37 protein-coding genes, 9 tRNA genes and 1 riboswitch (2 of these 47 only partly in view) are annotated in these 57671 nt (G+C 72.8%); of the genes, 27 read left to right on the forward strand and 19 right to left on the reverse strand.

Features of this window, described 5'->3' with window-relative positions:
* From purD to ACWGIS_RS07250, 4 genes are all read left to right on the forward strand, one after another.
* Nucleotides 1-1177, forward strand: partial view of a phosphoribosylamine--glycine ligase gene (gene purD / locus ACWGIS_RS07235; RefSeq protein WP_453361396.1) — the 3' portion only. The gene continues 77 nt to the left of window position 1, outside the view; only the last 1177 of its 1254 coding nucleotides appear in the window; its start codon lies beyond the left edge, outside the window; its stop codon occupies nt 1175-1177.
* Between the two features lie 409 nt (nt 1178-1586).
* A complete protein-coding gene (locus ACWGIS_RS07240; RefSeq protein ID WP_453361439.1) occupies nt 1587-3467 on the forward strand; it encodes a hypothetical protein in 1881 nt (626 codons plus the stop codon).
* A 181-nt stretch (nt 3468-3648) separates the two neighbouring features.
* On the forward strand, nt 3649-5175 hold the full coding sequence (locus tag ACWGIS_RS07245) for a N,N-dimethylformamidase beta subunit family domain-containing protein (RefSeq protein ID WP_453361397.1): 1527 nt from the start codon (nt 3649-3651) through the stop codon (nt 5173-5175).
* Nucleotides 5176-5416: 241 nt separating this feature from the next.
* Entirely contained in the window at nt 5417-6316 is a 900-nt protein-coding gene (locus ACWGIS_RS07250) for a phosphoribosylaminoimidazolesuccinocarboxamide synthase (RefSeq protein WP_453361398.1), read from the forward strand.
* A 43-nt stretch (nt 6317-6359) separates the two neighbouring features.
* Here ACWGIS_RS07250 and ACWGIS_RS07255 read toward each other — a convergent pair.
* The 4 genes from ACWGIS_RS07255 to ACWGIS_RS07270 all read right to left on the reverse strand — a co-directional run bounded on the left by ACWGIS_RS07255 (nt 6360) and on the right by ACWGIS_RS07270 (nt 7465).
* Nucleotides 6360-6435, reverse strand: a tRNA-Gly gene (locus ACWGIS_RS07255).
* Between the two features lie 327 nt (nt 6436-6762).
* Nucleotides 6763-6838: transfer RNA gene (locus tag ACWGIS_RS07260), tRNA-Gly, on the reverse strand.
* Nucleotides 6839-6917: 79 nt separating this feature from the next.
* Nucleotides 6918-6989 (reverse strand) — tRNA-Gly (locus tag ACWGIS_RS07265).
* Between the two features lie 158 nt (nt 6990-7147).
* Nucleotides 7148-7465 (reverse strand): histone-like nucleoid-structuring protein Lsr2, encoded by a 318-nt coding sequence (locus ACWGIS_RS07270; protein ID WP_355788774.1) that lies wholly within the window; start codon nt 7463-7465, stop codon nt 7148-7150.
* A 361-nt stretch (nt 7466-7826) separates the two neighbouring features.
* Here ACWGIS_RS07270 and purS point away from each other — a divergent pair, with 361 nt between their 5' ends.
* The 6 genes from purS to purM all read left to right on the forward strand — a co-directional run bounded on the left by purS (nt 7827) and on the right by purM (nt 14974).
* Nucleotides 7827-8078: a phosphoribosylformylglycinamidine synthase subunit PurS gene (gene purS, locus ACWGIS_RS07275; RefSeq protein ID WP_121404865.1), complete on the forward strand. Its 252-nt coding sequence runs from the start codon at nt 7827-7829 to the stop codon at nt 8076-8078.
* Nucleotides 8075-8755, forward strand: a complete 681-nt coding sequence (purQ, locus tag ACWGIS_RS07280) for a phosphoribosylformylglycinamidine synthase subunit PurQ (RefSeq protein WP_453361399.1) — start codon at nt 8075-8077, stop codon at nt 8753-8755. The genes purS and purQ overlap by 4 nt, the downstream gene beginning before the upstream one ends.
* The gene (purL, locus tag ACWGIS_RS07285; RefSeq protein ID WP_453361400.1) at nt 8752-11010 is read left to right on the forward strand and encodes a phosphoribosylformylglycinamidine synthase subunit PurL; all 2259 of its coding nucleotides are present in this window, start codon (nt 8752-8754) and stop codon (nt 11008-11010) included. The genes purQ and purL overlap by 4 nt, the downstream gene beginning before the upstream one ends.
* Before the next feature lie 256 nt (nt 11011-11266).
* Nucleotides 11267-12064 carry a sterol carrier family protein gene (locus ACWGIS_RS07290; protein ID WP_453361401.1) on the forward strand — a complete coding sequence of 266 codons (798 nt, stop codon included), beginning with the start codon at nt 11267-11269 and terminating at the stop codon, nt 12062-12064.
* A gap of 270 nt (nt 12065-12334) precedes the next feature.
* Nucleotides 12335-13861 carry an amidophosphoribosyltransferase gene (purF, locus tag ACWGIS_RS07295; RefSeq protein ID WP_453361402.1) on the forward strand — a complete coding sequence of 509 codons (1527 nt, stop codon included), beginning with the start codon at nt 12335-12337 and terminating at the stop codon, nt 13859-13861.
* 45 nt (nt 13862-13906) lie between these two features.
* Nucleotides 13907-14974, forward strand: coding sequence for a phosphoribosylformylglycinamidine cyclo-ligase (gene purM, locus ACWGIS_RS07300; protein WP_453361403.1), 1068 nt, complete (start codon nt 13907-13909; stop codon nt 14972-14974).
* Nucleotides 14975-15083: 109 nt separating this feature from the next.
* On the opposite strand, the gene ACWGIS_RS07305 is transcribed toward purM, so the two are convergent.
* Both ACWGIS_RS07305 and ACWGIS_RS07310 read right to left on the reverse strand, forming a co-directional pair.
* Nucleotides 15084-15338 carry a DUF3073 domain-containing protein gene (locus tag ACWGIS_RS07305; protein WP_355791219.1) on the reverse strand — a complete coding sequence of 85 codons (255 nt, stop codon included), beginning with the start codon at nt 15336-15338 and terminating at the stop codon, nt 15084-15086.
* A 312-nt stretch (nt 15339-15650) separates the two neighbouring features.
* The gene (locus ACWGIS_RS07310; RefSeq protein ID WP_453361404.1) at nt 15651-16733 is read right to left on the reverse strand and encodes a Leu/Phe/Val dehydrogenase; all 1083 of its coding nucleotides are present in this window, start codon (nt 16731-16733) and stop codon (nt 15651-15653) included.
* Between the two features lie 245 nt (nt 16734-16978).
* Between ACWGIS_RS07310 and ACWGIS_RS07315 the strand changes: the two genes are divergently transcribed.
* Both ACWGIS_RS07315 and bldC read left to right on the forward strand, forming a co-directional pair.
* Nucleotides 16979-17830: a hypothetical protein gene (locus tag ACWGIS_RS07315; protein ID WP_453361405.1), complete on the forward strand. Its 852-nt coding sequence runs from the start codon at nt 16979-16981 to the stop codon at nt 17828-17830.
* 544 nt (nt 17831-18374) lie between these two features.
* A complete protein-coding gene (gene bldC / locus ACWGIS_RS07320) occupies nt 18375-18581 on the forward strand; it encodes a developmental transcriptional regulator BldC (protein WP_003949541.1) in 207 nt (68 codons plus the stop codon).
* A 472-nt stretch (nt 18582-19053) separates the two neighbouring features.
* Here the strand turns inward: bldC and ACWGIS_RS07325 are convergent, their stop codons facing one another.
* The 3 genes from ACWGIS_RS07325 to hrpA all read right to left on the reverse strand — a co-directional run bounded on the left by ACWGIS_RS07325 (nt 19054) and on the right by hrpA (nt 23540).
* Complete coding sequence (locus ACWGIS_RS07325) at nt 19054-19245, reverse strand: DUF6274 family protein (protein WP_453361406.1); 192 nt, start codon at nt 19243-19245, stop codon at nt 19054-19056.
* Nucleotides 19246-19404: 159 nt separating this feature from the next.
* Nucleotides 19405-19479: transfer RNA gene (locus tag ACWGIS_RS07330), tRNA-Asp, on the reverse strand.
* 92 nt (nt 19480-19571) lie between these two features.
* Nucleotides 19572-23540, reverse strand: coding sequence for an ATP-dependent RNA helicase HrpA (gene hrpA / locus ACWGIS_RS07335; RefSeq protein ID WP_453361407.1), 3969 nt, complete (start codon nt 23538-23540; stop codon nt 19572-19574).
* A 144-nt stretch (nt 23541-23684) separates the two neighbouring features.
* Here hrpA and ACWGIS_RS07340 point away from each other — a divergent pair, with 144 nt between their 5' ends.
* Complete coding sequence (locus ACWGIS_RS07340) at nt 23685-24743, forward strand: ABC transporter permease (protein ID WP_453361408.1); 1059 nt, start codon at nt 23685-23687, stop codon at nt 24741-24743.
* A 93-nt stretch (nt 24744-24836) separates the two neighbouring features.
* On the opposite strand, the gene ACWGIS_RS07345 is transcribed toward ACWGIS_RS07340, so the two are convergent.
* From ACWGIS_RS07345 to ACWGIS_RS07360, 4 genes are all read right to left on the reverse strand, one after another.
* Nucleotides 24837-24913: transfer RNA gene (locus ACWGIS_RS07345), tRNA-Phe, on the reverse strand.
* A 24-nt stretch (nt 24914-24937) separates the two neighbouring features.
* Nucleotides 24938-25012 (reverse strand) — tRNA-Asp (locus ACWGIS_RS07350).
* 48 nt (nt 25013-25060) lie between these two features.
* A tRNA-Glu gene (locus ACWGIS_RS07355) sits at nt 25061-25133 on the reverse strand.
* A 299-nt stretch (nt 25134-25432) separates the two neighbouring features.
* The gene (locus ACWGIS_RS07360; RefSeq protein WP_453361409.1) at nt 25433-27007 is read right to left on the reverse strand and encodes a metallophosphoesterase family protein; all 1575 of its coding nucleotides are present in this window, start codon (nt 27005-27007) and stop codon (nt 25433-25435) included.
* A gap of 204 nt (nt 27008-27211) precedes the next feature.
* Between ACWGIS_RS07360 and ACWGIS_RS07365 the strand changes: the two genes are divergently transcribed.
* From ACWGIS_RS07365 to ACWGIS_RS07410, 10 genes are all read left to right on the forward strand, one after another.
* Nucleotides 27212-27562, forward strand: a complete 351-nt coding sequence (locus ACWGIS_RS07365; RefSeq protein ID WP_453361410.1) for a metallopeptidase family protein — start codon at nt 27212-27214, stop codon at nt 27560-27562.
* Nucleotides 27563-28934: 1372 nt separating this feature from the next.
* Nucleotides 28935-31079: a DEAD/DEAH box helicase gene (locus tag ACWGIS_RS07370; protein WP_453361411.1), complete on the forward strand. Its 2145-nt coding sequence runs from the start codon at nt 28935-28937 to the stop codon at nt 31077-31079.
* 160 nt (nt 31080-31239) lie between these two features.
* A complete protein-coding gene (locus ACWGIS_RS07375; RefSeq protein WP_453361412.1) occupies nt 31240-32793 on the forward strand; it encodes an amino acid permease in 1554 nt (517 codons plus the stop codon).
* 110 nt (nt 32794-32903) lie between these two features.
* Nucleotides 32904-32979: transfer RNA gene (locus ACWGIS_RS07380), tRNA-Lys, on the forward strand.
* A gap of 95 nt (nt 32980-33074) precedes the next feature.
* Nucleotides 33075-34229 carry a dihydrofolate reductase family protein gene (locus ACWGIS_RS07385; protein WP_453361413.1) on the forward strand — a complete coding sequence of 385 codons (1155 nt, stop codon included), beginning with the start codon at nt 33075-33077 and terminating at the stop codon, nt 34227-34229.
* Nucleotides 34230-34347: 118 nt separating this feature from the next.
* Nucleotides 34348-35562, forward strand: a complete 1215-nt coding sequence (locus ACWGIS_RS07390; RefSeq protein ID WP_453361414.1) for an alginate lyase family protein — start codon at nt 34348-34350, stop codon at nt 35560-35562.
* 93 nt (nt 35563-35655) lie between these two features.
* Nucleotides 35656-35729: transfer RNA gene (locus tag ACWGIS_RS07395), tRNA-Met, on the forward strand.
* Between the two features lie 143 nt (nt 35730-35872).
* A complete protein-coding gene (locus tag ACWGIS_RS07400) occupies nt 35873-37264 on the forward strand; it encodes a PP2C family protein-serine/threonine phosphatase (RefSeq protein WP_453361415.1) in 1392 nt (463 codons plus the stop codon).
* A gap of 265 nt (nt 37265-37529) precedes the next feature.
* Nucleotides 37530-37687: riboswitch (cyclic di-AMP (ydaO/yuaA leader) on the forward strand.
* A gap of 11 nt (nt 37688-37698) precedes the next feature.
* Nucleotides 37699-38745 carry a M23 family metallopeptidase gene (locus ACWGIS_RS07405; RefSeq protein WP_453361416.1) on the forward strand — a complete coding sequence of 349 codons (1047 nt, stop codon included), beginning with the start codon at nt 37699-37701 and terminating at the stop codon, nt 38743-38745.
* Nucleotides 38746-38804: 59 nt separating this feature from the next.
* Nucleotides 38805-39749, forward strand: coding sequence for an aldo/keto reductase (locus tag ACWGIS_RS07410; RefSeq protein WP_453361417.1), 945 nt, complete (start codon nt 38805-38807; stop codon nt 39747-39749).
* 43 nt (nt 39750-39792) lie between these two features.
* Here the strand turns inward: ACWGIS_RS07410 and ACWGIS_RS07415 are convergent, their stop codons facing one another.
* The 4 genes from ACWGIS_RS07415 to ACWGIS_RS07430 all read right to left on the reverse strand — a co-directional run bounded on the left by ACWGIS_RS07415 (nt 39793) and on the right by ACWGIS_RS07430 (nt 44946).
* Entirely contained in the window at nt 39793-41142 is a 1350-nt protein-coding gene (locus ACWGIS_RS07415; RefSeq protein WP_453361418.1) for a PrsW family intramembrane metalloprotease, read from the reverse strand.
* A gap of 65 nt (nt 41143-41207) precedes the next feature.
* The gene (gene trmB / locus ACWGIS_RS07420) at nt 41208-42107 is read right to left on the reverse strand and encodes a tRNA (guanosine(46)-N7)-methyltransferase TrmB (protein ID WP_453361419.1); all 900 of its coding nucleotides are present in this window, start codon (nt 42105-42107) and stop codon (nt 41208-41210) included.
* Nucleotides 42108-42203: 96 nt separating this feature from the next.
* Nucleotides 42204-43415, reverse strand: coding sequence for an L-2-hydroxyglutarate oxidase (lhgO, locus tag ACWGIS_RS07425; RefSeq protein WP_453361420.1), 1212 nt, complete (start codon nt 43413-43415; stop codon nt 42204-42206).
* Nucleotides 43416-43524: 109 nt separating this feature from the next.
* Nucleotides 43525-44946 carry an MFS transporter gene (locus ACWGIS_RS07430; RefSeq protein WP_453361421.1) on the reverse strand — a complete coding sequence of 474 codons (1422 nt, stop codon included), beginning with the start codon at nt 44944-44946 and terminating at the stop codon, nt 43525-43527.
* A gap of 809 nt (nt 44947-45755) precedes the next feature.
* Here ACWGIS_RS07430 and ACWGIS_RS07435 point away from each other — a divergent pair.
* Together ACWGIS_RS07435 and ACWGIS_RS07440 are read left to right on the forward strand one after the other, a co-directional pair.
* The gene (locus tag ACWGIS_RS07435) at nt 45756-47861 is read left to right on the forward strand and encodes an asparagine synthase-related protein (RefSeq protein ID WP_453361422.1); all 2106 of its coding nucleotides are present in this window, start codon (nt 45756-45758) and stop codon (nt 47859-47861) included.
* Nucleotides 47862-48334: 473 nt separating this feature from the next.
* Complete coding sequence (locus ACWGIS_RS07440) at nt 48335-51613, forward strand: BTAD domain-containing putative transcriptional regulator (RefSeq protein ID WP_453361423.1); 3279 nt, start codon at nt 48335-48337, stop codon at nt 51611-51613.
* Nucleotides 51614-51725: 112 nt separating this feature from the next.
* Here the strand turns inward: ACWGIS_RS07440 and ACWGIS_RS07445 are convergent, their stop codons facing one another.
* Both ACWGIS_RS07445 and ACWGIS_RS07450 read right to left on the reverse strand, forming a co-directional pair.
* Entirely contained in the window at nt 51726-53672 is a 1947-nt protein-coding gene (locus ACWGIS_RS07445; protein ID WP_453361424.1) for a sigma-70 family RNA polymerase sigma factor, read from the reverse strand.
* Nucleotides 53673-54070: 398 nt separating this feature from the next.
* A complete protein-coding gene (locus ACWGIS_RS07450; protein WP_453361425.1) occupies nt 54071-54835 on the reverse strand; it encodes a TetR/AcrR family transcriptional regulator in 765 nt (254 codons plus the stop codon).
* Nucleotides 54836-55210: 375 nt separating this feature from the next.
* Here ACWGIS_RS07450 and ACWGIS_RS07455 point away from each other — a divergent pair, with 375 nt between their 5' ends.
* On the forward strand, nt 55211-56614 hold the full coding sequence (locus ACWGIS_RS07455) for an NAD(P)/FAD-dependent oxidoreductase (RefSeq protein ID WP_453361426.1): 1404 nt from the start codon (nt 55211-55213) through the stop codon (nt 56612-56614).
* A gap of 202 nt (nt 56615-56816) precedes the next feature.
* Nucleotides 56817-57671, forward strand: the 5' portion of a protein-coding gene (locus tag ACWGIS_RS07460) for an ATP-binding SpoIIE family protein phosphatase (RefSeq protein WP_453361427.1). Its footprint extends 816 nt past the window's final position; only the first 855 of its 1671 coding nucleotides appear in the window; its start codon is at nt 56817-56819; its stop codon lies beyond the right edge, outside the window.

A 57671-nucleotide genomic window follows, 5' to 3' on the forward strand; every position in this document is an offset into this window, starting at 1 on the left:
CGCACTGCACTGCGCCCCCGGGAACGCAGGCATCGCGGAGGTGGCCGAGCTGCACCCGGTCGACGCCCTCGACGGTGCCGCCGTGGCCACGCTGGCCACGCGGCTCGGCGCCGAGCTGGTGATCGTGGGCCCTGAGGCCCCGCTCGTCGCGGGGGTCGCCGACGCCGTGCGCGAGGCGGGCATCCCCTGCTTCGGCCCGTCCGGGGAGGCGGCGAAGCTGGAGGGCTCCAAGGCCTTCGCGAAGGACGTCATGGCGGCCGCCGCCGTCCCCACGGCGCGCTCGTACGTCTGTACGACGCCGGACGAGGTCGAAGAGGCGCTCGACGCCTTCGGCGCCCCGTACGTGGTGAAGGACGACGGGCTCGCCGCCGGCAAGGGCGTCGTCGTCACCGACGACCTCGACGCCGCCCGGGCCCACGCGAACGCCTGCGACCGCGTCGTCATCGAGGAGTTCCTCGACGGCCCCGAGGTCTCCCTCTTCGCGGTCACCGACGGCGAGACGGTCGTCCCGCTCCAGCCGGCCCAGGACTTCAAGCGCGCCCTGGACGGCGACGAGGGACCGAACACCGGTGGCATGGGCGCGTACTCGCCGCTGCCCTGGGCGGACCCGAAGCTGGTCGACGAGGTCATGGAGACCGTCCTCCAGCCGACCGTCGACGAGCTGCGCCGCCGCGGTACGCCGTTCTCCGGCCTGCTCTACGCGGGTCTCGCGATCACCAGCCGCGGCGTGCGGGTCATCGAGTTCAACGCGCGCTTCGGCGACCCGGAGACGCAGGTGGTCCTCGCCCGACTGAAGACCCCGCTCGCCGGTCTGCTGCTCGCGGCGGCCACCGGCAACCTCGCCTTCCTGCCGCCGCTGCGCTGGAGCGAGGAGGCGGCCGTCACCGTGGTCGTGGCGTCGCACAACTACCCCGGCACCCCGCGCACCGGCGACCCGATCACGGGCCTCGACGAGGTGGCGGCGCAGGACGCGCCGAACGCGTACGTCCTGCACGCCGGGACGAAGCGCGACGGTGACGCGGTGGTCAGCGCGGGCGGTCGCGTCCTGTCGGTCACGGCCGTCGGCGACGATCTGACGCAGGCCCGCGACCGTGCGTACACGGCGCTCTCCCGGATCCGTCTCGACGGCTCCCAGCACCGCACCGACATCGCGGCGAAGGCGGCGGCGGAAGCGTAGAACGGCAGGTGGGCGGCGCGCGCCACCGCGCGGAGGCCGCCGGACACCCCGGTCGCCGACCGGCCCGCGACACGACGGGACCGGACACGCTCCGTCACCTTCGGCTCTTCTCCTCAGGCCCCGGACTCCCCTTGGGATCCGGGGCCTGATCATTGCCCACTGTCGTCCAGCTCTCCCCAGAGCCATTCCATCGAGTGACCGATGCCCCATCCAGCTGACGGGGGCCGGGGCCCCAACTAGGGTGCGGCGCAAGCGTTCCGGCACTTGGCCCACCGGCATTGCGATGTCGGTGGCGGGTGCCACAGTGGGGGGATGAACGCCAGGACATGTCCCGGCGCCGACCGTGACAGCCACTGTCCCGGCGGGCCCCGGGCGAGACGGTAGGGGGTGACATCCGGTCGTGACCGGTATGGGTGTGGAGGTGGGCGTGCAAGCGGCGCGCTCCCGGGCTCTCGCCGTGCTGCGCATCCGCAGCAGGGCGCTGGCCGTCGCCCTGCTGCCCGCGGCCGTCGCCGTCGTGCTGCTCGTCGGCGGGTCCACCGGCCATCTCGTCGGAGGCGGCTGGGGGACGGCCCGCCGGGTCGTGACGGTCCTCGCCGTGCTGGTCCTGCTGGCGGCCGCGGGCATCGCCCTGGTCGTCTCCCGGGCCCGACCGGCGATGAGCCCGACGGTCCCGGTCGTCGAGACCTCGGCGCCCGACCTGTACCGGATGGTGCGCGACCTGGCCGACCGGCTCGACGTCCCCGTGCCCTCCGCGATAGCGCTCACCCCGGACTGCGACAGCTGGCTGGAGGACCGCACGCATCCGGCGCAGGGCAGGCCCCCGCAGCGCCGCGGCGGCCGCCTCTCCGTGCTGTCCGGCGGCCTCGGCAGGGCCAGGAGGCACGCGCAGCGCCGGAGCACCGCCACGCCCGTCCTGGTCATCGGCTCACCGTTCCTGTGGTGGATGCGCGTGGGTGAGCTGCGCGCGGTCCTCGCCCCGGTCGTCGCGGGGACGGGCCCCGCCGCCCAGCCGGACATAGCCGCGGCCCGCCGTTTCGTCCGGGGGCTGGACGCGGCCGTGGCCGTGACGTCCGCGCCGACCCGGGGTCCCGTCGTCCGGACGGTGCTCGGCGGCGTCGGCTGGGTGGTCCGCCTGCTCCTGCGCAGCTGCCGGGGGCACGCGGCGGAGATGGAGCGGGGGGTGGCGGCGGCTGCCGCGGAGCGTGCGCAGACCGTGGACTACGGGCTGCGGATCGTCGCCCAGGAGCAGGTGGGGCTGGCGTACGCGGGCTGGGACCGGCTGCTGACCCGGGTCGCGCTGCCCGCCTGGCGCATGGGCCGCTGGCCCTCCCGCCTGGACGCGGGCGTCGTCGCGGCCCTCACCGAGCTCTCGCGCCGCGACCGGCTCGCGGAAGGCTTCGCCTCGCGGCTGGGCGAGCGCCCGGCCTGCGACCTCCTCGAAGAGCCGGGCACGGTCGACGAGGCGGCCTCCCTCCTCGCCGCCCGTCTCTTCCACGGCGGCCCCGCCGAGCGAGGACCGGACTGGGCGCCGGTGAACTGGCAGGAGTACCCGGAGGAGGTCGTCGACCGGAAGTGGCGGACCGACGCGGCCCGCCTCCACCGCGTCCTCGACGCCCAGGGCGTCCGCCCCTCCGGTGGTCCGGCCGGGCCCGGCGGCCCGGGACCGACCCTGTCCCGGGTCATGGAGCACCTGACGACCGCCGCCGACGACCCGCGGGACCCCGCCATCGCGGTGACGCCCCCTGCGTTCGGGGAACCGGTCGAGGAACCGGCCGGGGGCGCCGACGGGGGCACGGTGGGAGACGGCCTCGCCGGCGGTGTTCCGGCCGGCGGGCGCCCGGCCGACGACGCGGACGACGACGAGGACGAGGACCCTCTGGGCAACGAGCGGACGGCGGCGCTGGCAGCCGCCCTCAGCGCGGAGGTGGCGCGCGAGGAGGCCGCCGCCGGACCCGTCCCCGCGTCCGCCGTCGAGCAGGGCGGTCCGGACAGCGCGCTGTGGGAGGACGGGATGCTTCCCCTGTTCCCCCTGCAGCCGCCCCGCACGGGCCGGGACCTGCTGGCCGACCACGTCACCGCGATGGTCTGCTGCGCGGCGATGGACACGGCGGGCGCGTTGCCGGGCCTCGACTGGCTCGACGGCCCCTCCCTCCTCGTCGCCGGCGAGCGGGCCGCAGACCTGGGCCCCCGCGTCCTCGCCCTGGTCGAGTCCGGCGATCCGGCGCCCCTGAAGACCTGGCTGCACCGGACGGGCGTCCGCCCCGAGAAACCCGTCCGTCTGGTCTGAGGGCGCCGCCCGGCGGGGAGACCGGCGCTGCTCTCCCCGCCTTTCTGCGGAGCGGCCCGTTCCGTTCACGTCAATTCGCGACGAACGGTGACGGAGTGCGCGCGTTATGTGATGTGCTGGGACCGATCGAGCACAGGGCAGGAAGCGCAACGGTGACGGGGGCACTGGGGAGGGAGGACACATGGGGTCGGAACAGATCCGCCGCTGGGAGTCGGGAGCCCTGGCGCACGCCGTGACGGACCCCTTCGGCCAGGGCCCCGTCCCGTGGCTGCGCGGTGACGAGCAGTACTTCGGCGACACGGGCCAGGTCGTCCCCTGGTACATCGACGCCGTGGACGACGTCCCCGGCGCGCAGGGTGCCGCCCGCCCCGGCCGGGGCGTCCCGCACCCCCGCCCGTCGCGCCCCCGGCCGACGACCCCGGGTCCCCGCTCCGCCGACGACGTCCGGCGCCAGATCAAGGGGTTCACGTCCACCGGCGCCGCCACCCCGGGCGAGGCCATCGACTTCCACATCACGGTCGACCCGCCGCAGGAATTCAGCGTCGACATCTACCGCATCGGCCACTACGGCGGCGACGGCGCCTCGAAGATCACCACCAGTCCCCGGCTCTCCGGCATCGTCCAGCCGCCCCCGCTCACCGCCGACCGCACGGTCTCGTGCCACCACTGGTGGCTCTCCTGGCGGCTCCAGATCCCGACGTACTGGTCGGTCGGCGCGTACGTCGCCGTGCTCACCACCGCCGACGGCTACCGCTCCCACGTCCCCTTCACCGTTCGCGACGACCAGCCCGCCGACCTGCTGCTCCTGCTCCCGGACATCACGTGGCAGGCGTACAACCTCTACCCGGAGGACGGCCGCACGGGCGCCAGCCTCTACCACGCGTGGGACGAGGACGGCCGCCTCCTCGGCGAGGCCGACGCGGCGACGACGATCTCCTTCGACCGCCCGTACGCGGGCGCCGGACTCCCCCTGCACGTGGGGCACGCCTACGACTTCATCCGCTGGGCCGAGCGCTACGGCTACGACCTCGCCTACGCCGACGCCCGCGACCTGCACGCGGGCCGGATCGACCCCACCCGGTACCGGGGCCTGGTGTTCCCCGGCCACGACGAGTACTGGTCGACCGCCATGCGCCGGACCGTGGAGCACGCCCGCGACCACGGCACCTCGCTCGTCTTCCTCTCCGCCAACACCATGTACTGGCAGGTCGAGTTGGGCCCGTCCCCGTCCGGCGTCCCGGACCGGCTGCTGACCTGCCGCAAGCGCAGGGGCCCCGGGAAGCCGGCGCTGTGGCGGGAGATCGACCGCCCGGAACAGCAGCTGATCGGCATCCAGTACGCGGGCCGCGTCCCGGAGCCCCACCCGCTCGTCGTCCGGAACGCGGACCACTGGCTGTGGGAGGCCACCGGCGCCCACGACGGCGACGAGCTCCCGGGCCTGGTCGCCGGCGAGGCGGACCGTTACTTCCCGCGCACCCCGCTCCCCGAGCACCAGGGCCGCATCCTGCTGGCCCACTCCCCGTACGCGGACGGCGAGGGGGTCACCCGCCACCAGGAGACCTCCGTCTACCGGGCCGCGTCCGGCGCCCTGGTCTTCGCGTCCGGAACGTTCGCCTGGTCACCGGCGCTGGACCGGCCCGGCCACGTCGACACGCGGGTCCAGCGCGCCACGGCGAACCTCCTCGACCGCATCTGCAAACGCGACTGAGAACCACCCCATCGGCACCACCGCCCACTCCGGTCCCTCGCTCCCCCCGCATCCCGGCCACCGGAACCACCCCTCCCGCCACACCCGGGGCCACCCGCGCCCCACGCTCCCGCCGCGCACCCGGTGGCCCGGACCGGTCACCGCATACGGGAGAATCGAGCCACCTGGGCCCACCCGTCGCCCACCGCAGCCTCTTCGGGCCCCGCGGGCGCCCCTTTTTCTTCAACCACGGGGAGGAACCGTGTCCGGATTCGCCGAAAAGCCCGAGCCCCTTCAGGTGCGGGGGCTGGTGCACCTGCACACCGGCAAGGTGCGCGACCTGTACCAGAACGAGGCGGGCGACCTCGTGATGGTCGCCAGCGACCGCATCTCCGCCTACGACTGGGTGCTCCCGACGGAGATCCCCGACAAGGGCCGTGTCCTCACCCAGCTGTCGCTGTGGTGGTTCGACCAGCTCGCGGACCTCGCCCCCAACCACGTCCTGAGCACCGAGCTCCCGCCCGGCGCCCCCGCCGAGTGGGCGGGCCGCACCCTGGTCTGCAAGTCGCTGCGGATGGTCCCCGTGGAGTGCGTCGCGCGCGGCTATCTGACCGGCTCAGGACTGGTGGAGTACGACGCGTCCCGCACGGTCTGCGGCCTCGCCCTCCCCGAGGGCCTGGTGGACGGCTCGGAGCTGCCCGCCCCGATCTTCACGCCGGCCACGAAGGCGGTGGTCGGCGAGCACGACGAGAACGTGTCCTACGAGGAGGTCGCCCGCCAGGTGGGCGCCGAGACCGCGGCCCAGCTCCGCCAGACGACGCTCGCGGTCTACGGCCGCGCCCGCGACATCGCCCGCGACCGGGGCATCGTCCTCGCGGACACCAAGTTCGAGTTCGGCTTCGAGGGGGAGACGCTCGTCCTCGCCGACGAGGTGCTCACCCCGGACTCCTCCCGCTTCTGGCCGGCCGAGGAGTGGGAGCCGGGTCACGCGCAGCCGTCGTACGACAAGCAGTTCGTCCGTGACTGGCTGACCTCCCCGGCGTCCGGCTGGGACCGCCGGAGCGAGCAGCCCCCGCCCGCGCTGCCCGCCGACGTGGTGGAGGCGACCCGCGCCAAGTACATCGAGGCGTACGAGCGGCTGACCGGTACGAGCTGGTCCTGAACGCACGAAGAAGCCCCCGGCCGAGGCCGGGGGCTTCTTCATGTGGAGCGGACGACGAGGTTCGAACTCGCGACCTCAACCTTGGCAAGGTTGCGCTCTACCAACTGAGCTACGTCCGCACTGCGCCGTGGCGCGACAGCTACTATACCCAACCCTCCGGGTGCCGTGGACGCACCGCCGGCCGCCCGGAAGCCGCCCAGAGGCCCGCCCGGACGGCCCGCCGCTGTTGCCCGGAGTGGCTCAACTCGGCCCCCGTACAGACGTTTCCGGGAGACCGGTCCATGGCGCCCAGCGGTCCCGCCCAAATGGGCGGCGAGCCGAAAGCTGTGGCCGTGTTCACATCGCCACGGCCTCCGCACTCCCGTCCCGTGCACGCGTCCCCGATCTTGCGCGTGGGGCGAGCGGGCACAGCAGAAGACCCCGGTCATGGACCGGGGTCTTCTTTGTGGAGCGAACGACGAGGTTCGAACTCGCGACCTCAACCTTGGCAAGGTTGCGCTCTACCAACTGAGCTACGTTCGCATTGCCTCCGACCGGCTTTCACCGATCGGCGCGAGCACCACCTTACCTGATCCACAAGAGTGGTGGGTAAGCGATGCGGAGCGGGTGACAGGAATTGCACACTGCGCCTTCCCCCTGGAAGGGGGATGTTCTACTACTGAACTACACCCGCACGACCTCGTGGGCTGCGGCCTTTCGGCCTCGCCCCTCGGCGTGTTCCAGACTCTAGCTGACCAGCAGGGGGGCAGCGCAAGTCGGCTGCCCCCGGCGTCCGCTGACGGGCCCTCGTCAGGCCCGGGAGGCCGCGTCCCCCGAACGAGGGACGCCGGTTCAGTGCGCCTCGGCGAACGCCTCGTAGACCTTCTGCGGGATGCGGCCGCGCGGCGGCACGTCCAGCTTGTTGGAGCGGGCCCAGGCCCGGACGGCGGCGGGGTCCGGGGTCAACGCCGTGTGCGTGTACGCCTTGCCGGACCTGGCGCGCTTGCGGCCGGCCTCGACGTAGGGCGCGAGAGCCTCACGCAGTTTCTCTGCATTGGCGGGATTGAGGTCGATCTCGTACGACTTGCCGTCGAGTCCGAAGGCGATCGTCTCCGCCGCTTCCGAGCCGTCGATGTCGTCAAAGAGAGTGACCACGACACGCTGCGCCACGAATATCGGTCCCTTCGTGCGACACCTCCGCGATCACGCGTCATGACGTGCTCCGACGTCGTGAAGTAGGCGGAGAGATGCCGACTGTCCGGCTGTTATTGGGCAAAGTATCGGCTATTGCCTTTTCCTTTGTACAGTGCCCGGCATTGCATTGTGAAGCCCGACTAAATCCTTCCGCGTGTCCAGAGGCAATGGGCTGCCACCGGTCTTCTGCGGTTTTTCCCAGGATTTTCCGTGGGCGCCCTCGCGCCGATGCCGGATCGTGATCGGGGTCACGTAGGATTCTACGAATCTACGCGAGTAGAAATTTTGTACGGGTAGTCTGAAGGGACCTGCTCAGCACCACACACCGGGAGTGCCAGTGGCACGCGTCGTAGTCGACGTCATGCTCAAGCCGGAGATCCTCGACCCCCAGGGCCAGGCGGTGCAGCGTGCACTGCCGCGCCTCGGTTTCGACGGTGTCTCCGACGTACGTCAGGGAAAGCGTTTCGAACTCGAAGTGGACGGACCGGTGGACGACGCCGCTCTCGCCCGCATCCACGAACTGGCGGAATCCTTCCTCGCCAACACCGTGATCGAGGACTTCACCGTGAAGGTGGAGGAAGAGAAGTGACCGCTCGTATTGGAGTCGTCACCTTTCCGGGCAGCCTCGACGACCGGGACACGCAGCGCGCGATCCGGCTCGCCGGTGCCGAACCCGTCGCTCTCTGGCACAAGGACAAGGACCTCAAGCAGGTCGACGCCGTGGTGCTGTGCGGGGGTTTCTCCTACGGCGACTATCTGCGCGCCGGCGCCATCGCCCGCTTCTCGCCCGTGATGGAGCCGCTGATCGAGCAGGCGAAGTCCGGAATGCCGGTCCTCGGCATCTGCAACGGCTTCCAGATCCTCACCGAGGCCCACCTGCTGCCCGGCGCCATGCTCGGCAACGACCACCTCCACTTCATCTGCCGCGACCAGAAGCTGCGGGTGGAGAACGCGGACACCGCCTGGACCACGGACTACGAGTCCGGCCAGGAGATCCACATCCCGCTGAAGAACATGGACGGGCGGTACGTCGCCGACGAGCGCACCCTCGACCAGCTGGAGGCCGAGGGGCGGGTCGCGTTCCGCTATGTCGACTTCAATCCGAACGGCTCGCTCCGCGACATCGCCGGGATCACGAACGAGGCCGGGAACGTGGTCGGCCTCATGCCGCACCCCGAGCACGCCGTCGAGCCGCTCATCGGCAGCGGCCGCACCGACGGCCTCCCCTTCTTCACCTCGATCCTCAAGAAGCTGGTCACCGCATGAGCCGCACGCCTCTGGACACGGTCGAGAACGCGGCCGCCACCCCTGACGTCGAGCTGCCCTGGGCCGAACTGGGCCTCAAGAAGGACGAGTACGAGCGGGTCGTGGAGATCCTCGGCCGCCGGCCCACCGGCGCCGAACTCGCCATGTACTCGGTCATGTGGTCCGAGCACTGCTCGTACAAGTCCTCCAAGGTCCACCTGCGCCAGTTCGGCGAGAAGGCCCCGCAGTCCGACGCGCTGCTCGTCGGCATCGGCGAGAACGCCGGAGTCGTCGACGTCGGCCAGGGCTACGCGGTCACCTTCAAGGTCGAGTCGCACAACCACCCGTCGTACGTGGAGCCGTACCAGGGCGCCGCGACCGGTGTCGGCGGCATCGTCCGCGACATCATCGCGATGGGCGCCCGCCCGGTCGCGGTCGTGGACCCGCTGCGCTTCGGCGCGGCCGACCACCCCGACACCAAGCGCGTCCTGCCCGGCGTCGTCGCCGGCATCGGCGGCTACGGCAACTGCCTGGGCCTGCCGAACATCGGCGGCGAGGTCGTCTTCGACGCCTGCTACCAGGGCAACCCGCTGGTCAACGCCGGGGCCATCGGCGTGATGCGGCACGAGGACATCCACCTCGCGAAGGCGTCCGGCACCGGCAACAAGGTCATCCTCTACGGGGCCCGCACCGGCGGCGACGGCATCGGCGGCGCCTCGATCCTGGCCTCGGAGACCTTCGACGACGCCAAGCCCTCGAAGCGCCCCGCCGTCCAGGTCGGCGACCCCTTCCAGGAGAAGCTCCTCATCGAGTGCACCCTGGAGGCCTTCGCCGAGAAGCTGGTCGTCGGCATCCAGGACCTCGGCGCCGCTGGCCTGTCCTGCGCCACCTCCGAGCTCGCCTCCAACGGCTCCGGCGGCATGCGGGTCACCCTGGACGACGTGCCGCTGCGCGACTCCACGCTCTCGCCCGAGGAGATCCTCATGAGCGAGTCGCAGGAACGCATGTGCGCGGTCGTCGAGCCGGAGAAGGTCGACCGGTTCCTGGAGATCTGCGACAAGTGGGACGTCATCGCGACCGTCATCGGTGAGGTCACCGACGGCGACCGCCTGGAGATTTACTGGCACGGCGGCAAGATCGTCGACGTCGACCCGCGCACGGTCGCGCACGACGGCCCGGTCTACGAGCGCCCGTACGCCCGTCCCGAGTGGCAGGACGCCCTCCAGGCCGACGACGCGAACAAGCTGCCCCGGCCCGCCACGTCCGACGAGCTCAAGGAGCAGGTCCTCGCGCTCGTCTCCTCGCCGAACCAGGCGTCCAAGTCCTGGATCACCTCCCAGTACGACCATTTCGTGCAGGGCAACACGGTGCTGGCGCAGCCCGAGGACTCGGGCATGATCCGCATCGACGAGGAGACCGGACTCGGCGTCGCCATCGCCACGGACGGCAACGGCCGCTACGCCAAGCTCGACCCGTACACCGGCGCGCAGCTCGCGCTGGCCGAGGCGTACCGCAACGTGGCGACGACCGGCGCCAGGCCGCTGGCCGTCTCCGACTGCCTGAACTTCGGTTCGCCCGAGGACCCGGCCGTCATGTGGCAGTTCGCCGAGGCGATCCGCGGTCTGGCCGACGGCTGTCAGCAGCTCGGCACCCCGGTGACCGGCGGCAACGTCTCGCTGTACAACCAGACGGGCGAGGCCGCCATCCACCCGACGCCGGTCGTGGCCGTGCTCGGTGTCATCGACGACGTCGCCCGCCGTACGCCGGTCGCCTTCCAGGAGGAGGGCCAGCTCCTCTACCTGCTCGGTGACACCCGCGAGGAGTTCGGCGGCTCGGCCTGGTCGCAGGTCGTCCACGACCACCTGGGCGGTCTGCCGCCGAAGGTCGACCTGGAGCGGGAGCGGCTGCTCGCCGAGATCCTCATCTCGGCGTCCCGCGACGGCATGATCGACTCCGCGCACGACCTGTCCGACGGCGGTCTGATCCAGGCCGTGGTCGAGTCGGCGCTGCTCGGCGGCAAGGGCGCGCGGCTGATCGTGCCCGACGGCCTGGACGCGTTCACCCTCCTGTTCTCGGAGTCGGCGGGCCGCGCGGTCGTCGCCGTGCCGCGCTCGGAGGAGCTGCGCTTCAACGACATGTGCGGCGCGCGGGGCCTGCCCGTCACCCGCGTCGGCGTGGTCGACGGCGACACGGTCGAGGTCCAGGGCGAGTTCTCCCTCTCCCTGGACGAGCTGCGCACGGCGCACGAGGGGACGATCCCCGCGCTGCTGGCGTAGGCGGTCCCCAGCCGCACCGGTTGCCGCCAGGGGCGCTGACCGAGCGGCGGAACGCGAGTGAAGGTCCCGTCCGGGCATTCGTCCGGGCGGGACCTTCGCCGTTCGGTGAGGAGCGGGACCGGGCCCGTCACGCGGAAGGGGCCCGGCGGGCCGTGTCCCGGCGGCCGCCCGGCGCGGTTCCCGGTGGTCGCCCACCCCGTGCCGCCGGCGGGAGAGCACCGGTCGCCCCCGGGCGTCGGGAATTAGGCTGAGGGCCATGCCACCGGCCAGGAAACGCACGCGCACCTACGACCAAGCCAAGATCCGCGCCGCCGTCTCGGCGCAGTTCCACAACGTGCGGGAGGCCGTACGGGCGCTCGGCGACGAGCAGTCGGCGCTGCCCTCGGGTCTGGGCGACTGGACCGTGCGCGAGCTGGCCGTCCACATCACGGCGACCGTGGAGGCCGTCAGCCTCGCCCTGGACGGGGAGGAGCCCCGCAAGGCGGAACTCTCCCTCGCGGACGTGCTGTTCGGGAGCGCCGGCTTCGCGGAGGCCATCGCCGACGGCGTCCGGGAGCTCGCCGCCGGCACCCCGGACCTCGACACGCTGTTCGCCCGTACCGAGGAGCGCCTCGCCGAGCGTCTGGCCGCCGCCCCCGAGACCCGGATCGTCGGCATCCGCCCCGGTGCCGTCACCCTCGCCGACTTCCTGGTCACCCGTACCGTCGAACTCGTCGTGCACACCGACGACCTGAACCGCGCCCTGCCCGGACTCGACATCCCCCGCGACCGGCAGGCCCTCGCCGCCTGCACCCGGGTGCTCGCCGACGCCCTCGCCCTGAAGGCGCCGGGGGCCTCCACGGAGGTGCGGGTCCCGCCCTTCGCCGTCGTGCAGTGCGTGCCGGGCCCCCGGCACACCCGCGGCACCCCGCCGAACGTCGTGGAGACGGACCCGCTGACGTGGATCAGGCTCGCGACGGGCCGGATCGCCTGGCGTACGGCACTGGACGAGGCCAGGGTCAGCGCGAGCGGGGAGCGCGCGGACCTCTCGGGGCTGCTGCCGCTGACGAGGTGAGCGGCGGCGCCGGGGCCGCCGTCCGCGACGGACATATCACCCTCGGAACCCCCGTCACCACCAGATTGATGTGCGACGGCTCACTCACGGACGCCCGGCAGACCCCCCGCACGCCCCCCGCAGGGCCGGAAGTGGGCCGCTCCGGCCTCGAAAACCCCGCTCTGACCTGCGCAAACGGCAGGAGCGTGACGGCCGTGGCCGTCGTGTGACGTCCGGTCACCCGCCGTACCCAATTCGGACCAGTACTCGATCTCGCCTACACTCGGAGGCGTGCCACGTGGTGACGGTCGACTCAATCATGATCTGCTCCCCGGTGAGAAAGGCCCCCAGGACGCTTGCGGCGTCTTCGGTGTCTGGGCTCCGGGCGAAGAGGTCGCCAAGCTCACTTACTTCGGGCTCTACGCCCTCCAGCATCGAGGTCAGGAATCCGCGGGGATCGCGGTCAGCAACGGCTCCCAGATCCTCGTCTTCAAGGACATGGGCCTCGTGTCCCAGGTCTTCGACGAGACCTCACTCGGTTCGCTCCAGGGTCATATCGCGGTCGGTCACGCCCGCTACTCGACCACCGGTGCCTCCGTGTGGGAGAACGCCCAGCCGACGTTCCGTGCCACCGCGCACGGCTCGATCGCGCTCGGCCACAACGGCAACCTGGTCAACACGGCGCAGCTCGCCGAGATGGTCGCCGACCTGCCCAAGCAGGACGGCCGGACCACCCGGGTCGCGGCCACCAACGACACCGACCTCCTCACAGCGCTCCTCGCCGCCCAGGTGGACGACGACGGCAAGCCGCTGACCATCGAAGAGGCGTCCGCCAAGATCCTCCCGCAGGTCAAGGGCGCCTTCAGCCTCGTCTTCATGGACGAGCACACGTTGTACGCGGCCCGCGACCCGCAGGGCATCCGCCCGCTGGTCCTCGGCCGGCTGGAGCGCGGCTGGGTGGTGGCCTCCGAGTCCGCCGCCCTGGACATCTGCGGCGCCGCCTACGTCCGCGAGATCGAGCCGGGCGAGTTCGTCGCCATCGACGAGAACGGCCTGCGGACGTCGCGATTCGCTGAGGCAAAGCCCAAGGGCTGCGTCTTCGAGTACGTCTACCTGGCCCGTCCGGACACGGACATCGCCGGCCGGAACGTCTACCTCTCGCGTGTCGAGATGGGCCGCAAGCTGGCCGCGGAAGCCCCCGTCGACGCCGATCTGGTCATAGCGACCCCGGAATCCGGGACGCCCGCCGCGATCGGTTACGCGGAGGCCTCCGGCATCCCCTTCGGCGCGGGTCTCGTGAAGAACGCGTACGTCGGCCGGACCTTCATCCAGCCCTCGCAGACGATCCGCCAGCTCGGCATCCGCCTGAAGCTGAACCCGCTCAAGGAAGTCATCAAGGGCAAGCGCCTGGTCGTCGTCGACGACTCGATCGTGCGCGGCAACACCCAGCGCGCCCTGGTCCGCATGCTCCGCGAGGCGGGCGCCGCCGAGGTCCACATCCGGATCTCCTCGCCGCCCGTGAAGTGGCCCTGCTTCTTCGGCATCGACTTCGCCACCCGCGCCGAGCTGATCGCCAACGGCATGTCGATCGACGAGATCGGCACGTCCCTGGGCGCCGACTCCCTCTCGTACATCTCCCTCGACGGCATGATCGAGGCGACCACCATCGCCAAGCCGAACCTCTGCCGCGCCTGCTTCGACGGCGAGTACCCGATGGCGCTCCCCGACCCGGAACTGCTGGGCAAGCAGCTTCTGGAGACCGAGCTCGCGGCGGGTCCCGCCGCGACGGCCGCGGCCGACGCGATCCGTCGCCCGTAAGACTCCGCAGCACTACAGCTGTACGACACGAAAGTTCTCACAGCCATGTCTGAGACCACAGGTGCCAGCTACGCAGCCGCGGGCGTCGACATCGAAGCGGGCGACCGCGCCGTCGAGCTGATGAAGGAGTGGGTGAGGAAGACGCAGCGCCCCGAGGTCCTCGGCGGCCTCGGCGGGTTCGCCGGCCTCTTCGACGCCTCCGCCCTCAAGCGCTTCGAGCGCCCGCTGCTCGCCTCCGCCACCGACGGCGTCGGCACGAAGGTCGACCTCGCCCGGCAGCTCGGCGTGTACGACACCATCGGCCACGACCTGGTCGCGATGGTCATGGACGACATCGTGGTGTGCGGCGCCGAGCCGCTCTTCATGACCGACTACATCTGCGTCGGCAAGGTCCACCCCGAGCGCGTCGCCGCCATCGTGAAGGGCATCGCCGAGGGCTGTGTCCTCGCCGGCTGCGCCCTGGTCGGCGGCGAGACGGCCGAGCACCCGGGTCTCCTCGGCCCGGACGACTTCGACGTCGCCGGCGCGGGCACGGGCGTGGTCGAGGCCGACCGGCTCCTGGGCGCGGATCGCATCCGTAAGGGTGACGCGGTGATCGCCATGGCGTCCTCCGGCCTTCACTCGAACGGGTACTCGCTGGTGCGGCACGTGCTCTTCGACCGGGGCAACCTCAGCCTGGACCAGCGCGTCGAGGAGTTCGGCCGGACGCTCGGCGAGGAACTCCTGGAGCCCACCAAGATCTACTCGCTGGACTGCCTCGCGCTCACCCGCACGACCGACGTGCACGCCTTCTCCCACGTCACGGGCGGCGGCCTGGCGGCCAACCTGGCCCGGGTCGTCCCGGACGGGCTGCACGCGATCGTGGACCGCGAGACGTGGACCCCGGCCCCGGTGTTCGACCTGGTCGGCCGGACCGGCCAGGTGGAGCGGCTGGAGCTGGAGAAGACGCTGAACATGGGCGTCGGAATGATCGCCGTCGTCCCCGAGGAGTCGGCGGACGCGGCGCTCGCCACCCTCGCGGACCGGGGCGTGGACGCCTGGATCGCGGGCGAGATCACCGAGCGCGGCGAGCACACCACGGGCGCGGCGCTCGTGGGCGACTACGCCGGCTGAGACAGTCCGGGACAGCACTGAACCCGGTCCGGCGCTGAGGCCCCGGACCGGGTGAAGTGCTTACGAGTTCCTACGGAAGCCGTGGAACCTGCTGAGCCCGCTGCAAGCGCTACGCGCCACGACGGTGCGACTGGGGACCGGACTGATCGTCCTCGTCCTCGTCGTCGTCGTTGTAGAGATCCGCGTACTGGGCGTACGGGTCGTCTTCCTCGTCATCGTCCTCGAACGGCTCGCCATTAGGCGGCTGGCTCGAAGTCGAAGCGCCCAGCTCGTTGGCCAGACGCGACAGGTCAGTCCCGCCGCTGTTGTACTTCAGCTGGCGGGCGACCTTCGTCTGCTTGGCCTTGGCCCGGCCGCGCCCCATGGCTCGACCCCCTCGGTGACGGGGCTCGACGGCCCCAGAGTCTTGACACGCGTTCATGATCTGGAACGGGCTCTCCGTGGAGAGACCGGTCCGTAGGGCTTCCACGGTACCTGAGCCCGCGGCCATACGGTACGTCGCCCGCAGGACGCGCCTTCGCCCAGAACCCGCGAGGTGCCCTTTCCCCGCTGGTCAACGGCGATTTTAACCTCTTCTCGGCGCACGACCCGCCGACGGACGTGAGAGTTCTCTCGAAGTACGCGTCGGCGGGTCCCTGACAAGGGTGTGTCAGCCGCCCGAGGGGCGGGTCCGCGGTCAGCGGGAGCGGGCCTCCGCGATGCGCTGCTCGGCGATCCGGTCGGCCGCCGCGGCCGGCGGAATCCCGTCCGTCTTCGCACGTGCGAATATTCCGAGTGTGGTGTCGAAGATCTTCGTCGCCTTGGCCTTGCACCGGTCGAAGTCGAAGCCGTGGAGCTCGTCGGCGACCTGGATGACCCCGCCCGCGTTCACCACGTAGTCCGGCGCGTAGAGGATCCCGCGGTCCGCGAGGTCCTTCTCCACCCCCGGGTGCGCGAGCTGGTTGTTGGCGGCGCCGCAGACCACCTTCGCGGTGAGGGCCGGCACGGACTCGTCGTTCAGCGCCCCGCCGAGGGCGCACGGGGCGTAGACGTCGAGCCCTTCGACCCGGATCAGCGCCTCGGTGTCCGCCACCACCCGTACGGACGGGTGCCGCTCGGCGATCCGGCGCACCGCGTCCTCCCGCACGTCCGTGATCACGACCTCGGCGCCGTCGGAGAGCAGGTGCTCCACCAGGTAGTGGCCGACCTTGCCGACGCCCGCGACACCCACGGTCCGGCCGCGCAGCGTCGGGTCGCCCCACAGGTGCTGGGCGCTGGCCCGCATGCCCTGGAAGACGCCGAACGCCGTCAGTACGGAGGAGTCGCCCGCGCCGCCGTTCTCCGGGGAGCGCCCGGTCGTCCAGCGGGACTCGCGCGCCACGACGTCCATGTCGGCGACGTAGGTGCCGACGTCGCACGCGGTGACGTACCGGCCGCCGAGGGAGGCCACGAAGCGCCCGTAGGCGAGGAGGAGCTCCTCCGTCTTGATCTGCTCGGGGTCGCCGATGATGACGGCCTTGCCGCCGCCGTGGTCGAGGCCGGCCATGGCGTTCTTGTACGACATCCCGCGCGAGAGGTTCAGGGCGTCGGCGACGGCCTCCTCCTCGCTCGCGTAGGGGTAGAAGCGCGTACCGCCCAGGGCGGGGCCCAGCGCGGTGGAGTGGATGGCGATGACGGCCTTCAGGCCACTGGCCCGGTCCTGGCAGAGCACGACCTGCTCGTGACCCCCCTGATCCGACTGGAACAGGGTGTGCAGGACGCCGTTGGTTACGTCGGTCACGGTGGTGACTCCCAGCTACGTAGCGGCGGTTGGAGGCGGTGCCCGTGCGGGTGGCGGGCTCCCGATGGCTTGAGATTAGAGCCTGCGCCCGGCCGCCATCCGCGCAGTGTTCAGGATCACCCTCTCCCGGAGTACGTTCGTTCACGGCCGTGGGACGATTTGAGTGTTTTCCCGGTCGCTCGCGCGCGGGTCGAGCGCCCGGCGTGCCCGGGTTTCACGGCTGGTCGACTGGGGAGGGAGCAGGGGTGCCCAAGGTGTCCTCGGTGATCGTCCCGTACGCGTCCTACCTGCGGGTGTACGAACCGCTGGCCGCCTTCCCGGAGCCGGAGCGCGGTCACTGGGCCCGTTACGCCCGGCGCCCCGACCGTCCGTCGTACCAGGACGAACTGCGGCGCTCCCTGGCCGACTTGCTGCCCGTCCCGCCGATTCCGGTGCCGGTGCACGAGAGCGGGGACGCCTTCGTCGCGGAGGTCGACGGGGTGGTGTGCGTCTGCCCCTGGCGCACCCGGCTGCGCGGCTGGCAGGCCCTGGGCGAGCTCGCGGAGGAGTTCCCGGCCCCGGTCCTGGACGCCCTGCTGCCGCCGCTCGTACGCCACCAGGCCACGCAGGACTACGAGCGCTGGCTGGCCCGCAACCCCGACGCCCGCCCGTGGATCCGCACCTCGACCTGGCAGGTGCCGCTGAACTGGTTCGTGCTCGTCTCCGACGAGGAGCGGGAGTACGACAAGGGGCCGGGGGAGTCGGGACGGGACGCGCCCCTGCTCCGCTACCGGACGCCGATGGTGCAGGCGCGGCGGCGGGTGGCGCGGGCCCTGCGCACCCTCAAGGACACCATCGAGGAGGGGCCGCTCATCGACGGCCTGCTGGACGTCGGCCGGTGGCTGGAGGAGTTCCACCCCCGTTCGCTCGTCGAGCTGGACTACGGCGGTCTGGTGCACGTCCTGCCGGCCCGGGAGCTGGAGGGCGACCACTCGGCCGCCGACGTCGCCGAGGGCATCGCGGCCCTGCGCGCCGGGGACGGGACGGCGGCGGGCGAGGCGTACGGCCGGCTCGTGGAGCGCTGGCGCGCCGTCCGGGACCGGCGCTCGGCGAACTGAGGGGCTGACAGGAGACGGCCGCCGTGGTGGACTGACCTGCCACGGGCCGGTCTTCACAGCCGTCCCGTGGTTCCCGTCCGGCGCGGGGGATCCTTCGGCACGGACGTAGGTCCCGATCCGGGCGTTTGTCGCAAGGGTGACGGACCGCACTTACTCGGCCCTTGCGCCGCTTGCCCCTCCTCATGCCAAAATAGGACAAGGAGTCCGGGGAGGACTCCGTCCGTCCGACTTTGGGTGGAATCTCAGCATTGCACGCTATGGGGGGTCTGGTGACTCCTGATCACCCCTGTGACTGATCGTCACAGGGGTGTGACTGTCCGCTATGGCATGGTCCATCGGCTTCCGTCGCTGATGAACACCTGGGAGGGCAATTCCATCGGTTTGGCCGACGCGGCTGGACAGATGGTGTAGTTGTAGTGCCGAGGACAAGCCGTTCGTCCTATAACCGACTCGACTCGCGTCCGCCATTTCGGGCAACGCGGGTCAAGGTGCAGAATTTAGAGGAAAGAACCGAGAAGGTTCGGTTCTCCCGAGGAGGCCGCTCATGACCGCTCGCACCCCTGATGCCGAGCCGCTGCTGACCCCCGCTGAGGTCGCCACCATGTTCCGCGTCGACCCCAAGACGGTCACGCGGTGGGCGAAGGCCGGCAAGCTCACGTCGATCCGCACGCTCGGCGGGCATCGTCGCTACCGCGAGGCGGAGGTCCGCGCATTGCTCGCGGGCATCCCCCAGCAGCGCAGCGAAGCCTGAACAACCGCATAACCGGGCATTTCGGCTGGTCCCCCAAACCCGCCGCAGGTCCGGACCAACAGCTCCAAGCGACGCGGGTCCCGCCCCAACGGAACCCACGCCCCAGCTGAACAAGCAGGCGCCAAGGGTGTGTCGTCGATCGCGCTGGACTCCGCCGGGTCCAGCGCGATCTTTTTTATGCCCTGTTGCTCCCGGGATGGGCCCGGGATGTGCCCCGCTTCTGACCGGGATGTGCGCCGCGCGGCCCGACTGTGGGTGACCTTGTCGGAGTCTGGGGAGGGGTGTCGGATCTTCTGTGGGGCACCCCGAGGGCCCGTGCAATTGCACATATAAAATCGACCTGTTGTAGGTGGGGCGTAAGTACCGCCCTTCTGAAAACTTATGCGGTGACACCCGTCACACGTCGGGGTCCTTGTTGCCCCTGCGAGGTGTGCGCTAGAGGGGAGTTGGCCCCGATGGGCGCCCGGCCGCGTCAGGCCGGGGAGGCGCTCTCGCCCTCGGCCGCCGTCTCGGGGCTCTCCTTGTCCCGCGGGGCGGGTTCCATCGCCAGACGCAGGAGTTGATGGCAGATCGGGCAGTGCCGCGTCAGGTGGCGGTACTGCGTGGCGGCCGCCAGATGGGCCCGCAGCAGGGCTCGCGTCTCGTGCCTGGCGCTCGCTGCCATCCGCCACCTCCGAGAGGTCCAGGGCCCTGGTTTCTGGGTACCGGCGGAACGAGGCGCCGTCAAGAAGGCGTCGTGCGGCCGCGATTGCCGCAGGGCCCCGACCTGGGCGGGCACACGCACGAGAGCCCGGGTCCGAAGACCCGGGCTCTCGATTTCATGCGGTCCTGACGGGATTTGAACCCGCGGCCTCCACCTTGACAGGGTGGCGAGCACTCCAAACTGCTCCACAGGACCAGGTTTCGCGGCACTTTCCTTCGCTGTGCTGCGAGAAGGACTGTACAGGAGCAGGAGCCCGGTGGTCGAACTCACTCAGCGTGCGGGCCCCGTCACGGGGCCGCCGCGTCGATCGCCTTCACGATCCGCTTGTCGGAGACCGGGTACGCGGTGCCCAGCGCGTGGGCGAAGTAGCTGACCCGCAGCTCCTCCAGCATCCAGCGGATGTCCAGGACCTGCTGGGGCACCGGCCGGCCCTGCGGCAGCTGCTCCAGCAGCCAGGCGTACTCGTCCCGCATCTCGTGGACCTTCTCCATGCGGCTGGTGTCCCGCTGGACGTTCGTCGGCATCTGCTGGAGGCGCCGGTCGGCGGCCACCAGGTACCGCATCAGGTCCGGGAGGCGGCGCAGGCCCGTCTCCGTCACGAAACCGGGCTTCACGAGGGCGTCCAGCTGCGCGCGTACGTCCGCGAGGTTCGCGAGCAGCGCGACGCTCCTGGTGGCCTTCAGGCGGCGCTCACAGGCCTGCCAGGCGGCGAGGACCTGCTGCACCTGCCCGACCGTTCGCACCGTGGTGTCCACGATCTCGGCACGCACCCGGTCGTACAGCTTCCGGTACGACTCCTCGTCCCACGCGGGCCCGCCGAAGTCGCCGATCAGCTTGTCCGCCGCGGCCATCGCGCAGTCGTCGAAGAGCGCCTGGACGGTGCCGTGCGGATTGGCGGACAGCGCGAGCTTCTGCGCGTTCGTCAGCCGGTCCGAGGCGAACTTGCCCGGGTTCACCGGGATGTTGCGCAGGATCAGGCGCCGCGTGCCCTTCCACATCGCCTCCTGCTGCTCCGCCTCGGTGTCGAAGAGGCGTACGGAGACGGTGTCCCCGTCGTCGACGAGCGCGGGGTAGGCCTTCACCGGCTGGCCCGCCCGGCGCGTCTCGAAGACGCGGGTGAGCGAGCCGATCGTCCAGTCCGTCAGGCCGGTGCGCTCCAGCGACTGTCCGCCCTCGCGCTCCGCGGTGGCCGCGGCGGCCTGGGAGATCGCCTTGCGCGCCCGGGGCTTCAGCTGGAGCCGCAGCGCCTGGAGGTCCTTGTCCTCGGCGAGCTTGCGGCGTCGCTCGTCGACGATCCGGAAGGTGATCTTGAGGTGGTCGGGGACCCGGGACCAGTCGAAGTCGTCGGCCGTCAGCGGGACGCCGACCATGCGCTTCAGCTCGCGGGCCATGGTCGTCGCCAGCGGCTCCTGGAGGGGCACCGCCCGCTCCAGGAACTTCCGGGCGAAGTTCGGGGCCGGGACGTAGTTCCGGCGGATCGGCTTCGGCAGCGACCTGATCAGCTCGGTCACGACCTCCTCGCGGAGCCCCGGGATCTGCCAGTCGAAGCCCTCGTCCGTCACCTGGTTCAGCACCTGGAGCGGGATGTGGACGGTCACGCCGTCCGCGTCGGCACCCGGCTCGAACTGGTAGGTCACGCGGAACTTGAGCGGCCCCTGCCGCCACGCGTCGGGATAGTCGTCCTTGCTGACGTCGCCGGCCCGTTCGTTGATGAGCATCGAGCGCTCGAAGTCGAGGAACTCGGGCTCCTCGTGGCGCTTGTGCTTCCACCACGAGTCGAAGTGCGCGCCCGAGACGACGTGTTCGGGTACCCGCTGGTCGTAGAAGTCGAAGAGCGTCTCGTCGTCCACCAGGATGTCCCGGCGCCGTGCGCGGTGCTCCAGCTCCTCGACCTCGGTGAGCAGCTTGCGGTTGTCGGCGAAGAACTTGTGGTGCGTGCGCCAGTCGCCCTCCACCAGCGCGTTGCGGATGAACAGCTCGCGGGAGGCCTCCGGGTCGATCCGCCCGTAGTTCACCTTGCGCTGGGCCACGATCGGCACGCCGTACAGCGTGACCTTCTCGTACGCCATCACCGCGGCCTGGTCCTTCTCCCAGTGCGGCTCGCTGTAGGTGCGCTTGAGGAGGTGCCCGGCCAGCGGCTCGACCCACTCCGGCTCGATGCGCGCGTTCACGCGGGCCCAGAGCCGGGACGTCTCGACCAGCTCGGCGGACATCACGAACCGCGGCGGCTTCTTGAAGAGCGCCGATCCGGGGAAGATCGCGAACTTCGCGCTGCGGGCGCCCAGATACTCGTTCTTGCCGGTGCTCCGGCCGCTCTCGCCGCCGGTCTCCTTCACGTCCTTCATGCCGATGTGGGACAGCAGGCCGGCCAGCAGCGAGACGTGGACGCTCTGCTCGGGCGCGTCGTCCTCGTTCAGCTGGATGCCCATCTGCTTGGCGACCGTGCGCAGCTGGCTGTAGATGTCCTGCCACTCGCGGATGCGCAGGAAGTTCAGGTACTCCTGCTTGCACATGCGGCGGAACGAGGACGAGCCCCGCTCCTTCTGCTGCTCGCGCACGTACCGCCACAGGTTGAGGAAGGCGAGGAAGTCGCTCGTCTCGTCCCGGAAGCGGGCGTGCTGCTGGTCGGCCTGGGCCTGCTTCTCCGCGGGGCGCTCGCGCGGGTCCTGGATGGAGAGCGCGGCGGCGATCACCATGACCTCGCGCACGCAGCCGTTCTTGTCGGCCTCCAGGACCATCCGGGCCAGCCGTGGGTCCACGGGCAGCTGCGCGAGCTTGCGGCCGGTCTCCGTGAGCCGCTTGCGGGGGTCCTTCTGGGCCGGGTCGAGGGCGCCCAGCTCCTGGAGCAGCTGCACGCCGTCGCGGATGTTGCGGTGGTCCGGCGGGTCGATGAAGGGGAACTTCTCGATGTCGCCGAGGCCGGCCGCGGTCATCTGCAGGATGACGGAGGCGAGGTTCGTCCGCAGGATCTCCGCGTCCGTGAACTTTGGGCGGGAGAGGAAGTCGTCCTCGCTGTACAGCCGGATGCAGATGCCGTCGCTGGTACGGCCGCAGCGGCCCTTGCGCTGATTGGCGCTGGCCTGCGAGACCGGCTCGATGGGCAGCCGCTGCACCTTCGTGCGGTGGCTGTAGCGGGAGATGCGCGCGGTGCCCGGGTCGATGACGTACTTGATGCCCGGCACGGTGAGGGAGGTCTCGGCGACGTTGGTCGCCAGAACGATCCTGCGCCCGGTGTGCTGCTGGAAGACGCGGTGCTGCTCGGCGTGCGAGAGGCGCGCGTAGAGGGGCAGGACCTCGGTGAACCGGTAGTTCTTCTTGGTGAGCGCGTCGGCGGTGTCCCGGATCTCCCGCTCACCGGAGAGGAAGACGAGGATGTCCCCCTTGCCCTCCGCCATCAGCTCCTCGGCGGCGTCGGTGATCGCGGTGATCTGGTCGCGGTCGGCGTCGTCGGAGTCCTCCTCCAGGAGCGGCCGGTAGCGGACCTCCACGGGATACGTACGGCCGCTGACCTCGACGATCGGGGCGTCGCCGAAGTGCCGCGAGAAGCGCTCCGGGTCGATGGTCGCCGAGGTGATGACGACCTTGAGGTCCGGCCGCTTGGGCAGCAGCTGGGCCAGGTAGCCGAGCAGGAAGTCGATGTTCAGCGACCGCTCGTGGGCCTCGTCGATGATGATCGTGTCGTACGCGCGCAGCTCGCGGTCCGTCTGGATCTCCGCGAGCAGGATGCCGTCCGTCATGAGCTTGACGAAGGTGCCGTCCGGGTTCACCTGGTCGGTGAAGCGGACCTTCCAGCCGACGGCCTCGCCGAGGGGCGTGTCGAGCTCGTCGGCGACCCGCTCGGCGACGGTGCGGGCGGCGATCCGGCGGGGCTGGGTGTGTCCGATCATGCCCCGGACGCCCCGGCCGAGCTCCAGGCAGATCTTGGGGATCTGCGTGGTCTTGCCGGAGCCGGTCTCGCCCGCGACGATCACGACCTGGTGGTCACGGATGGCCTCCGCGATCGCGTCCTTCTTCTGGCTGACCGGGAGCTGTTCGGGATAGGTGACGGCCGGGACGCGGCGGCGCCGCTCGGCCATGCGGGTCTCGGCCCGGGTGACCTCTGTGTCGATCTCGGCGAGCACGGCGGACCGGGCCTCGGGCTTGCGGATCTTGCGCGCGCCTTCGAGCCTGCGCCCGAGCCGGTGCGCGTCGCGCAGGGACAGCTCGGTCAGGCGGGCGGCGAGATCGCCGAGAACGGGGGCAGGATGCGTAGACATACGCGATCCAGGATCTCACCTCGGCGAAATGAGTGGCGAACGCTTTTGCGCGTCGGGCCCGCAGGGGCCGGGGTGCCGGGGAGAAGGCGACGGAACCTCCCGTTCCGTCAGGAAATATCCCTTGGGCGCCTTTAGCGTGTCCGTATGTCCGAGATGCCGCACGGCGCCCATGGCAGAACCCCCACCCGGGGCGAGCGTTGGGCGGCGTTCAAGGAGTCCCCGTTCCTGCCCGCGTCCGTGCTGGTGCTGATCCTCGCCGCGGCGGCGGGCCTCTTCGCCGGCTCGTACACGTACACCATGGCCAACCCGACGCCCCGGCACGTGCCGACGGCGGTGACCGGCGCCTACGACACGGTGCGGGGCAGGGCCTTCGTCGACGGCATGGAGAAGGCGCTCGACGCGTCCCTGCGGATGCACGCCTACGACAGCCGGGCGGCGGCCGTCGAGGCGGTGGACGACCAGAAGGTCTTCGCGATCCTCGACGTGCGGGACGCGGGGCGCGCGGTCAGGATCGACGTCTCCGGGGCGTCCGGCGCCTCGGTCGCGGAGATCATCGCCAAGGCCGGGCCGGCCGTCGGCAGGGCGACCGGGGTCGCGGTCACCGTCAAGGACATCAAGCCCCTCCAGGCGGGTGACCCGCGCGGCCTCGCGATCTTCTACGTCTCGCTGGCGGCCGTGATCATCGGCTTCGTCGGGGCGATCCAGCTCAGCGTGCACGCCAAGGCGCTGAACCCCCTGGAGCGCATCGCGTTCACGGCCGCGTACGCCCTGCTCGGCGCGTTCGTGATCGCGGTGGTGGTGGACTGGGTGCTGGGCGCGCTCGATCTGCCCTTCGTGGAGTCCTGGCTGATCCTCGCGCTGACGATGTTCACCTCCGGCATGGTCTTCAGCATGTTCAACACCCTCTTCGGGCGCTGGGCGATGCTGCCCACCTGGGGGCTGATGGTCCTGCTCGGCAACCCCTCGTCGGGCGGCGCGGTGTCCTGGCCGCTGCTGCCGTCCGCGCTCGGCACCATCGGGCGCTGGCTGCCCCCGGGGGCCTCGGTCAACGCCCAGCACACGGCGGTGTACTTCGCCGGTCACCAGCACGTCTTCCCGTTCCTGGTGCTGGCCGGCTGGGCCCTGGTCTCCTGCGGGGTGTTCTGGACCTGGCGGCACCGGCATCCGGGCGGCCGTGAGGGGGAGCCGGCGCACGCGGCCTGAGGCGGCGGTGGCGGTACCGGCACGGGGCGCGACGGCCGGGCGGGTCACCGCGTGTACGACGAAGGCCCCGTCCTGGCGGACGGGGCCTTCGGGTGGTGGCTGGGGCCGGGGTCGAACCGGCGACCTATCGCTTTTCAGGCGATCGCTCGTACCAACTGAGCTACCCAGCCACGAGATTCCTCGCGGAATCTCAGCGGTCCTGACGGGATTTGAACCCGCGGCCTCCACCTTGACAGGGTGGCGAGCACTCCAAACTGCTCCACAGGACCAAGCTGTTGTGTGCGGCTGCGTGAAACAGTGTCGCACACGGTTTTGCGTGCCCCCAACGGGATTCGAACCCGTGCTACCGCCTTGAAAGGGCGGCGTCCTAGGCCGCTAGACGATGAGGGCTATCGGCCCGCCTGGGCGCTTCTCAGCGCGTCGGGGACGTGAGAAGCATATGGGATGGCGGGAGGTATCGCCAAAACGGTTTCCGGAGGGGTTCCGGCGGGCCGGGAGCACCGGTGGCGGCGGGGGTCCGGCGGCCGTCCCGGTGGGGGCCGGCGCCGGGACGGGGCCCGTACCGGCGGGGACCGGTGATCGTCGTCGGGGGCGGCGGGCGAGCCGTCGGGGGTGGGGTTGGGCGAGGGGCTGTGGGTTCGGGGCGGCGGGTCGGCCGGGGCGGGTCCCGGGCCGGGGGCCGGGTCCCGTCAGGGGCTGGGGCTGGGGCTGGGGCTCGGTGAGGGGCTGGAGAAGCGGGGTGCGCCGGGCTGGTTCTCCTTCGGGAGGTGGCGGCTGACCTCCGCCGTCGTCAGGCCGAGGCCGCCCAGCTCGATCTCGTCCCAGGCCTGCAGCCGGCGCGTGTCGCGGTCCAGGTAGAGGACCGACGCCTCGATGGGGTCCGGGTACTTACCCTCCACGGCCCGCAGTCCGCTGCCGCCCGTCGAACCCTCGACACGGAGCCTCGTGCCGAACGGCATGACCTCCATCTCCTCGTGGTGAACGTGCCCCGCCAGGACGAGCGGCACGTCGCCGTCCGTCTGCCGGGCCGCGTCCGGGTTGTGGGCGACGGCGATGTCGACCGGCGTGCCCGCCTTCTTCTGGTCCACCAGGGCCGACGCCAGCCGCAGCCCCGCCATCCGCTCGGCCGCGTCGCCCCCCACCCTGGCCGTGCGGTCCGGCGTGAACTGCGGGTCGCCGATGCCGGCGAAGCGCAGGCCGGCCACCGAGACCGCCCTCGCGTCGTCCAGGACGTGCACGTTCCTCATGCGCTCCAGATAGCGCTGGGTCTCGGCGGAGTCGTGGTTGCCGCGCACCCACACGTACGGGGCGCCCAGGTCCGGGATCGGGTCCAGGAAGCCGTTCTCCGCCGCCGAGCCGTGGTCCATCGTGTCGCCCGAGTCCACGATCACGTCGATGTCGTACTGCTCCACCAGCGAGGCGATGATCTTCCAGCTCGCCGGGTTGAGGTGGATGTCGGAGACGTGCAGCACCCGGATGGTGGCCGGGTCCGGTTCGTACGCCGGAAGCGTGGAGGTGACGTCGTACAGCTTCGTCACGTTCGTCACCAGACGCGCCAACTCCTTCTGGTAGACGTCGAACTCGCTGACGATGCTGCGGGCGTCGCCGACGACCGAGGGGGCCGAGGAGAGCAGTCCGGAGAACTTCGGCTCCAGGACCGACTTCGGGTTCCAGGTGGCGTACGCGGTCGCCCCGGACGAGGCCAGGAGGGCGAGTGCCAGGCCGCCGGCCGCGAGGGCCCGGCGGGGGCGGCGGTACACCGCGAGGCCCAGCGCCGTGGCACCGGAGACGACGGCGACGCAGGAGCGGACCGCCAGGTCGACGGTGCCGTGCTCGACGTCGCGCGTCACCTCGTCCTGGAGGCCGGAGAGCCGTTCCGGGTGGTCCACGAGCGCCTGGGAGCGGACCGGGTCCAGTTGGTCGACGTCCACGTCCAGGCGGATGGGGGCCTGGTGGCTGCTCAGCTCCAGGGCTCCCAGCGGAGAGATGTTGATCTTCGTGCCGCCGGTCAGGGAGGGGCGCAGCGTCATCGTGGTGTCCATCGGGCCGACCGGTACGCGCACGTTGCCGACGATCAGCAGGCCGAGCCAGGCGCCCAGCAGGACGACGGCCGTCAGGCCCAGGGCGCGGGTGTACGGGTGCGGCTGCTGGACCAGTTCGACCTCGGGGTGGCCGCGGCGGGAGCGGTGGCGCCGGAGCAGGGCGCGGGGTGCGTTGCGGATGCGGGTGCGTAGGCGGTGCTTGGTGGCTGCGGCGCTGGCCATTGGTGCCGTATGCCCAGGGGTGGGGGTGGATATGCGGGGCGCACGGCCGGGGCGTGTGGCCGGGGCGGGCGGTGGGGTGGCCGGGGCCGGGCCGAGCCGGCTGTCGTCGCTTGTGCGGGAGTGTCGGTGGGCTGCTGTCTTTTCGCGCGGGGGAGCCTCGTGCGTGGACTCTCGCGTGAGGGGCTCGTACCCGACAATGGCGGTGTGCTGGAGATGACGCGCGAGGAGTTCGAGGAACTGGTGTCCGAGGCGTTGGACCGGATTCCGCCGGAGCTGACGCGGTTGATGGACAACGTGGCGGTGTTCGTCGAGGACGAACCGCCCGCCGACGATCCCGAGCTGCTCGGGTTGTACGAGGGGACGCCGCTGACCGATCGCGGCGAGTGGTACGCCGGGGTGCTGCCGGACCGGATCACGGTCTACCGGCTGCCGACGCTGCGGATGTGCGACACGCGTGAGGACGTGGTCGCGGAGACCGAGGTGACCGTCGTCCACGAGATCGCCCATCACTTCGGGATCGACGACGCGCGGTTGCACGCGTTGGGGTACGGGTGACGGGGTGACGGGGTGACGGGGTGACGGGGTGACGGGGTGACGGTGACCGGGTGCGGGTCGCCGTTCGGGTGAGGTGACTTCGCGTCGGCCGAGGGGCGCGCGTCCGGAGCGGGTGGGTGGCCGGATGGGGGTGGGTCGCTCCCGGGGGCGCGTGTCCTCGGGCGTGCGACGGGAGTTGGGCAGACGGACTCCCGACCCGCCCTCGGAGGTGGCTGCCCGTGCGCGCCTTGTACGTACCCGTCCGTCTGGCCGCCACGGTCGTCGCCGTCGCCGCGGCTGCCGGTTGCATGAGCGTGGGCGACGGCGGGGCGGGCCCCGGGCCGTCGCACTCCTCCGGGCAGCGGGGCGGCGAGGCGCCCGACGGAGGGCCGGCGGGGTCCGGGGGCGCGGCGGGGTTCCACCGTGGGCCCGGGGGGCGGGGCGGCCCGGGTGGGCCGGACTCGGCGTCGGGGTCGGCGTCCGCCTCCGCCTCCGCGTCCGGGGGGCGGTCCGCGAAGCCCTCGGACGAGGCGACGTCGAAGGACGGCAAGGGCGGCAAGGGCGGAAAAGGCGGCAAGGGCGACGGTGGCGGCGGCAAAGGCGGGGGGCGGCCGGGGGAGCCCGGGCCCACGAAGGGTGAGCCCACGCCCACGCGGACGGTCGGGCCGACGGCCACGGAGACCGCGCAGCCGTCCGCCGATCCGACCGCGGAGCCGTCGTCGTCGGCGCATGAGCAGACCACGCAGCTGGTGCAGCGGGAGCCGGCGCCTCGGGCGGGGGCCCCGTTCTCGGACCGGGCGTCCTGAGCCGTCGTGGTCCGCGGCCGGGGGCGGTGGGTCGGGGGCACGCCGGTACATCCGCCCGTTGCATGCCGGGCGTGGCCGTCCGGTCCAGGGGTGAGCCTGAGCCTTCTGCCCGGCCTGCAACGGCCATGTGATGTACCGGCGCGCCCCCTTCCGCCGGAGGGCGACTGCGGGTTTCACGGGCCTGCTGATGGACGTGCGGGCCGCCGGGGGCCTCGCTGCGGGTGCGGGTGCGGGTGCGGGTTCGGTGGCGCGGATTCGTTGTGCGGCTCGGGTGCGGGTGGAGGGGGTTGGGGTGGGGGCGTGAGGTAGGTCACGTGGGGGAGAGGGAGGGGTGCTGAGCTGGGGTTATGTTCTGTTGGGTGGGGGTTTCGCGGGGGTGTTCGAGCGGTTGGGCGGGGGCGGTTTGCCAGGCGGGGTGGGGGGTGCGTATGGTGGTAGATCGTTTGATCCCATTTGCCCGGCGCCAACAGAGAGCGCCGCGTGGCGCGTACTCTCCCTTGCCGTGGCCGGACCGCATAGAGGCGGTCGATTGCGACTTCACGGAGTTTGGGCGCGTGCCGTAGAACTCCGGAAGGTTCGCATTTCGCATGTCTGTTTCCAGTACTGATCACGTCGTCGTGCCCGAGAACACCGACACCGAGGGCGCCGACGTCGTAGAGCTCGCGCCGGCCGCGGAGTCCGCTCCCGAGGTCACCTTCGCCACTCTGGGTCTCCCCGAGGGCGTCGTGCGCAAGCTCGCGCAGAACGGCGTGACCGCCCCCTTCCCGATCCAGGCCGCGACCATCCCGGACGCCCTGGCCGGCAAGGACATCCTCGGCCGTGGCCGCACCGGCTCCGGCAAGACCCTCTCGTTCGGTCTCCCGCTGCTCGCGACGCTGTCCGGCGGCCACACCGAGAAGAAGAAGCCCCGCGGCATCATCCTCACGCCGACCCGTGAGCTCGCGATGCAGGTCGCGGACGCGCTCCAGCCGTACGGCGACGTCCTCGGCCTGAAGATGAAGGTCGTCTGCGGCGGCACGTCGATGGGCAACCAGATCTACGCCCTGGAGCGCGGCGTCGACGTCCTCGTCGCCACCCCGGGCCGTCTGCGCGACATCATCAGCCGCGGCGCCTGCTCGCTGGAGAACGTCCAGGTCGCCGTCCTCGACGAGGCCGACCAGATGTCCGACCTGGGCTTCCTGCCCGAGGTCACCGAGCTGCTCGACCAGATCCCCGGCGGCGGCCAGCGCATGCTCTTCTCGGCCACGATGGAGAACGAGATCTCCACGCTGGTCAAGCGCTACCTGACCAACCCGGTCACGCACGAGGTCGACAGCGCCCAGGGCAACGTCACGACCATGTCGCACCACATCCTCATCGTGAAGCCCAAGGACAAGGCGCCGGTCACCGCCGCGATCGCCTCCCGCAAGGGCCGCACGATCATCTTCGTCCGCACCCAGCTGGGCGCCGACCGCATCGCCGAGCAGCTCTGCGAGTCCGGCGTGAAGGCCGACGCGCTGCACGGCGGCATGACGCAGGGTGCCCGCACCCGCGTGCTCGAGGACTTCAAGAAGGGCTACGTCAACGCCCTGGTCGCCACCGACGTCGCCGCCCGCGGCATCCACGTCGACGGCATCGACCTCGTGCTGAACGTGGACCCGGCCGGCGACCACAAGGACTACCTGCACCGCTCCGGCCGCACCGCGCGCGCCGGCCGCTCCGGCACCGTCGTCTCGCTGTCCCTGCCGCACCAGCGCCGTCAGATCTTCCGTCTGATGGAGGACGCGGGCGTCGACGCCTCGCGCCACATCATCAACTCCGGTACGGCCTTCGAGCCCGAGGTCGCCGAGATCACCGGCGCCCGCTCGATGACCGAGGTCCAGGCCGAGTCCGCCGGCAACGCGGCGCAGCAGGCCGAGCGCGAGGTCTCCCAGCTCACCAAGGAGCTGGAGCGTGCGCAGCGCCGCGCGGCCGAGCTCCGCGAGGAGGCCGACCGGCTGGTCGCCCGTGCCGCCCGCGAGCGGGGCGACGACCCGGAGGCGGCTGTCGCGGCCGCCGCCGAGCAGGCCGTGGCCGAGGCTCCCGCCGAGGCCGCCGAGCAGCCCGTCGAGCGTGAGCGTGCCTACGAGGCGCCGCGTCAGCGCCGTGACGACCGCGGCAACTACGAGCGCCGTGACGGTGGCGACCGTGGCGGTTTCCGCCGCGACGACCGCCGTGACGACCGTGGTGGCCGTTCGTTCGAGCGCCGTGACGGTGGGGACCGTGGTGGGTTCCGCCGCGACGACCGTCGTGACGACCGTGGCGGCAACGCCGGTGGCCGTTCGTTCGAGCGCCGTGACGGTGGGGACCGCGGTGGGTTCCGTCGTGACGACCGCGGTGGCAACGCCGGTGGCCGTACGTTCGAGCGCCGTGAGGGTGGCGACCGTGGTGGGTTCCGCCGCGACGACCGTCGTGACGACCGCGGTGGCAACGCCGGTGGCCGTACCTTCGAGCGCCGTGAGGGTGGCGACCGCGGTGGCTTCCGCCGCGACAACGACCGTGGCGGCCGCACCTTCGAGCGTCGCGACGAGCGCGGCGGTCACCGCGGCAGCGACCGTCCCTTCAACCGCGACCGCCAGGACAACCGCCCCTCCAGCGGGTTCCGCTCCGGCAGCCACGACCGCCCGTACGGCCGTCGTGACGACCACCGCGGCACCGGCGCCGGCTCCTTCGGCCGCCGTGACGAGAAGCCGCGCTGGAAGCGCAACGGCTGATCAGGTGACGGGCCTCGCGCCCTGACCGGAAGGGCCCGCACGACTCACGTCGTGCGGGCCCTTCCGGCTGTCCGGGCTGATCGTTTCCGGCCTGGTCACGGTCGAGTTTCGGCCTTCGTGCCGCGCATATCGGGCACCCGGTAAGGGAATCGCTGGGGGCATGACAACTCCACCCGCGTCAGGGGCGCGTGACCCCTCCGCCGCCCTCTCCGACGAGGAACGGCTCGCCCAGCTCGGCTACACCCAGGTCCTCGCCCGCCGGATGTCCGCGTTCTCGAACTACGCGGTGTCCTTCACGATCATCTCGGTCCTGTCGGGCTGTCTGACCCTGTACCTGTTCGGAATGAACACCGGCGGCCCCGCCGTGATCACCTGGGGATGGGTCGCGGTCGGACTGATGACGCTGTTCGTCGGACTGGCGATGGCGGAGATCTGTTCGGCCTATCCCACCTCCGCGGGACTGTACTTCTGGGCCCACCGGCTGGCGCCGCCCCGCACGGCCGCGGCCTGGGCGTGGTTCACCGGCTGGTTCAACGTCCTCGGGCAGCTCGCCGTGACCGCCGGCATCGACTTTGGGGCGGCCTCCTTCCTCGGCGCCTACCTGAACCTCCAGTTCGACTTCGAGGTCACCCCGGGCAGGACGGTCCTGCTCTTCGCCGGGATCCTCGTCCTGCACGGACTCCTCAACACCTTCGGGGTCCGCATCGTCGGCCTCCTCAACAGCGTCAGCGTGTGGTGGCACGTGCTCGGCGTCGCGGTCATCGTCGGCGCGCTCGCCCTCGTGCCCGACCACCATCAGTCGACGTCCTTCGTGTTCACCGAGTTCGTGAACAACACGGGCTGGGGCAGCGGGGTCTACGTCGTCCTCCTCGGCCTGCTGATGGCCCAGTACACCTTCACCGGCTACGACGCCTCGGCCCATATGACCGAGGAGACGCACGACGCCTCGACGGCCGGCCCCCGGGGCATCGTCCGCTCCATCTGGACGTCGTGGATAGCGGGCTTCGTCCTGCTCCTCGGCTTCACCTACGCCATCCAGTCGTACGACAAGGCGCTCGGCTCGGCGACGGGGGCGCCGCCCGCGCAGATCCTGCTCGACGCGCTCGGGGCGACGGCGGGCAAACTCCTGCTGCTGGTCGTCATCGGCGCCCAGCTCTTCTGCGGGATGGCCTCCGTCACCGCCAACAGCCGCATGATCTACGCCTTTTCGCGCGACGGCGCGCTGCCGTTCTCGCGGGTCTGGCACACCGTGAACCCGCGGACCAGGACCCCGGTCGCGGCGGTCTGGCTGGCGGCACTGGGCGCCCTGGTGCTCGGCCTCCCGTACCTGATCAACGTGACGGCGTACGCCGCCGTGACGTCGATCGCCGTCATCGGCCTCTACATCGCGTACGTCATCCCGACGCTGCTGCGGCTGCGCAAGGGGGAGGCGTTCGAGCGGGGGCCCTGGCACCTGGGCCGCTGGTCGCGGGCGATCGGGGTCGTCTCCGTCGCCTGGGTCGCCGTCATCACCGTCCTCTTCATGCTCCCGCAGGTCTCGCCGGTCACCTGGGAGACCTTCAACTACGCCCCGGTCGCGGTCCTCGTCGTCCTCGGCTTCGCCGCGACCTGGTGGCTGGTCTCGGCCCGCCACTGGTTCCTCAACCCCGCCCACGAACGCACCATCGCCCGCGAGGCCGCCCGCGCGGGCGCACCCGAACCGGTCGATCCCTGACCCTTCCCGCCCACTTCAGACCGCTCGGCGCGGCCGGGTCACCGATACCCGATCGGAGTCCCGGCCGCGTCCGGCTATGCTCGGGGATGCATCGGCGCGAGCCGTTGCGTGGACCCTTAGCTCAATTGGCAGAGCAGTGGACTTTTAATCCATTGGTTGTGGGTTCGAGTCCCACAGGGTCTACCACGCACAGCGCCTCACGCGGCTCCGGCCGGGTGGGGCGCTGTTGTCGTTGACCCGAACCACCACGAGCCGAGCGCTCGGAGCCGGAGAGTGCGCCCATGCCCCACCCCCACGTCCTGCTGTCCGCCGCCGTCTCCCTGGACGGCTTCCTGGACGACACCGGGCCCGACCGGCTGCTGCTCTCGGGGCCGGCCGACTTCGACCGGGTCGACGAGGTACGGGCGTCCAGCGACGCGATCCTCATCGGCGCGGGCACCATCCGCGCCGACAACCCCCGGCTGCTGGTGAACTCGGCCGAGCGGCGGCGGGCGCGGCTCGACGCCGGGCGGCCGGAGTACCCCCTCAAGGTCACCGTCAGCGGGTCCGGCGACTTGGACCCGGCGGCACAGTTCTGGCACACCGGCGGCGACAAGGCCGTCTACACGACCGACACGGGGGCCGCCCGGGCCGCCGCCGCCCTGCACGGCCTCGGCGTCGAGATCGTCGCGGCGGGCCCCGCACTGGACTGGCGGGTCGTCCTGGAGCACCTGCACGACGTCCGGGGTGTCCGGCGGCTCATGGTGGAGGGCGGCGGCCGGGTGCACACCCAGCTGCTGCGCCAAGGACTCGCCGACGAACTGCAGTTGGTCGTCGCCCCGCTCCTCGTGGGCGCACCGGACGCGCCCCGGATGTTCGGCCCCGGCCCCTACCCGGCGGGGCGGATGAGCCTGCTGGAGACGCGGCCCGTCGGGGACGTCGTCCTCATGCGCTACGCCCCCACCGCTCCCGGCACCGGCCCGCTCGCCACCGCCGCCGACCGGCGCTGGCTGGCGCTGGCCTGCGAACTGGCCGCCCAGTGCCCGCCCTCGGACACCGCCTTCAGCGTCGGCGCGGTGATCGTGGCGGCGGACGGCACGGAGATCTCCCGCGGGTACTCGCGCCGCAGCGATCCGGTGGAGCACGCCGAGGAGGCCGCGCTCGCCCTGACCGACCCGGCGGACCCGCGCCTGGCCGGCGCCACCGTCTACAGCAGCCTGGAGCCCTGCGCCCGCCGCGCGTCCCGGCCCGCGCCCTGCGCCCGGCTGATCCTGGACGCCGGGGTGCGGCGCGTGGTCACCGCCTGGCGGGAGCCGGACACGTTCGTCGCGGGTGCCGACGGCAGCGGGGTCCTGGCGGCGGGCGGCGCCGACGTCGTCGTCCTGCCGGAGTACGAGGAGGAGGCCGAGGCGCCCAACCGGCACCTGCTGCCGCCCGCCGGAACCGCCCGGGCGTGACCGCGGCCCGCTCGCGGTGACCGGGGGCGCCTGCCGGACGGGCTAAGCCGTCCTGCGGGCGGGCCGCCGACGGGTCAGGCTGCGAGGAGGCGATGCGGCGGACCCGGAGGTCGAGGCGATGCGTTCAGTGGGGCGGCGGTGGACGGCGGTGCTGCTCGCACCGCTGCTGGTGGGCTTGCTGGCGTCCTGCGGGACGTCCTCGCACGCGCGCTCGGCGGTGCGGGCACGCCCCGAGGACGGCGCGTTCGAGCACCCCGGAGTGCTGGTCAGCAGGGAGCAGCTGGACAGCGTGCGGCGGCATGTGGACCAGGGCGAGCAGCCGTGGGTGAGCGCCTTCCTTGGCATGCGGGACAGCCGGTACGGGTCGTACAAGTGGCGGGCCAGGCCGTACCCGACCGTGGCGTGCCCGCCCGACACCCGGGCCGGGCGCGGCTGCGTCGAGGAGCGCGAGGACGCCATCGCGGCGTACACCCAGGCCCTGCTGTGGAGTGTCACCGGCCGGCCCGAGCACGCGGCCAAGGCGATCGAGATCATGGACGCCTGGTCGGGCCGGGTGCGGCGGCACACCGAGGCCAACGCCGGGCTCCAGACCGCCTGGGCGGGGTCCACCTGGGCCCGCGCCGGGGAGATCGTTCGGCACACCGGGGCCCATTGGCCGGCGGCGGGCGTCGAGCGGTTCCGGCGCATGCTGCGGACCGTGTATCTGCCCGAAGTCACCCAGGAGGTCCCCGACTTCAACGGCAACTGGGACCTCGTCATGACCGACGCCGCCATCGGGATCGCCGTCTTCCTCGACGACCACCGGGCCTTCGACGCCGCGCTCCGGCGGTTCCGGCAGCGCGTCCCCGCCTACTTCTACCTGCACCGGGACGGCCGACTGCCGATGGCCCCGGCCGGCGGCACGGTGAACACCCCGCAGAAGATGACGACGTACTGGTTCGGTCAGAAGCGGTACACGGACGGGGTCGCGCAGGAGACCTGCCGCAACTTCAAGCACGTGGGGTACGCGCTCGCCGCCACCGCCCACATCGCCGAGACCGCCTGGCACCAGGGCGTCGACCTGTACCGCGAGGTCGAGGACCGGCTGCGGGCCGCGCTCTCCTTCCACGCCCGCTACCAGCTGGGCGAGACCGCGCCCCGCTGGCTGTGCGGCGGCAGGGTCGACCGCGACATGGGGCCCGACATGGAGGTCGCGCTCAACCACCTGGAGGGCCGCCTCGACGTCCGCGTCCCGGCCGCCCGCAGGCTCGTCGAGCGGACCCGGCCCGCCGGAACGGACGACCTGTTCGTGTCGTGGGAGACCCTGACCCACGCCGGCAACCCGGCCGCCTGATCCCCGGCAGCGGCCGAAATCCCAGGTCGCGGGGGTGGCCGGGACCGGGTGTGCGCCCGCGCCCCCGCCGATGGCGTACACTGGTCTCAACGACGCGGGGTGGAGCAGCTCGGTAGCTCGCTGGGCTCATAACCCAGAGGTCGCAGGTTCAAATCCTGTCCCCGCTACTGAAGGCCCAGGGCCGGAACTCGGATCATCGAGTTCCGGCCCTGAGTCGTTTCCCGGTCCGGGCCCGGTGGCGCTCCCGCCGGTGTCATCCGGTCGGTCCACACCGGTCGCCGCCCGTCCCCGCCGCGGGAAACCTGGACGGGTGGGGCAGCGAGGTGGCGCGCGAGGGCCGGAGGCCGGCGGGGCCGGCGGCCGGTTCCCCGACGCCGACCACCGGTCCGCGCCGGACCCCGGCGGCCCCGTGCCTGACGGCGGCCCCGTGCCCGACGGCGGCCCCGTGCCCGACGGCGACCCCGTGCCCGACGGCGGCCCCCTGCCCGGCGCCGCCACCCTGGACGGCGGCCCGGACCGGCGGCCCCTCCCCGAACGGCGCGAGCGGGCCGGGGGACGGCTGCCCGGCGATCCGGTGCCCGACCCGGGACTGGGCGACCCGTCACCGCCCGGCCCCGGGGAGCCCGTTGCCCGCCGGATCTCGTACGCGCGCGCCGCCGTCCGCGTACTGCCCGCGCTGCTGATCACCGCCGGGATCCTCTACGACTACCTCACCCCGTCGCAGTTCACGGCGGCCCCCTTCTTCACCGCCGCGCCCCTGGTCGCCGCTCCGCTGTTCTCGCTGCGCGGCACGGTCCTCACCGGCCTCGCCGCGGTCGCCGCCGTCCTCGCCGTGCACATCGACCTCGGGATCGTCGCGCACGTGGACGCGGTCACCGAGCTGGTCACCGTGGCGACCGTCACCGTCCTGGCCGTGCTCATCAACATGCTCGTCCGCCGCACCGACCGGCGGCTCGCCTCCGCCCGGGAGATCGCCGAGGCCGCCCAGCGCGCCGTGGTGCCGCGGCCGGAGGAGCAGATCGGCGGGCTGCGGGTGGCGGCGCGCTACGAGGCGGCGCAGGCCGACGCGTTCATCGGCGGCGACCTGTACGCGGTGCAGGACTCCCCGTACGGGGTGCGGCTGGTCGTCGGGGACGTGCGGGGCAAGGGGATGGGCGCGGTGACGGCGGTCGCGGTCGTCATCGGGGCGTTCCGTGAGGCGGCCGAGCACGAGTCGACGCTGGAGGCGGTCGCCCAGCGTCTGGAGCGGGCGCTGGCGCGCGAGGGCACGCGGCGCGACGGGCTGGACGCCTTCGAGGGGTTCACCACGGCCGTCCTCGCGGAGATCCCGCACGGGGACGGCCTCGTGCGCGTCGTGAACCGCGGCCATCCCCCGCCGCTGCTCCTGCACGCGGACGGCACGCTGCGCACGCTCCAGGCGCTGGAGTCCGCGCTGCCCCTCGGGATGGGCGAACTGGGCACCTGGCCCGACCGCGCCGCCGTGGTGCCGTTCCCGGGCGGGGCCACGCTGCTCTGCTACACCGACGGGCTGTCGGAGGCGCGCGACCCGGAGGGCCGGTTCTACGATCCGGCGGCCCGTCTCGCCGGACGGGCCTTCCGCGACCCGGAGGCGCTGCTCGACACGCTCATCGAGGACGTGCACCGGCACACGGGCGACGGGACGACGGACGATCTGGCGCTGCTGGCCGTACGGCGGCCATGAGCCACCGACGCGTCTTCGCGCGCCCTCGCGCGGCGCGGTCACCGCCGGTGATCGGACAACGCCACTCTGCATAACAACTGACGAACCGTCAGCGAAAAAGAGGTTTAGCTCGCAGGGTCAACTCGCCCGGTTTTCACCGCCCGTGACCCGTAAGTCCGTGGCGAAGACGTTAATGATCAGTCGGAACAGCTTGGAATACGGGACCCGAGTCTATTAACGTTCGATAACGCAGCGCGGTCGTCCCAGCCGTCACAAGAGATGGCTCCGTGCGCACGCGCCGAACTCCGCAAGGGAACCGGGGAACCACCAACTTGGGGTGAATCGAGCGTCTTCCGCGGTGCAGTGCGCCCTGGTTGACGCGCGTAGGAGACCTTCCTGCTCCGAACCCGTCAGCTAACCCGGTAGGCGAGAAGGAAGGAAAGGAGCGCGCCCACGTGGCGTCCAACCGGCCTGCCCAGTCAACCTCGTTCGCGCCGAGTGACCAGCAGAGCAACACCTTCGGCTACGGCCGCGGCACCGACGAGGGCCCCTGGGAGGAGTGGAATCCCACCGAGGATTCCGTCCGTCCCGTCCGTGGCCGGCACCGCGTCTCCAAGCAGCGCGGCGGAGGACTCGCCCGCAGCTCCACCGTCCTCGGCGTCGGCGTCATCGCCGCCGTCGGCGCGGGCGGCATGGCCACCGCGCAGAGCGGCAAGCCGCCGGTCTCCATCTCGATGCCCGACCTGTCGTCGGTCGCCGATTCGGCCAAGAGCCTGATATCGGACGACGCCGACTCCGGCGCGCCGGAGGGCTCCGCCACCCCGCTGACCAGTGCGGGACTGACCACCTCGGACGCCGCGCAGGGCGCCGACGCGGGCGAGGCCCTGCGCGCCCGCATCATGCAGCAGGCCGAGTCGCAGCAGGACCAGGTCGACCTCAAGGCCGCCGAGGCGGCGCAGGCGGCCGCGGTCAAGAAGGCCGCCGAGGAAGCAGCCAAGACCCAGGACGAGGCCGAGGCCAAGGCCGCCGCCGCCAAGAAGAAGGCGGAGCAGGAGGCCAAGGAGAAGGCCGAGGCGGAGCGCCTCGCCGAACTCGCCAAGAGCTACGCACTGCCGACCTCGTCGTACACGCTCACGTCGCGCTTCATGGACTCGGGCTCCATGTGGTCCTCCGGCTACCACACCGGCCTCGACTTCGCGGCGCCCACCGGCACGCTGATCAAGGCCGTGCACACCGGCACCATCACCGAGGCGGGCTGGGCCGGTTCGTACGGCTACCGCACCATCCTCACCCTGGAGGACGGCACCGAGGTCTGGCTGTGCCACCAGTCGTCCATCAGCGTCAGCGTGGGCCAGAAGGTCGCCACCGGTGACGTCATCGGACGGGTGGGCGCGACGGGCAACGTGACCGGGCCGCACCTGCACATGGAGGTCCACCCGGGCGGCGCCGCCACCGGCATCGACCCGATGGCCTGGCTGCAGAGCAAGGGCCTCAACCCGTAGGTCCCCGTCCGGCCGGGCGCGCGGAATAGGCGGCACCGCCCGCGGTGTTGGGGTCGTCCATGACTTCCCTCCGCAAGCTCGGCCCGTCGGACCTAGAGGTCTTCCCGCTCGCCCTCGGCGGCAACGTCTTCGGCTGGACCGCCGACGAGGCGCAGTCCTTCGCCGTTCTGGACGCCTACGCGGCGGCCGGCGGCAACTTCGTGGACACCGCGGACACCTACTCCTCGTGGGCGCCCGGCAACCAGGGCGGCGAGTCGGAGACCGTCATCGGCAGGTGGTTCGCCGCGCGCGGCAACCGCTCCGACGTCGTTCTCGCGACCAAGGCCGGCGCCCATCCGGCGTACAAGGGGCTGGCGCCCGACACCCTCAGGGCCGCCGCCGACGCCTCGCTGCGCCGGCTGGGCACCGACTACATCGACCTCTACTACACGCACTACGACGACCCCTCGGTCCCCGTCGAGGACATCATCGGCACGCTCGACGAGCTGGTGCGGGCCGGCAAGGTGCGCGCCGTCGGTGCCTCCAACATCTCGCCCGAGCGGCTCCAGGAGTCGCTGGAGTTCTCCGACCGCGAGGGCCTGGTCCGCTACATCGCCCTCCAGCCCCACTACAACCTCGTCTCGCGGCGGACCTACGAGGGCCCGCTGGAGGAGATCGCCTCCCGCTCCGGCCTCGCCGCCGTCCCGTACTACGCCCTGGCCTCCGGCTTCCTCACCGGCAAGTACCGCCCGGGTACGACGGTCGACTCGGCGCGGGCCGCCGGCGCGGGCAAGCACCTGGAGACCGAGCGCGGGAAGCGGGTGCTGGCCGCGCTCGACGAGATCGCCGGGTCCCGGGGCGTCCCGCACGCCACGGTCGCCCTGGCCTGGCTCGCCGGCCGGCCGACGGTGGCGGCGCCGCTCGCCTCCGCGCGGACGGTCGAGCAGCTCCCGGCGCTCCTCGGCCTGGCCGACCTGACCCTGACGGACGCGGAGGTCGCCAGGCTGACGCAGGCGTCCGCCTAGGCCGTACCCCGCTGCGGGCCCGCCGGCTCCGCTCCCGGTCTCGCTACGAGCGGTACGGGTTGTACGAGGGGTAGGGGTCGTGTCCGGGGTGGGGCGCCGGGTACGACGCCGCGGGGCCGGCGTACGGGTGGACGGGCGGCGGCGCGTACAGCGGCGGCCAGGGCGGTACGACCGCGGGTGCCGACGCCCGGGCCGCGTACGCGAGGGAGGGCCGGGCGACCTCCCGGCGCCGCCACAGCTCGTGCAGCAGCTCCCTCTCCCGTACGACGAAGTCGGCGCCCGCGCGGCCACGGCGCCCGCGGTGCCGCAGGAACGCCAGCGAGGTCGCGTAGGCCTCGTACTGGGCGACCGAGCGGGCGGCGGCCTTGCCGAAGTGGTGGGCGGCGTAGTCGCGGGCCAGCCGACGGGCCCGCATGGACCCCAGGACGAACGGCTCGGGCGCCGTCAGCCAGCCCGCGACGGCGTAGGCGGGCAGTTCCGCGCGGACCGTGCGCAGTTCCCGCTGGCGGGTCCGGATCACCAGCCAGGTGAGCAGGCCGAACGCGGGGACCATGAAGGCCGCGTAGACCGCGAAGAAGCCGTACTCGCCGAAGGACGACGAGCCGTTCCACATGGCGTGCATGCCCATGGCCAGGATCAGTCCGGACAGCGGCAGCAGCACCCGGCGCAGCCGCCGGCGCTCCGCGGAGAGCGCGGCGACGCCGAAGCCGATGCCGGTGAGGACGGTGAACAGCGGGTGCGCGAACGGGGACATCACCACGCGCACGAAGAAGGTCGCCGCGGTCACGGAGGCCAGGCCCCGGTCGCCGTTGAGCTGGTCGGTGCCGAAGGCGTTGCCGAGGTAGAGGATGTTCTCGGTGAAGGCGAAGCCGGTGGCGGTCACCCCGGCTATGACGACGCCGTCGACGATCCCGGTGAAGTCCCGTCTGCGGAAGAGGAACACCAGCAGCACGGCGGCGGCCTTCGCGGATTCCTCCACGACGGGCGCTATGACGGTGGCGCCGAGGGTGTCGGCGCCGGCCGGGTCCGCGGTCGCGGTCGCTATCCACCGGGTCGCGAAACTGTTGGCGACGATCGCTATCAGCGCCGCCGCGCAGGCGCCCCAGGCGAAGGCGAAGAGCAGGTTCCGCCAGGGGCCCGGTTCGACGCGGTCCAGCCAGCGGAACGCGGCCAGCAGGAGCGGGACGGGCAGCACGGCGAGCCCGAGGCCCACCAGGAAGCCCTGGGTGCCGGTCTGCCGGCGGACCAGCGCCAGGATGACGAGCCCGGACAGCGCGAGCAGGGTGATCAGGGCGCCGTAACGCACCCATCTGTGCTGCCACCAGTGCGCATGCCGCAGCGCACCGTCGGCCGAGCCGGTGGGGTACGTCGGGTACGGAGGAAAGGTGGCCACGGCATCGACCCTAACGAGGGAGGGGCGCTGTCCGCGACGGCACCCGGGTGGGGCCGTGCGGTGCGTCAGTCGCCGGTGGGGGGTTGCTCGGCTTGTTCTTCTCGGCGTTCGTCCCGGTTCCCGGACCGGTGTCCGGGCGGGCCGTCCTGCCGGTGTCCGGCCCGCTTCTCCGCGCGGCGGAACAGCAGGTCGTGCACCACATGGCCCTTGTCCAGTCCCTGGCCCTCGAAACGGGTCAGCGGACGGAAGCCGGGGCGTGGCGCGTAACCGCCGTCCGGCTGGGTGTTCTCGAAGTCCGGGTGCGCGGTCAGCACGTCGAGCATCTGCTCGGCGTACGGTTCCCAGTCGGTCGCGCAGTGCAGGACGGCGCCCGGCTTCAGGCGGGTCGCGGCGAGGGTCAGGAACTCCGGCTGGATGATGCGGCGCTTGTGGTGGCGCTTCTTCGGCCACGGGTCCGGGAAGTAGACGCGCAGTCCGCCGAGGGTGTCCGGCGCGAGCATCTCGCGGAGCAGGATGATGGCGTCGCCGTTGCCCACCCGGATGTTGGACAGCCCGTTGCGGTCGGCGAGGTTCAGCAGATTGCCCTGTCCCGGCGTGTGCACGTCGACAGCGAGGATGCCGGTGCCGGGGTCCGCGGCGGCCATCAGGGCGGTGGCCTCGCCCATCCCGAAGCCGATCTCCAGGACGACGGGACCGTCGGTGCCGAACAGCTCCGCGAGGTCCAGGGGGCGCCCGTCGATGTCCAGTCCCCACTTGGGCCACAGCCGCCGCAGCGCGTCCGCCTGTCCGGCCGTCACCCGGCTGCGCCGCGGCTGGAAGCTCCGGATCCGGCGCTCGAAGTGCGAACCGGCGGGATCGGGCTTCGGTCCGTCGGGGAAGCGGGGCTCGCCCTTGGCTCGGGACGGGCGCGGCGAGCCCTCGGCGGCGGGCCGGGGCTCTTCGGGGGCGTTGAGGGAATCAGACACAGTGAGTCGATTTTACGGCGGACGGCTCCCCACGCCTCCCGCCCCGGCATGCGGGGCCGCCCCCGGGCGGGCTCGGGCGGTGGGTGTTCAACGCTGTCAGGGCTGGGTCAGGGCCTTGAGGGCTCTGCGGGCGATCTCGCGGCCGATCGGGAGGGAGGCCGTGGCCGCGGGCGACGGTGCGTTCAGCACGTGGACCGTCCGGGGGCGCTCCTGGATCAGGAAGTCGTCCACCAGCGTCCCGTCCCGCAGGACCGCCTGGGCGCGGACGCCCGCCGGGGCCGGTATCAGGTCGTCCGGGGTGACCGCCGGCAGCAGCCGCCGGACGGCCTCGGTGAACGCCGTCCTGGACACCGAGCGGCGCAGCTCCCCGGCCCCGTACCGCCAGTGCCGGCGGCCGATCCGCCAGGAGCCCGGCCAGGCCAGCGTCGCCGCCAGCTCGCGCGGGTGGACGGTGCCCCAGCCGTACCCCTCGCGGGCCAGCGCGGGCACCGCGTTCGGGCCGATGTGCACGCTCGCGTCGATGCCCCGGGTCAGGTGCACCCCGAGGAAGGGGAACGCCGGGTCCGGCACCGGATACACCAGTCCCCGCACCAGCTCGGGGCGCGCCAGCGTGAAGTACTCGCCGCGGAACGGGACGATCCGCATGCCCGGGTCGTCCCCGGCGAGGCGGGCGATCTCGTCGCAGTGCAGCCCCGCGCAGTTGACCAGCACGCGCGCGCGGACGATCCGGCCGTCGGCCGTCCGGACGGCGACGCCCAGCTCGGGACGCCGGTCGACGCGCACGACCCGCGCGCCGTAGTGGATCTCGGCACCGGAGGACTCCGCGAGCCGGCGGGCCACGGCGACGTAGTCGCAGATCCCCGTCGTCCCGACGTGTATGGCGGCCAGTCCGCGGACCTCGGGCTCGTACTCCTCGATCTGGGCGGCGCCCAGCTCGCGGACCGCGATGCCGTTCTCCCGGCCGCGCTGTACGAGGGCGTGCAGACGGGGCAGCTCGGCCTTGTCGGTGGCGACGATCAGCTTGCCGGTGACGCGGTGCGGGATGCCGTACTCGGCGCAGAACTTCGTCATCTCGGCGGCGCCCCGGACCGCGTAGCGCGCCTTCATGGAGCCGGGGCGGTAGTACACCCCGCTGTGGATGACGCCGCTGTTGCGGCCCGTCTGGTGGCGGGCCGGGCCCTGCTCCTTCTCCAGCACCGTCACGCGCGTGCCCGGAGCGGCGCGCGAGATCGCGTACGCCGCCGACAGGCCGACGATCCCGCCGCCCGTCACCAGCACGTCGCAGTCGTATGCAACCCGTTGCCGCACCCGCTTCACCTCCCGGTTCCGATAGTGCACTGCGCCACTGACAATGCCCTCAAACCCGGATCGCGCTCCCCGATGTCCACGGAGCGGAGGAGACGGCGGGACCGCGAGGCTACGCGGGTGCCATCAGGAGCGGCCGCGCGCGCTCCCGCAGCTCCACCACGCGCGGTTCGTCCCCGTACGGCTCCAGGCGGTGCAGCAGGTCCTTCACGTACTCGGTGGTCCGCGCCGAGGAGATGCGCCCGGCGACCTCGACCGCCCGCACGCCCTGCTCGCAGGCCGCGTCCAGGTTGCCCGACTCGAGCTCGGCGACCGCCGACACCACCAGCCGCAGCCCGTGGGAGCGCACGAACTCCTCCGTCGGCTTCGACAGCGCCTGCTCCGTGAAGCGGCGGACCTGGCGCGGCGCCTTCAGGTCGCGGTAGCACTCGGCCGCGTCGGCGGCGAAGCGGTCGTACGAGTAGAAGCCGAGCCAGGAGGGGTCGCCGTCGCCGTCGCGGGCCCGCTCCAGCCAGCCCTCGGCCGCCTTCAGGGCGCCGCCGGCCGCGTGGGCGTCCCCCGCGCGCGCGTGGGCCCTCGCCTCGACCAGGCGGAAGAAGCTCATGGTGCGGGCCGTGGCCAGCCCGCGGTTGCGCTCCAGGGCGGCCTGGGCGAGGTCGACGCCTTCGTCGCCGAAGCCCCGGTAGGTGGCCTGGAGGGACATCGACGCCAGCACGTAGCCCCCCAGGGGGACGTCCGCGGCGGCGCGGGCCAGGCGCAGCGCCTGGATGTAGTAGCGCTGGGCGGCCTCCTGCTGGCCGGTGTCGAAGGCCATCCAGCCGGCCAGCCGGGTCAGTTCGGCGCTCGCGCCGAAGAGCGCCCGGCCCACCTCGTCGGAGTACGCGCCGAGCAGCAGCGGCGCCGCCTCAACCCGCAGGCACTCGGGCACCATGGACGAACGCCAGTCACCGCCCCCGTACTTGGAGTCCCAGCGCCGGGCGTCCTCGGCGGCCTCGCGGAGTTTCAGCACATCGCTGTGGCCGACTTTCAGCGGTGCTCCGGAACCCTCACCGGGGTTCGCGTCGCGGGCCACCGAGCTGTCGGCCGGGGTTATCAGCCACCGTGAGGCGGGCGTCGCGTAGGCGCTCACCGCGAAGGAGCCGGCGAGCGACTGCCAGATGCCGCCGCCGGCCCGGCGCCCGGCCAGGTCGAGGCGGTACAGCTCCGTCGCCGAGCGCACGGCCTGCCCCACGTCGCGGGGGAAGGCGAGGCCCACCTCGGGTGCGGGGTCCGCGTCCGCCAGACCGATCTCGTGGAGCGGTACGGGGCGGCCGAGTTTCTGCCCGATGGCGGCGGCGATGAGGTGCGGGGCGGCACCCTGGGGCACCATTCCCTTCGACACCCAGCGCGCCACCGACGTCTTGTCGTAGCGAAGAGTCAGACCGCGCTGGGCGCCAAGGTCGTTGACGCGCCGGGCGAGGCCCGCGTTGCTGATTCCCGCGAGGGCGAGAACGGTGCCGAGTTTTTCGTTCGGCCCGCGTTGCTCCCTGGACATGCGCCACCCCTCGACACAGACGGCTGCCGCGCTGGCATAACCACGCGGCATTCGTAAACCCAGCGTAGTTCGCCCAATCCCAAGCGTTAAGGGGCGTACTTCCGGATGGCGGGATTGTGGTCCGCACGGCAGTACGGAGTGTTGCGGCGTGCTCCCGTTGTGTGGCCGTGCGCCCGCCCGTGCGCTCTTCTCCGGCCACCTGGGGAGCGCTTCCATGAGCCGCGTGGGTCGGCCCGCTGTACTGGATCCGGTGGGCTGGGGGACACCGCCGCCTACATCCCCGCGGGCGGCGGATCGGTCCGGGAGGCGAACTCCGCCTCCCGGACTGGAGATCACCGGCCTGGCGTACGGCCTGTACGGAGCGTGTGCACGCCTGGCCATCCAGCACCGATTTGGCTTGTTATCGACGGTCCCTCGGGAGGTCAATACGCCGTCTCACCACGTCACTTGAGGGCGCGCGGGGTGCCTTTGGGGAGCGTATCGGGGGCGCATTCGAGTCGCTGTTCGGGGGGCGTCCTTCGTGACCGCCCTGGCGACAGCCCCGGCCGCGCCTTCCCGGCTCCCGTCCGCCGCCCGCTCGCCGGCCCGCCGCCGGTGCGCCAACTCACCCTCGTCATCGCGTCTCTGACGGTTCCCCGACTGCTCCCCGACACCCGCCGCGTGGCCTGTCGGAGGCCTGTCCGGGGTCCGCGGGGGCGCATTCCGGGGGGCGCAAGCACTCCCACAGGCCTTCCCGCGTGCCCGCTTCGTGGCAGCATGGTGCCCAGTTCGTGCGGTGCACTGGTTGTCCACAGCTTGTGGAGGCGGCGATGCGGTGGTTGGTGGGGTGGAGCAGTACCGCCGCCAGAGCCTCTGAGTTCGGCTCGGCAGGCTCCACCGGGAGCGACGGCGAGACCGTGCACCCGGTCGGCTCCCAACTGCTCTGGGGCGATCCCGACCCGCTCTGGGCGGTCGGCGACTGGCGCCCCGACGAGGTGCGCGTCGTCAACGCCGGCGCGCAGAACCGGATCGCCGTCCTCGGCACCTGCGGCGCCTCCGACGAGGAACTGCGCGTCGGGCTGTTCGCCGCCCGCGGAGGGGCACTTCGCCACCTGACCGCCTGGCCCGGCAGCTACACCGCGATCGTCCAGGCCGGCCGCCGGGTCACCGTCTGCGGCGATCTCGCGGGCGCCCGGCCGGTGTTCTACACCCCCTGGGCCGGCGGTACGGCCTACGCGACCGCCGCGCTGCCCCTCGCCGACCTCATCGAGGCCAACCTCGACTTCGGGCACCTCGCCGCGCTGCTCGCGGCCCCCGACGTGCCCGCCGCCGTCCACGACTCCACGCCCTACGACGGCGTTCGGCGCATCCCGCCCGGACACGCCCTCATCCTGCGCGCGGGGGCCCGGGAGATCGCCGGGTACGAGGCCGTCGCCTCGCTCGCCGTCGCCGCGCCCGCCGCCGACCCCACCGACGCCGTGGACGCCGTCCGGGACGCCCTCGTCGACGCCGTACGCGCCCGGCTCGCCGCCCCCCGGCACGTGCCCGGCGCCGACGTCGACCCCGGGCCCGTGCCCGGCATGGGCCCCGCCGAACGGCGCGCCGCCCGCGGCATGCCCGTCCCCGGCATCGGCGCCGACCTCTCCGGCGGCCCCGCCTCGGGCACCCTCGCACTCCTCGCCGCCGGGCTTCCCGGGATGCCCGGCACCGTGCTGGGCCACGGCACCGGCGCCGGGGAGCGGCTCCTCGCCGTCACCTTCAACGACCTCGCCGTCAACGGGCGCGAGGCCGAACTGGAGCGGGCCGGGTCGCTGGCCGCCAACCCCCGGCTGCACCACGTGGTCGTCGCCGGCGGGGAGGAGGTCCTGCCCTACGCCGACCTGGACGGGCCGCTCACCGACGAGCCCGCGCCCTCGCTGGTCACGGCCGCCCGGCACCGGGCGCGGCTCGCCGCGGGCAGCGCCGACCACTTCACCGGGTACGGGGCGCGGCAGGTGCTCGACGCGCATCCCGCCCGGCTCGCGGACCTCCTGATGGACCGCAAGCGGCGCCATCTCGTACGGCCCGTCGCGGCGCTCGCCCGCGCCGACGGGTCCGTCATGGTCCCCGCGCGCGTGTACGGCGCGGCGCGCAAGCTGGCGCGTACGCCGTACCGGGCCGGCGTCGACGTCCTCGCCGACCGGCTGCTGCACCGCCGGTTCGAGGAGCCCGTCGGGGCCGTCGGCGCCTCCCTCGCCGCGCTCACCTGGGCCCGGCCCGGGCCCGCCGCGCGGTGGCTGACCGGGGAGGCCCTGGCCGAAGTATCGGTTCGCCTCCAGGCCGCGTCCGGACGGGCGGGCGTGAGTCCCGGGCAGCGGCCCGGTGACTTCCGCGCGCGTGCCGCGCTCGCGCGGCACGCGGCGGACCTGCGCATCCTGGAACAGGCGGTGGAGATCCGCTTCCAGCGGCTGCACGCGCCGTTCCTCGACAACCAGGTCGTGCGGGCGTGCCGGGCGCTGCCCGAGGCCCTGCGGGTGCAGCCCGGGGCGCGGGCGGCGATCCTCCGTACGGTGCTGGAGGGGGCCGGGGTCGGTGACCTCCCCGCGGGCTGGGGCGCGCCGTCCAACGCCTCGTCGGCGGCGGCCGTCCGGACGGGGCTGCGGGTGTCCGTCGACTCGCTGATCGCCCTGTTCGACACGCCGTTGCTCGCCGAGGCGGGGCTGGTCGAGGCGCGCGTCGTCCGCAAGGCGCTGCGGGCGGCGGCCGACGGCGAGCCGCTGCCGCTGGACGGGCTCGCGGACCTGGTCTCCCTGGAGCTGTGGCTCCGCCGGCTGCTGAGCCGCCGGGGCACGTGCTGGACGGGGACGCCGGCCCGGCAGCGGGCGGTACCCGCGGGGATCGCCCCGCAGGGCCGGGCGCTCGGGTCGGGGCGGCGGGGGCTGGCGGGGGCGCCCTGAGCGGGGCGGTGCGGTGTCCTGTGGTGGGGCGGTGCGGTGTCCTGTGGTGGGCGTCGGGGGTGGTCGTCGTGGGGGAGTCGTCCCGTGCCGTGTCCTGTGGTGGGCGTCGGGCGCTGTCTGCCGGTGGGTGGGGCGGGGCCGTGCCGGTGCATCCGGCCGTCGGTCGTTGTTGTTGGGGTTCGTCTCTCCCTCGGTTGCTTGCGTCCCGTGCCCGACGGCCATGTGAGGTACCGGCACGGCCCCTTCCGCCGGATCGCGGCTGCGGGTCGTGGTTGCTTGCGGTCCGGGCGGGCGTGCCCTTGCGGGCGGTGTGGGTGGGGGCCGGCGCCGGGGTCGGCGAGAGGTGACGGTCCGTGGTGCCGCTCGCGGGGGTGGTCTTACGGCTGAGGCGTGGGGCGGCTTCGGGGGCTCGGGGGTGGGGCTCGCCCGGGAAAGGTGGTGCTGGGTGGTGGTGAGGCGGTGAGAATGGGGGCGTGCGGTACGGAATCCTGGGCGTCACCCAGGCGGAGGACGACCAGGGAACCCCCATAGGCGTGGGCGGCCCCCGAGTCCGCGCACTCCTCACCGCCCTGGCCCTGCGCCCCGGCCGCACGGCCACCCCCGAGACCCTGATCGACGAGGTGTGGGCGGACGACCCGCCGCAGGACGCCTCGGCGGCGCTGCAGGCCCTGGTCGGCCGCCTCCGCCGGGCCGTCGGCAAGGACGCCGTCATCTCCGAGCCCGGCGGCTACCGCCTCGCCGCCGGACAGGACGACGTCGACCTGTTCGTCTTCGAACGCCTCGTGCGCGGCGCCAAGGCCGCCCTCGCGGCGGGCGACGCGCGCACCGCCGCGGACGAGCTGCGCGAAGCCCTCGCCCTCTGGCGCGGCCCCGCCCTCGCGGACCTTCCCGACCGTGACGCCGCGACCCGCGCGGAGGCCCTGCGACTGGAGGCGACCCGTACCCGCCTCGCCGCCGACCTGCGACTGGGCCGCGCCCCCGACGTCGTACCGGAGCTGCGGGAACTGACCGCCGCGCACCCCTACGACGAACCCCTGCACGCCCTCCTCATCCACGCCCTGCGCGACGCCGGACGCCATGCGGACGCCCTCGCGGCGTACGAGACCGCGCGCCGCGTCCTCCTGGAAGGACTGGGGACCGACCCGGGGCCGGAACTACGGGCGCTGCATTCGGAGTTGCTGAGCGGAGACGTCGTGAAGCCCGCGGCTCCGGACCCCGCAGCCGTACGTCCCGAGCCGCGCGGCGGGAACATCCGGCGGCGGCTGAACTCCTTCGTCGGGCGGGAACCCGAGATCGAGGCCATCCGCGCGGAACTGCGCGGGGCACGCCTGGTGACGCTGACCGGGCCCGGCGGCTCCGGGAAGACCCGTCTCGCCGAGGAGGCCGCCGCCGGCCTGCCGCAGGCGTGGCTGGCCGAACTCGCCCCGGTGGAGCGGCCGGAGGCGGTGCCCGGCGCGGTCGTCGGCGCCCTCGGTCTGCGCGAGACCGTGCTCGTCACGAACGAGATGTCCGCCACGGCGGCGACCGACCCGCTCGATCTGCTCGTCGAGCACTGCGCCTCGCGCAGCCTGCTGCTGATCCTCGACAACTGCGAGCACGTCATCGACGCCGCGGCCGCCCTCGCCGAGACCCTGCTGACGCACTGCCCCGGCCTCACCGTCCTCGCCACCAGCCGCGAACCCCTCGGCGTGCCCGGCGAGTCGGTCCGCCCCGTGGAGCCGTTGCCGCCCGACCCCGCCCACCGCCTCTTCGTGGAGCGGGCCGCCGCCGTCCGCCCCGACGCGGACGCCGTGCACGACCCCGAGGCGGTGGACGAGATCTGCCGGCGGCTCGACGGGCTGCCGCTCGCCATCGAACTGGCCGCCGCCCGGCTGCGGATGCTCACCCCCCGCCAGATCGCCGACCGCCTGGACGACCGTTTCCGGCTCCTCACCTCCGGCAGCCGGACCGTCCTGCCCCGCCAGCAGACCCTGCGCGCCGTCGTCGACTGGTCCTGGGACCTCCTCGACGAGCGGGAACGCACCGTGCTGTGCGAGGCGTCCGTGTTCGCGGGCGGCTGGGACCTCGCGGCGGCCGAGGCCGTGTGCACGGGCCCCGCCGCCGACCTCGTCGGGGCGCTCGTGGACAAGTCCCTGGTCGTCGCGACACCGGGCGAGGACGGCGGGATGCGGTACCGGATGCTGGAGACCATCCACGAGTACGCCGGCGAACGCGCCGCCGAGGTGCCCGGGCTGCGCGCCGCGGCCGAGCGCCGTCACCGCGCCTGGGTGCGCGCCCTCGTCGAGGAGGCCGAGCCCCAGCTGCGCTCCGCCGGGCAACTGCCCTGGATCCGGCGCCTGGAGAGCGAGCTCGACAACATCCGGGCGGCGCTCTGGCGGGCGGTCCACGCCGGTGCCGAGGAGGAGGCCGGCGCCGTGGTCCTCGCCATGGGCTGGTTCTGGTGGCTGCGCAACGACCGTACCGAGGGCGCCGGGTGGACCGACCGCGTCCTGCGCCTGGGACTCGTGCTGGACGCGGACCCGGACGTGCGCGGCGACGACCTGCTCGCCGCGCTGTCCGGCGTCGATCCCGCCGGGGCGTTCCAGGCGGACGCCGGCACCGGGGAGCGGCACCCGCTGCACCGGATGCGGATGAAACTCCGGATGCAGGAGCTGTTCCTCGTCATGGAGGCGCAGCCCGTGGAGTCGCTGCGCGACCGGCTCACTCCCGAGCACATCCGGCGGGTGCGCCGCGCCTTCGAGAAGGGCGGTCCGGACGCGGCGTGCCTGCCGGGGCTCGTCTGGCCGCTCGCCGTCTACTTCCTGGGCTCACCGGAGGACCTGCGGCCCGCCCTGGACGCCGCTCTCGCCAACTGCCGCCGCTACGGAGGCGACTGGGAGGTCGGCGTCATCCTCATGTTCCGTACGCACATGGTCGTCGACTCGCCCGGCGGGCTGCACGACATCGACGGCGACCTCACCGAGCTCCGCGCCCTGAGCCGCCGTGTCGGTGACCGCTGGATGCGCGCCCAGGTGTGCAGCGCGGTCGGGGAGACGGCGATGATGCGCGGCCGGTTCGAGGACGCGCGGGGCGAGTACGAGGACGCGCTGCGGCTCGCGCACGAGGTGGGCGCCCACACGGAGACGCCGTTCCTCGTCGCCCGGCTCGCCGAGATCGCCTACCGCGCGGGTGACCGCTCGCAGGCGCTGGCCCTCCTGGACCGGGCGAGCGCGGCCGCCGAGCTCCACGGGGTGACGGACTCCCGGGCCTTCGTGCTGATGCTGCGCGCCCACATGGCGCTGGACGACGGGGCGGCCGGGCCGGCGCGCGAGCTGCTGCGGGCGGCGCGCACGGAGTCCCGCAGGGGCACCCCGCCGCCGCAGTTCCTCGCCGCCCTCGGCCAGCTCGACGCCCTGATCACGGCGATGGAGACGACTCCGGAGCGGGGACTGGTGAAGATCACCGAAACCCTGCGCGAGGCCGTGGACGCGCGCTGTGCGGAGTGGGTGACGGCCAACCTCGCCGACAACGCGGCGCGGCTGCTTTCCGAGACGGGCGACCTCACGCGCGCGGTGCGCCTGCTCGCCGCCGGCGACAGCTGGCGGGGCGGCCACCCGCGCCCGATGCCGGAGAGCTGCCACGCCGAGCGCATCACGGCCGGGGCCCGCACGTCCCTGGGCCGGGCCCGCTACGAGTCCGAGCGCGAGCGGGGTACGGGCCTCACCCCGGACGACGTCCTGCTGACCCTGAAACAGGCCCTGGACGCCGGCTAGCCACCGTGCGGGGACCGGGTGCCGCCATCAGCGATACCTGAACGCCGGTCGTCCTCGGCGGCACCGAACGCCGGTCGTCCTCGGCGGTACCTGAGCGTCGCGCCGGTCGTCCTCAGCGGCACCGGAACGCCGAGTCCGCCCAGTCCGCGAGTGTCACGGCGTCGAACGAGGTGTCGGGGTCGACGGCGAGGCGGATCGTCCGGCGGCCGGTGAGGTCCACGTGGACCGGGACCGCGCGGTCGCCGCCCGCGAGCAGCGGGGACCGCCACAGACGCGAGCCGTCGGCGTACACGGAGAACCGCACCCTGCCGAGTCCGAGCGTCATGTCGTCGACGCCGACCACCGCGTCGTACGCCGAGCAGTCGCGGTTGAGGTCGATGGTCACCGAGGACCGGCCGTGCACGGTCACTCCGCGCGCGTACTCCCGGCCGCCGACCGAGACGCCCCACCGCTGCCACACCCAGCTGCTCTCGCCGAGCCGCATCTCGGGCGCGGTGCCGTCGCCGGTGAGGCCGTACTTCAGCTCGTTCCACGGATAGACGGCCGGCGCGGGCGCGGGCGCGGGCGCGGGCGCGGGCGGAGGAGGAGGCGGGGGTGTCGGTTCCGCGGTGGGCCGGGGCGTCGGGGCCGGCTCCGGTTTCGCGCGGGTGGGCGTCGGGGACGGCTCGGCCCGCGTCGGGTCGGGGACGGGGGTCGGTTTCGTCGCGGCCGGGGCCGGGGTCGGGGCGCCGGCGGCTACCACCGGCGGCCGTGGGGACGCCTTCGACGGCGGGGCCGGGGCGGGCTCCGGGGCCTCGGACTCGACGGCGTGCGAGGCGCTCGGCCTGGCCTCGGGCCTCCTCGCGGGGCTGTCGTCGCCCACCAGCGCAAGGGCGACCGCCGCGACGGCCACCGCGGCGACCCCCGCCGCGATACCCGCCTTGGCCGGCGCGCCGAGCCCCTCGGAGGCCGCCGCGCCACCGGCCCCGCCGGCGGAACCGCCCGCGGCGGCGGCCGCACCGGCGGCGCCGACTCCGGTGCCCCCGGCGACGAGCGCGACCGCTTTCGCGTACCCGGCGGCCCCGAACCAGCCGATCACCGCGACCGGTACGACCGCGGGGATGCCGCCGGCGACTTCCTTGATCTGCCCCGCGGCGAGGCGGCACTTGACGCACTCCTCCAGGTGCTTGCGCAGCCCGCGCTCCGCCCGGCTGCGCAGTCCGCCGCGGGCGTAGGCGCCGAGCCGGTCGGCGTGGCGCGCGCACTCCTCGTCGGCGATGAGGGTGGTGCTGACGTGGGCCTGGAGGTAGGCCTGCTTGAGTCCTTCGCGGGCGCGGCTGGCGAGGACGCGGGTGCCGTTCGCGTCGAGCCCGAAGAGCGTGGCGACCTCGCTGGGCGACTCGTCCTCGACCTCGGTGTGCCAGAGCACGGCCTGCCACCGTTCGGGCAGCGACCGGAACGCCTGCATGGCCATGGACTGCTCGGCCTCGTGCATCGCCCGCACGTCCGCGCCGAGGTCGAGCGTGTCGTCGTCGCGGACGTCGGGGTTGCGGGCGGCCTGCGCGGCGAACACCGCGAAGTCCTCGACCAGTTGCTCCCGGCGCGCGGTCTTCGTCCAGTGCGCCGCGACGCGGCGGACGGTGGTGAGCAGGTACGCGCGTACGGCGTGCTCGGGGCCGCTGCCGCCGCGCACCGCCTGGAGCATGCGGGCGAACACCTCGGCCGTGAGGTCCTCCGCGGTGTGCCCGTCCCGGCAGCAGGTGCGCGCGTAACGGCGCACGGCGTCGGCGTGGCGGCGGTACAGCGCCTCGTACGCCGTGTCGTCGCCCGCGCGCATGCGCTCGATCAGGTCGGCGTCGGACGGCGGCAGCTCGGCCGGCGGCGGCAGCACGCCGTCCTCGCGGCGCTCGCGCTGCGGGGGCACGCTGGGCTGCGGGGCCCGGTCAGCGGCGGCGTCCGCGGTCGTGGGGCGGGAGCGGCCCCCGTGCGGGCGGCCCTGGCCCGGCACCTGCCGTGCGGCCGGTCCCCCGCGCTCCGTGCCCGCGTCGCCGGGCGACTCGTCCCGTCCGTCACCACTCATCGCGGACTGCCCCCGCCTGCGCACTCGACCCGGATACCGGCAAAGCGTGGCACACGGGGCCCCTGAGGAGTCCGGGAGCAGGGATCAACCACTCGTCCGTGGGGTTTTTTCGTACGGCGGTACTGACCGTCACTTGTTCGGGGAAGACTTCACCGCTCGGTGTGACATCAACACCGCCTATTCGTGGGCAAGTTGGGGCACCGCCCGATAAGCCCGCCCGATATGCCCGCCCGGTGAGCCCGGTGAGCCCGGTGAGCCCGGTGAGCCCGCTGAGCCCGCTGAGTCCGGTGAGTCCCATGAGCCCGGTGAGCGGGAGCGGCGGGGGCCGCGGGAGGCGCGCCGGACACGACCGGCGGCCTCTCGCGGCGTCCCCGCTCTCTGCTTCTTGCTCCGTGCTCCTACAGCGGCCGGGACCGCAGTCCCTCCAGCAGGATGTCCAGCAGCCGGGCCGAGGCCGCGGCCTGCTGGGCGGGATCCGGCAGCGAGGGCGCCGCCGTCGCGATGACCAGCAGGACGTCCGCGACCGTCACGTCCGCCCGCAGCTCGCCCGCCGCGCGGGCCCGGTCCACGAGCCGGCCGACGACCTCCAGCAGCGCGGCGGCGCCGGTGTCGTCACCCGGATCGGGCTCCGTGTCCTCGACGAGCCGCAGCTCGGCCGTCGGCTGGGTCCGCTGGTGCGGCACCCGGGCCTCGTCCGCGAGCACGCCGTCGGCGCCCTCGTCGGCGACACCCACCCGCAGCACCTGCGGCGGCAGCAGCCGCCCGGCGCCCGAGGCCACCGACGTCCGCAGGAAGCGCGACAGCGCCGACCACGGCTCGTCCTCCTGGCCGAGCGCCGAGCGCGCCTGGTCGGTCAGCCGGGACGTCTCCTCCTCGGCTATCCGGCGCACCAGGACGTCCTTGCTCGGGAAGCGCCGGTACACCGTGCCGACACCCACCCGGGCGCGCCGTGCGACGTCCTCCATCGGCGCGCCGTATCCAAGCTCGCCGAAGACCTCGCGCGCCGCGCGCAGTACGTGTTCCAGATTGCGCTGTGCGTCCACGCGCAACGGGGTGGTACGGGGACCGTCCCCCGGACCGCGTCCGTTGCCGCCTGCCGCGCCGAGTGCGCCACCGGGTGCGATGGCAGACGCGGAAGACCAATGAGAATCCTGAATGTGCATAAGCGTTCCCCCGGTAATGACGTCTCCCCCCGGAGACTCTCCCCGCCATTGAATGCCGGAGCGTGTGGAACGAGCGTGATTCACGGGTCCGCCCCTGCGGGCCCGTCGAGCACATCCCCCTGCACCCCGTCGACACACGAACATAGTTGAGAGGGGGTCAATTCAGAAGGGGCAGGTTCCGCACAGAGCGCCCCCCGATCGGAGCACGGGTCTGGTACCTCCCGATTGCGCCCCCTCTACCCACTCCGTGCGCCCCCACTGAGCTGCGCGTCTTCTCCGTACTCCGGTGATCCGGCCCACTCCGCGCGACGACGACGGCCGGTCACACAATTTGTCGGGCCTGTGGACAAACGCAGTCGCCGGGTGCGTCATGGGATGGTGACGGCAGAGATCAATCAGGGGACGACCCCCGAACCCCGGAAGAACGCACGCATTCTCATCGTCGGTGGCGGCTCTGTGGGGCTGTACACCGCGCTGCGACTGCAGCGGAAGCTGCAACCGGAGCTCAGACGGGGCGAGGCCGAGATCGTCGTGGTCTCTCCCGACCCCTACATGACCTATCAGCCGTTCCTGCCCGAGGCGGCCGCCGGTCTGATCTCGCCGCGCCACGTCGTCGTCCCTCTGCGGCGGGTCCTCGACAGGTGCACCGTCGTCGTCGGCGAGGTCCAATCCATCGACCACGCCGCGCGCACCGCGGTCCTCACCACGCCGGCCACCGAGGAGAAGGGCGCGAGCGCCGAGAAGTTCGTCTACGACGAGCTGGTCCTCGCGCCCGGCTCCGTCTCGCGCACCCTGCCGGTTCCCGGCCTCGCCGAACACGGCATCGGCTTCAAGACCGTCGAGGAGGCCATCGGCCTGCGCAACCACGTCATCGAGCAGATGGACATCGCCTCCTCCACCCGTGACCCCGCGGTCCGCGACGCGGCCCTGACCTTCGTGTTCGTGGGCGGCGGCTACGCGGGCACGGAGGCGCTCGCCGAGCTGGAGGACATGGCCCGCCACGCCACGCGGTACTACCACAACGTCGGCCCCGAGGACATGAAGTGGATCCTCGTCGAGGCCTCGTCGCGCATCCTGCCCGAGGTCGGCGAGGAGATGGGCAGGTACACGGTCACCCAGCTGCGGCGGCGCAACATCGACGTACGCCTGGAGACGCGGCTGGAGTCGTGCGCCGACCGGGTCGCCGTCCTCAGCGACGGAGCGCGCTTCCCGACCCGCACCGTCGTGTGGACGGCCGGCGTGAAACCGCATCCGCTCCTCGCCGCCACCGACCTGCCGCGCGACGAGCGAGGGCGCCTGAAGTGCACCCCCCGGCTGACCGTGGACGGCACCACGCACGCGTGGGCCGCGGGCGACGCGGCCGCCGTCCCCGACGTCGCCGCCGGGAAGCCGGGGGCACTGACCGCGCCCAACGCCCAGCACGCGGTGCGCCAGGCGAGGGTCCTCGGGGACAACATCGCCCACGCCCTGCGCGGCGAGGAGCTGGAGACGTACTCCCACCGGTACGTCGGCTCGGTCGCCTCGCTCGGGCTGCACAAGGGCGTGGCCCACGTCTACGGACGGCGGCTGAAGGGCTACCCTGCCTGGTTCATGCACCGCGCCTACCACCTGAGCAGGGTCCCGACCTTCAACCGGAAGGCCCGCGTCCTGGCCGAATGGACCCTGTCGGGGCTCTTCAAGAGGGAGATCGTCTCCCTCGGCTCACTCGAACATCCCCGTGCCGAGTTCGAACGCGCGGCCGGTGGAGATCCCGCCCGGGACCCGAAGGGGTCGTCCTGACCGGAGCCAGGAACTGGCCCGGAGGGGCCCGCGTCTGACGGATGTCGGTCCGGTCGGCCAGACTGTTCCACGGCCGGGCGGGTCCGCCGCCCCGCTCTTCGGACCCACGATGCTTTTCCCACGTGCTGTATCCCCCGGGGGAGACCCCCGGACCCCCGGCCGACCGTGCCGGCCGGGGGCCATGAACCCGAGGCAAGGACTCGTGAACTTCACGCGCTGGAGCGCCCGACTCCCCGGAACGCAGCGCCGCGCCGCGGCGCGCGGCGACCATCCGGTCACCCAGGACCGGCGGGGCGACGGATCCGTGCCCGCGGCCCGCGTCGAGCAGCTGACCGACGACGTACCGCACGTGCCCGCCGTCGACGTACTGCCGGTGCGCGAGGTCCTCGACCGCGTCCCCGCCCTCGTCGCCCTGGTGCACGGCCCCGACCACCGCATCGCCTACGTGAACGACGCGTACGTGGCGGCCTTCGGCGTACGCCCCCTCGGCGAACCCGCGCGCTCGGCCCTGCCGGAACTGGACGGGCTGGGTCTGCTGCCCCTCCTCGACCAGGTGCTGCGCAGCGCCAAGCCGCGCACGGTCAAGTCCCGCAGGACACCCGACGGCCGCTCCTACACCTTCACCTGCACCCCCGTGGACACGCCCGACGGGGACGGCGGCACCGAGGGACGCGGCGGCGGCGTCCTGATCTTCGCCACCGACGTCACCGACCACGCCGAGGCCGCCGAGCGGCTGCGCGCCAGCGAGCGCAGGCAGCGCGAGACCGCCGTCACCCTCCAGCGCTCCCTGCTGCCCCAGGAGCTGGAGGAGCCGGACGACCTGCGCGTCGCCGCCACCTACCACCCCGGTGGCACCGAGGCCGCGGTCGGCGGCGACTGGTACGACGTCATCACCCTGGGCGGCGGCCGCACCGCCCTGGTCATCGGGGACGTCATGGGGCGCGGGGTGCGCGCCGCGGCCGTCATGGGCCAGCTCCGTACGGCGGTCCGCGCGTACGCCCGGCTCGACCTGCCGCCGCACGAGGTGCTCCAGCTCCTCGACGGCCTCGCCACCGAG

The organism is Streptomyces sp. NPDC054842 (genome assembly GCF_053611025.1).

Coding starts and splice junctions, on each gene's coding strand:
- ACWGIS_RS07240 (WP_453361439.1), top strand. CDS start 1,587: ATGGGTGTGGAGGTGGGCGTGCAAGCGGCGCGCTCCCGGGCTCTCGCC.
- ACWGIS_RS07435 (WP_453361422.1), top strand. CDS start 45,756: ATGCGGTGGTTGGTGGGGTGGAGCAGTACCGCCGCCAGAGCCTCTGAG.
- ACWGIS_RS07445 (WP_453361424.1), bottom strand. CDS start 53,672: ATGAGTGGTGACGGACGGGACGAGTCGCCCGGCGACGCGGGCACGGAG.
- ACWGIS_RS07360 (WP_453361409.1), bottom strand. CDS start 27,007: ATGGCCAGCGCCGCAGCCACCAAGCACCGCCTACGCACCCGCATCCGC.
- ACWGIS_RS07325 (WP_453361406.1), bottom strand. CDS start 19,245: ATGGCAGCGAGCGCCAGGCACGAGACGCGAGCCCTGCTGCGGGCCCAT.
- ACWGIS_RS07370 (WP_453361411.1), top strand. CDS start 28,935: ATGTCTGTTTCCAGTACTGATCACGTCGTCGTGCCCGAGAACACCGAC.
- purM (WP_453361403.1), top strand. CDS start 13,907: ATGTCTGAGACCACAGGTGCCAGCTACGCAGCCGCGGGCGTCGACATC.
- purL (WP_453361400.1), top strand. CDS start 8,752: ATGAGCCGCACGCCTCTGGACACGGTCGAGAACGCGGCCGCCACCCCT.
- ACWGIS_RS07385 (WP_453361413.1), top strand. CDS start 33,075: ATGCCCCACCCCCACGTCCTGCTGTCCGCCGCCGTCTCCCTGGACGGC.
- ACWGIS_RS07430 (WP_453361421.1), bottom strand. CDS start 44,946: ATGTCCAGGGAGCAACGCGGGCCGAACGAAAAACTCGGCACCGTTCTC.
- ACWGIS_RS07450 (WP_453361425.1), bottom strand. CDS start 54,835: ATGCACATTCAGGATTCTCATTGGTCTTCCGCGTCTGCCATCGCACCC.
- ACWGIS_RS07390 (WP_453361414.1), top strand. CDS start 34,348: ATGCGTTCAGTGGGGCGGCGGTGGACGGCGGTGCTGCTCGCACCGCTG.
- ACWGIS_RS07340 (WP_453361408.1), top strand. CDS start 23,685: ATGTCCGAGATGCCGCACGGCGCCCATGGCAGAACCCCCACCCGGGGC.
- ACWGIS_RS07455 (WP_453361426.1), top strand. CDS start 55,211: ATGGTGACGGCAGAGATCAATCAGGGGACGACCCCCGAACCCCGGAAG.
- ACWGIS_RS07410 (WP_453361417.1), top strand. CDS start 38,805: ATGACTTCCCTCCGCAAGCTCGGCCCGTCGGACCTAGAGGTCTTCCCG.
- bldC (WP_003949541.1), top strand. CDS start 18,375: ATGACCGCTCGCACCCCTGATGCCGAGCCGCTGCTGACCCCCGCTGAG.
- ACWGIS_RS07290 (WP_453361401.1), top strand. CDS start 11,267: ATGCCACCGGCCAGGAAACGCACGCGCACCTACGACCAAGCCAAGATC.
- hrpA (WP_453361407.1), bottom strand. CDS start 23,540: ATGTCTACGCATCCTGCCCCCGTTCTCGGCGATCTCGCCGCCCGCCTG.
- ACWGIS_RS07375 (WP_453361412.1), top strand. CDS start 31,240: ATGACAACTCCACCCGCGTCAGGGGCGCGTGACCCCTCCGCCGCCCTC.
- ACWGIS_RS07305 (WP_355791219.1), bottom strand. CDS start 15,338: ATGGGGCGCGGCCGGGCCAAGGCCAAGCAGACGAAGGTCGCCCGCCAG.
- ACWGIS_RS07245 (WP_453361397.1), top strand. CDS start 3,649: ATGGGGTCGGAACAGATCCGCCGCTGGGAGTCGGGAGCCCTGGCGCAC.